The sequence below is a fragment of the Streptococcus mitis genome (genome assembly GCF_901542415.1).
GTDB lineage: Bacteria > Bacillota > Bacilli > Lactobacillales > Streptococcaceae > Streptococcus > Streptococcus mitis_BL.
The window spans coordinates 1,635,858-1,691,339 of the sequence record NZ_CABEHV010000004.1; the positions used below are offsets into that span (position 1 = coordinate 1,635,858).

Consider the following 55,482-nt stretch of genomic DNA (forward strand, 5'->3'; position numbering starts at 1 on the left):
TCCGATGATATCAAAGACAGATTGAAAACGAAGTGATTTCATCAGTTTCCCCTTATAAAAATTCTTATCTCTATTATATCAAAGAATGAAGGTCTTGGCTTTAATTGTGGATGAAAACCTTTTTACACTACAAATAGCATAAAAAAGCATCTTTTGTAACAAAAAATAGCTTGTTTAAGGAAATAAAAAATAATTTTGTAATATTTCTACATAAAAGTGTCAAGAAACGGTAATATTTAAAGGGTATGATAGAACTATAGAAAGAAGGAGAATTTTCAAATATGAAATCAACAACTAAAAAGATTAAAACAACTCTTGCAGGAGTAGCTGCCTTGTTTGCAGTATTTGCTCCATCATTTGTATCTGCTCAAGAATCATCAACTTACACTGTTAAAGAAGGTGATACACTTTCAGAAATCGCTGAAACTCACAACACTACTGTTGAGAGATTGGCAGAAAACAACCACATTGACAACATCCATCTGATTTATGTTGGTCAAGAGTTGGTTATCGATGGCCCTGTAGCACCAGCTACAACACCAGCGCAAACTACTTATGCAGCACCAGCAGCTCAAGATGAAACTGTTTCAGCTCCAGTAGCAGAAACTACAGAAGTAGCAGAAGAAGCAGCTCCAGTGGCAAGCGCACCTGCAGCAGAAGAAACGGTTGCTTCAACAGAAGCTTCAGCACCAGCTACAACTGTAAGCGGATCTGAAGCAGAAGCTAAAGAATGGATCGCTCAAAAAGAATCAGGTGGTAGCTACACAGCTACAAACGGACAATACATCGGACGTTACCAATTGACAGATTCATACTTGAACGGTGACTACTCAGCTGAAAACCAAGAACGTGTAGCAGATGCCTACGTTGCAGGACGTTACGGTTCATGGTCAGCCGCTAAAAACTTCTGGCTTAACAACGGCTGGTATTAAGAAATAACGAACAGAATAATTTGAAAAAGTCGAGGAAATCCCTCGACTTTTTTATATTTCTTTCGGTTGATAATAGATCTCCACTTCTTTTTTGAGAAAGGCTAGAATGGAAGTTTCATCGGTCAGCTCTAGAAGGGAGAACCCTTTTTGGATAAGTTTAGCATCATCCCTACAAATCCCAATACGGACATAGCAGATAGCAAGCATATCGTAGCTTTTCTTGTTCTTGGCATCCTCTAGTAAAGTATAGCAGATTTGTTGACACATGTTTTTGTCTTGATGGTATAAGTAAATGGTGGAAAGGTTGAGTAGGATTGCCATTCGCAAGTCATATAAATGTTGATAGTTTTTATAGACTTCTAAGCGTTGCAAGATTTTTCCAGTGATGAGATGGAGGTGTTCAATTGGAAAGCTGAAAAGAATGGTATTGAGGATTTTTAGGTCACTTTCATACCATGTATCTTGTTTTTCAATTTTTTCCCACAGCTTTTGGATAGTCTGTTTCACTTGGTCTGACAGTTGCTCTGTACCATGTTGGCGGATATGAATGACAATTTCCAGCATATCCCTGATTTCTTCTATAGGCAGGTCGTGATGGGTCTTGAGATAGTTTTGGCATGTTTCAAAAAAATGAACTAGACCACTGCCACCAATGATGGAATTCATATTGAGATAAGTTTGCATGATTTCTGTCCGTTGGCTCGGCTGATAGAGATGGCAGATGTAGTCAAACTCTTCAAAACTCATATTAATCTGTCGGAGAAGAAATTCCATGTTTTCATATTTGGGAGTTACCTTGCCACTTTCAATCTTTGATAGGCTAGTTCTTGAGAGAACATTTCCACAGACCTCTTCTTGGGTCAATCCTTTTGACTCACGTATTTCTTTATAGACCTTTCCAAAATCATAACGCATGATTTTCTCCTTTTAGTGAAAAAAGTTAACAAAGAATAAAATCCTATTAAAAATATTGTATCATAGTAATATAAAAAGTAAAGATGCAGAAGGATCTAATCTTAGATTGGGTAGATAGACAGGGTTCGCAACATATGTTAAAGTTCAAACCAGCGGTTATGGAGTCCTGATGAGTATTAAGAGCTAGAATATAGATTTGTATATTTGGGGGTGAGAATGTTCGCTCATCCCATTTGTTTTATAGGAGAGAAGTATGGATTACAAGGTCAATATTTTTTTAAAAGGGATGAAAAATAAGCAATTCTTTTTAGCAATATTAATTATTTTAACTTCTATGATATTTTCTGTAAGTGCATTTATTGAAGAGGGGATGGAGTATTTTTTTAATCACGATTATATTGTGGCATTTTTACAAGGTTATAATGGTGATAGGTCGTTGTTAATAGTTTTGGCACCTCTTATTGCAACAATTCCTTTTGCGTCACAGCATATCGAAAATAGAAAAAGTGGAACAATGAAATATATTGTATCAAGGATGGGATATAAACAGTATTTTAATTCTATTTTTATAATCAATGGATTCATATCATTTACAACATTTATTTTTGGAATGTTATTATTCTTGATAATGTCAATTTTATTTTTTAATAGAAGTATAAATATGGATGCTTATTATGCAATAACAAAAGTTTCTATTTATGAATCAGCAGTGAGGACATCTCCGTTATTTTATGTAATAATAATCATTTTACATTGTTCCTTTGTTGGCGTTGCATATAGTAGTGTTGGATTGGCGATGTCATATTTTATTAAGAGCAAATTTGTTGCATGGTTATCCCCATTTATTTTAACGACAATAGGATCATTGTTTGCGATGTTTTTAGGTCTTACTAAAATTGAACCAATGTCAATTTTTGATGTTTCAAGAGTAAAAGGAATAAGCGTAATATTTGTTTTTGTATACTTAATCCTTATAGTAGTAATATCATATTGGATATCGTATAAAAAATTTAAAAGGGATATAGAAACTGATGAAGAAATTTAAAGAATTAAAAAATAAAGAAGATTTTTATATAGGTTTTATATATTTATTAGTTGCTTTTGCTATATTAGCAAATTTTAGTCAGCTGATAGTATTGAAATATAAATTTGGGAATTTTCATTTTGGTGAGCTGATTCTTATCATGTTTAATGATTCCTATACTGGATATTTCACATTTCCGTTTTTATTAGCTTTCATAATGATGCTACAAAGCCCAGTTGAACAAAATATATTTTTTGTACTAAGTAGGTATTCAAGTAGAAATGATTTTTATAGAAATAAGCATTTTAAAATTTTGAAAAGTGTGATTTATTATGTGGTTAGTATTTGTATATTTTCCACTATAGTAGGAATAGGAGATTCTAACTTTGGCATTGGCATTTCAACAGCCACAAAAAAATTTTCAGAAACGTATTTATTTGGAAATTTTGAAACGAATATAGTAATTTATGAGATAGGAAAGATAATAATTTTACAAGGATTATTGCTATATTTCTTTTCCCTGCTCCATGCACTTTTAACACAGTTTAGAATATCACAATCGTTAGTATTTGTTATCTATACGGGCATTTTGATTATAATGGCGGGTTCAACATTGGGCTTTTTAGGAGAACATCTGAGAGCATTTTCATTGTTTTCCATTTCTGGTTCAGTGTATGGTTACGGCATAAATTTCATTGGTAGATGTGGGATATTGGTATTTGTTGATGCAATGTTGCTTCTATTAAATTTTAAAATATTTGAAAATAAAGATGTTACATTACCTAAAGGAAGTAAGCAGTATCAAAATGAGTAAGGAGTTGAAACGTATGGATTGTATAAAAGTAGATCATCTTTCAAAAATATTTGGGAAAAAGTGTGTTATAGATGATGTTAGTTATGTTTTTGAATCAGGTAAAATATATGGAATTGTAGGAACCAATGGATGCGGTAAAAGTGTATTATTTAAAATGCTTTCAGGATTAATGAAACCTACTATTGGTAAGATTACAGTTGGGAGTGTAATTGTTGGGGGAAATGGTTCTATGCCACTTGATGTAGGGTTACTTATTGAACATCCGGGATTTTTGCCTAGTCTAACTGCATTAGAGAATTTAGAGCAATTAGCTGCAATCAAAAATAAAATTACTAAGAAAGAGATTGAGGAAGTATTGAATAAGGTAGGTTTATATCAGGATAAAGATGTAAAAGTAAAAAATTATTCATTAGGCATGTTACAAAGATTAGGGATTGCCCAAGCATTGATGGAAAATCCTAAGATTTTACTCCTAGATGAACCATTTAATAGTATGGACTATGAAGGTGTAGAAGAACTTAGAAAAATAATTAAGAGTTATGCTCGAAAGAATCATATTACTATGTTGGTCACATCTCACAATAAAGAGGATATTGAAGTATTATCTGATATTGTTCTTGAATTGAAAAACGGTAAATTAGTTAAGACATCTAACTTTTAGTAATGGTAGCTGGCTAACTTTATTATAGGTCTTTCAATATACTTTCCAAAATCATAACGCATGATTGACTCCTTTTCGTGAAAAAAGTTAACAAATAATAAAATCCTATTAAAAATATTGTATCATAGTAATATGAAAAGTAGAAAATAAAACTAAAATTAAAATAAGCTTGTGGAAAAGCTTGGTGTAATTTTAAAATGGGCTTAACAGTACTATGATGTAGCTAGAAAAGGGGTGGAAAAATGTTTAAAAATAAGGAACTTTCTCGAGTAGTCATGATATTTGTGATAGGAATTATCCTAGTTTTAATGACACCCATCTTATTTAAAGTTGTTATGGAACTATTTTCAAAATAGATAGGCCTCTGCTTTAGGTAGAGTAGTGAATCAGGAGGTTAAGTGATGAACTACAATTTAAAATATCTCTTATCAGGAATATTTATCATAGTCTTTATAGGCTTCCTAGTCTGGGTGCGTTATGTTAATCAGAGGAAGGAAGAAGAGCATTCGGATGTGTCTTTTGAAGCGAGGTTAGATAGTGAGGTCAAGGCCTTATATAAACAACTAGGATTGGGTGAGGAGCCTCATTATTTCTTAGCTTATCGCTACCTACATCCTTGGTTTAACTTGGCGATTTTACCACCAACAGTTGAAATTTTCTTAACTAAAATAGCGCTGGTGATGGTAACTCCAGATGAACTGCTGATAAGAAATCTTGGAAATGGGATGACTTTCACAAGTGAGCACCGTCACGATTTGCGGCAAGGACTTATCCGCATTCCAAAATCAGAGATGAAAGAATTTGAGATTCGCAACTGGAAAAGAGCCTTTGTATTTGGAGACTTTTTGACGATTAAAACAAGCCAACATAGCTATTATTTACAGGTTAGAGATGATGGACTTCAAAAAGGAAGCCTTTCTACCAAACACTTCTCAGACTTAAAGAGACAAGATTTTTTAGGATTATTGACAGATAAAAGGACATTCTAATAGACAATGACTCAAAAAACGAATCTCTGAACGTTCAAACATTCAAAAACCACACAGTGTTCCTTTCAACTTGATTGTGTTCAAGATTGGAATGACAGTGTGGTTTTATTTAGAAGTTAGATTTTGTTAGCCTTTTATATACTTTGTTCGATAAAAGACAATTAAATTAGTGATAGCCGATTGCTTACTGCTGACCGAATGATGTAACTCCGCCACCTAAACTAGCGAGATCATCACTGTTTATTGTGGGAACTTCAGCATTGTTACTATTGGTATTAGTTTCTGCTTGAGCTTCTGAAGTATTAGCTGCTTGATTTTGTGTACTTGCCACATCATTTCCGCTGCTGCCAGCACTATCAGATGAAGGTTGTTCGCTTGTAGGCGCCTGTGAACTGTATCTGCTCCCATTTGACTCAGTATAGGTTGGAGTGTAGCTCCCTCCTTCTGAAGAATAGGTTTCTCTTTCCCTCTCGCTACTAGTCGTTCCTGTTTCTTTTTTGTCAGTCTTTTGTCCTTCTTTTTTGGTCAAGACTTCAACTTGCTTTTGGAATTTAGAAATTAGTTCTTGGATGGGTTTTATTTTTTCATCAATAGTGGCTTGTTCGCTTGTGGAGTTGACACTTTTAATGATTTCTAGTATTTTTTGTAAGGAAGTGATGGCTGTTTCAAGTTTTTGTTTATCTTCAAACTGACTATCGGATTCCTTTATATCCATTTTTAAAGCTTTTTCGCTATAATGATTGGTGATTTTATCGGACGTAGTAGTAAGAAAGTCTGCTAATGTTTGCTTGCCTTCGTCAGTGTTTGGCTTCAATTCTTGAATTTTTTTCCAATCCTCTATAATTGTTTCAGAATCGATATTAAAATCTTTGATGGCTTTTTTTACTTGTTCGACATCTTTTTCATTTTTTTGCCGTTTGAAGAAAGCAATATTGCCTCTTTCTGTTAAGATGTTTTCTTGATGAATGACTAAACCTATTAAAAGTCCAAGACTTGCGACAATGATAATAGTAAAAATGGTGTTTTTTGATTTTAGAATATCTTTGTAGTTTTTCACAATCGTTCTACGTACATGGATGGTAGTATCTTTAAGGGATCATGTACGTATTCCTCCTCATTACAGTATATCATTTTTAGTTTATTTTATAAATAATATAATAAGCAGTAGAGGGATTAAGCTATAAATTACCTTCTTTTTAAACAATTATATATGTATTTACAGAGAGGCTTGTAGATTATCATCCTCTTTCTTGTCTTCTCTAACCAAGCATGTTATAATGAATACTGCTCAAGCGACCTTCAATCGTTAAGCACACACGACCTTCAATCGTGAACTAGTCATTTCGTTTATCTTTTATTACGTCGTTAACTCGTCTTGCCTAACTCAAGTTATGCCTGCGACTCGTTGCCTAGTCCTAAAAGCAAACGAAAAGACTATACTCGAAGAAATTCTATTGAAAGTCATAGTAAATAGAATTTTGAGGGGTATAAATAAACGAATAGATGGGAGACTTACCATGAGTGATAACTCTAAAACACGTGTTGTTGTGGGGATGAGTGGTGGTGTTGATTCGTCGGTGACGGCTCTCTTGCTCAAGGAGCAGGGCTACGATGTGATCGGTATCTTCATGAAGAACTGGGATGACACAGATGAAAACGGCGTCTGTACGGCGACCGAAGATTACAAGGATGTGGCTGCGGTGGCAGATCAGATCGGCATTCCTTACTACTCTGTCAATTTTGAAAAAGAGTATTGGGACCGCGTTTTTGAGTATTTCCTAGCGGAATACCGTGCAGGGCGCACGCCAAATCCAGATGTTATGTGCAACAAGGAAATCAAGTTCAAGGCCTTTTTGGACTATGCCATGACCTTGGGGGCAGACTATGTAGCGACTGGGCACTATGCCCGAGTGGCGCGTGATGAGGACGGGACAGTTCACATGCTTCGCGGCGTGGACAATGGCAAGGACCAGACCTATTTCCTCAGTCAACTTTCGCAAGAACAACTGCAAAAAACCATGTTCCCCTTGGGACATTTGGAAAAGCCTGAAGTTCGCAGACTCGCAGAAGAAGCAGGCCTTGCGACTGCTAAGAAGAAAGACTCGACAGGGATTTGCTTTATCGGAGAAAAGAACTTTAAAAACTTCCTCAGCAACTACCTGCCAGCTCAGCCTGGGCGCATGATGACTGTGGATGGTCGCGATATGGGCGAGCATGCCGGCCTTATGTACTATACGATTGGTCAGCGTGGCGGACTCGGTATCGGTGGGCAACACGGCGGAGACAATGCTCCTTGGTTCGTTGTTGGAAAAGACCTAAGCAAGAACATCCTCTATGTCGGCCAAGGTTTCTATCATGATTCGCTCATGTCAACCAGTCTAGAAGCCAGTCAAGTTCATTTTACTCGTGAGATGCCAGAGGAATTTACGCTAGAATGTACGGCTAAATTCCGCTACCGTCAGCCTGATTCTAAGGTGACAGTACATGTCAAAGGAGATAAGGCAGAGGTCATCTTTGCGGAACCGCAACGCGCCATCACACCAGGACAGGCAGTTGTCTTTTACGATGGCGATGAGTGTCTCGGTGGCGGTTTGATTGACAATGCCTACCGCGATGGACAAGTTTGTCAGTACATTTAAGATTTTCTAAGAGGAAAGAGAATGTTTCAGTTTTTTAAGAAAAAAACGGCTAAAAAAGAGCAAACAATGAATCTCTCTGACTATAAGAAAGAGTATTTGAGAGAGAAAATGACAGAGTCAATTGAAGCCTTGTTCAAGGAATTGAAACAAGCTAAAGTCTGGGTCCCCTTCAATCCGAATCTTCTGGATGAGAGTGATGAACAAGAAGGGGTACGACTAAAACCGGATATTCTGCGAAAGGGAGACGACTACTTCTATCCTTGTTTCTTAACTGAACAAGATATTCCTAGGGACTATTATGACCGTTTTTCCTGGTTGCAATTACCTCTTACGGACTGTTTATCTGTTGCGGAAGAGATAGGGGAGTTTCCGGTGAGAGGGATTGTTCTGGATGCCTTCTCTGACCCAGTCGAGATTGACAAAGGAGCTTTTGAAGCGATTCACCAATTATAGTACATTTAGATTGACAAATTTTCTCAATTTGCTACAATAATAAAAGCAATAGAAATGATGGTCAAAGCTCATGGATGTTGCAGGCTTTTTTGTCCTGCACTTCTTTGGAGTTTTGACTGTTTTTGTGTCGTTTAAGGGAAAGGACAAAAATGACTCAACAAGACTTTCGGACAACAGTGGGAGACACGGTCTTTGGTGTTCGGGCGGCAGCCTTGATTCTCCAAAATGGCAAGCTCCTAGTTACTAAAGACAAGGGCAAGTATTACACTATCGGCGGTGCGATTCAAGTCAATGAAAGCACGGAAGACGCGGTAGTCCGTGAAGTGAAGGAAGAACTAGGTGTCCGAGCTCAAGCTGGGCAGCTAGCTTTCGTGGTTGAAAATCGTTTTGAACAAGACGGTGTTTCCTATCACAACATTGAGTTTCATTACCTGGTGGATTTGCTTGAAGAAGCTCCATTGACCATGCAGGAAGACGAAAAAATGCAGCCTTGTGAGTGGATTGACTTGGATAAACTTGAGGAGTTCCAGCTAGTTCCAGCCTTTTTGAAAACAGCTCTACCAGATTGGGACGGCCAACTAAGACACATTCATCTTGAGGAATAGGAGAGAAAATGACTTATAATTTTACGGAAGAATACGATATTATTGTAATCGGTGCGGGGCACGCGGGGGTAGAAGCATCTCTAGCAGCCAGCCGTATGGGCTGTAAGGTTTTGCTTGCGACTATCAACATCGAAATGCTGGCTTTCATGCCTTGTAACCCTTCGATCGGTGGTTCTGCCAAGGGGATTGTCGTGCGTGAAGTGGATGCACTTGGTGGCGAGATGGCTAAAACCATTGACAAGACTTACATCCAGATGAAGATGCTCAACACTGGGAAGGGTCCAGCTGTCCGTGCCCTTCGTGCGCAGGCTGACAAGGAACTCTACTCTAAGGAGATGCGCAAGACAGTTGAAAATCAAGAAAATCTGACCCTTCGTCAAACCATGATTGATGAGATTTTGGTGGAAGATGGTGAGGTGGTCGGTGTTCGTACAGCGACCCATCAAGAGTATGCTGCTAAGGCTGTTATCGTGACGACAGGGACTGCACTCCGTGGGGAAATCATCATCGGAGATCTCAAGTACTCATCAGGTCCTAACCACAGTCTAGCTTCGATTAACCTAGCTGATAACCTCAAGGAATTGGGACTCGAAATCGGTCGTTTCAAGACAGGAACGCCTCCACGTGTCAAGGCTTCTTCTATCAACTACGATGTGACAGAGATTCAGCCAGGAGATGAAGCGCCAAATCACTTCTCTTATACTTCACGTGATGAGGACTATGTCAAGGATCAAGTGCCATGCTGGTTGACCTACACCAATGGTACCAGTCATGAGATTATCCAAAACAACCTCCACCGTGCGCCTATGTTTACAGGTGTGGTCAAGGGAGTGGGACCTCGTTACTGTCCGTCAATTGAAGACAAGATTGTGCGCTTTGCGGACAAGGAACGCCACCAACTTTTCCTTGAGCCAGAAGGGCGCAATACAGAGGAAGTTTATGTTCAAGGTCTATCAACCAGTCTGCCAGAGGATGTACAGCGTGACTTGGTTCATTCTATCAAAGGTCTGGAAAATGCAGAGATGATGCGAACAGGTTATGCCATTGAGTACGACATGGTCTTGCCACACCAGTTGCGTGCGACTTTGGAAACCAAGAAAATCTCAGGACTCTTTACTGCTGGTCAGACAAATGGAACGTCAGGTTACGAAGAAGCTGCTGGCCAAGGGATTATCGCTGGTATCAATGCGGCTCTGAAAGTCCAAGGCAAGCCTGAGTTGATTTTGAAGCGCAGTGACGGTTATATCGGCGTGATGATTGATGACTTGGTGACCAAGGGAACCATTGAACCCTACCGTCTATTGACCAGTCGTGCCGAATACCGTCTCATTCTCCGTCATGACAATGCCGATATGCGTTTAACAGAGATGGGACGTGAGATTGGGCTTGTGGATGATGAACGCTGGGCTCGCTTTGAAATCAAGAAAAATCAATTTGAAAATGAGATGAAACGTCTAGACAGCATCAAACTCAAGCCAGTAAAGGAAACCAATGCCAAGGTTGAGGAGATGGGCTTCAAGCCGTTGACCGATGCAGTGACAGCCAAGGAATTCCTTCGTCGTCCAGAAGTTTCTTATCAAGATGTGGTGGCTTTCATCGGACCAGCTGCAGAGGACTTGGATGACAAGATTATCGAATTGATTGAAACAGAAATCAAATACGAAGGCTATATTTCCAAAGCCATGGATCAAGTAGCTAAGATGAAACGCATGGAAGAAAAACGCATTCCAGCCAATATTGATTGGGATGATATTGATTCTATCGCGACGGAAGCCCGTCAGAAGTTCAAACTTATCAATCCAGAAACCATCGGCCAAGCCAGCCGTATTTCGGGAGTAAATCCAGCAGACATTTCTATTTTGATGGTGTATCTTGAAGGTAAAAATCGTAGTATTTCTAAAAATCAAGAAAAGAAAGCATAGAAAAAACAGCTCCGTCTTCGGGGCTGTTTTCTTGCTTTATTCTTCATCTGGTGTGAGGATCATCGGGATGATAATCGGTTCACGTTCTGTATTTTCATAAAGGAAGGGGCGAATAGCGTTGACAATGGCACCATTGACAGATTGTACGCTAGCATCCTTGTTTTTTAGTGCGATACGAATTGCATTGAAGAGAATGCGCTGGCTTTGGCGAATCAAGTCGCCAGACTCTCTCATGTAGACAAAGCCTCGACTGAGGATGTCTGGACCAGATAGAATCATCTGCGATTTGAAGTCAACAGTTGCGACTGCCAGAACGACACCGTCTTCAGATAGATCACGACGATCTTTTAGGACAGCAGCACCGATTTCACCGATACGATTTCCATCGACATAGATATCTTGGGCGTTGAAATGGCCTGCGATACGAGCTGAGTCAGCAGTAAGGGCAAGCACATCACCATTGCTCATGATAAAGATATTGTCCTTCTCAACACCAGTATCCACCGCAAGTCCAGCATGGACTTTTTGCATGCGGTATTCACCGTGGACAGGCATGAAGTATTTTGGCTTAATCAAGCGGAGCATGAGTTTTTGCTCTTGCTGGCCACCGTGTCCAGATGTATGGATATTGTTAACCTTACCGTGGATAACTTCGACACCAGCTTCTGAAATGATGTTGATCAGCTTGTTGACGCTAGTCGTATTTCCAGGGATTGGACTTGAAGAGAAGATAACGGTATCACCTGGTTGGAGTTGTACCTGACGGTGGGTTCCGTTGGCGATACGAGAGAGGGCTGCCATAGGCTCGCCTTGACTACCTGTACAGAGGATCAGAATTTCTCCTGCAGGGTAGTCTTTGATTTCATTTGGCTCGATAAAGGTTCCCTTAGGAGCTTTTATGTAACCAAGCTCAATTCCGTTGACAATGGCCTTTTCCATCGAACGACCAAAGACTGCAATCTTACGTCCAGTCTTAACAGCGGCTTCTGTTGCTTGCTGGAGACGGAAGATATTTGAGGCAAAGGATGCAAAGATGATACGTCCTTCAATGCCTTGGATAATCTTCATGATGGACTGACCAACGACTTTTTCAGAGTTGGTAAAGGTTGGAATTTCTGCATTTGTCGAGTCAGACAGGAGACAGAGTACACCGTCTTCACCAAGAGCTGCCATACGGTGCAAATCTGCTGGTTCACCAACTGGTGTTAAGTCAAACTTGAAGTCACCCGTACAGACAATTTTCCCTTGAGGAGTATGAATGACAATCCCCAAAGGCTCTGGAATCGAGTGAGTCGTTCTAAAGAAAGTTGCCTTGAGATTTTTAAAGGTCAACTCAGTGTTGTGGTTGATTTCGTAAAGTTTGGCGTTGCGCAAGAGACCGTGTTCTTCGAGTTTCCCACGGATCAAAGCCAAGGCAAGCGGTCCAGCATAGATAGGGACATTTGCTTGCTTGAGCAGGAAAGGAATCCCACCAATGTGGTCCTCGTGTCCGTGTGTAATCAAAACAGCCTTGACGCGGTCGATATTGTCTACGATGTAAGAGTAGTCAGGAATGACATAGTCGATACCAAGCAAGTCATCTTCTGGGAATTTAATCCCAGCATCGACGATGATAATCTCATCTTGGTATTCAATCCCGTATGTGTTTTTCCCGATTTCTCCCAGACCACCGATGGCAAAAACGCCGACTTCTTCAGGTTTAAGAGTATAGGCCATATTATAACTCCGTAATTTCGAAGGCGCCAGTTTCTTTTTCGTAATCTAGCAATTTGTCAGACAAGAGTTCGATATACTCGATATTGTACTCTGGGCGATTTTCTTCGACAAGTTGGCGAGCAGCGATACGGCCCTCAAGTTCTGAGCTGGCATCGATGTCTAGGTAAAGTGCGCGTGTTGTTTCACGACGTGGGCTACGTTCTTTTGTTTCTTGATAAAAAACTTTGTAAATCATATAGTTCCTTTCTATTTACAGGTCAGCTTATTCCAAACTTTTAGCAGATATTTGCTTGATTTCATTCCATTTTGTGTCTAGATTGACCTTGATTCGTTACAATTATTTCAATTATAACATAAAATGAAAAATTAGTAAAAGACGGAAACGAGAAAGTCATGGGACGATTTATTTAGTAAGCGTTTGCAAAAGTAAAGAAAATGTGTTATATTGATACTGGAAGTGAAATTTATTGCTTGTCATAATTCCATATAGATTTTAAGTCAAGGAGGTTGCCCTATGTATAACTTATTTGCTTTTGCTATCGGAGCTCGCTTGGTAGCTTTTATTGTTTTTGTTGCTTGCGTTTATGTGGGGAATCTTCTATTTGCCAAACTGGAACAACGACAAACCAAGTTCTTGTGGAAAATTACCTTTGTGACTCTCTACTCGATTTTTCTCCTCCTCGTAACCTATGTCGTTTGGTTTGTATTTTACTTTGGATTAAATGCTTAGATGCCCTGCTCATGCTGGGGCTTTTTGTTTGGGGATAAAGAAAATTCCCATGTGCCAGCTTTTGTAGTATAATAGTAAGCAGACAAAAAGATAGGAATGTGTTATGAAAGTATTAGCTTTTGATACGTCCAGCAAGGCTCTTTCTCTCGCTATTTTAGAGGACAAGCAGGTTCTTGCCGAGACGATGATTAATATCAAGAAAAATCACAGTATTACCCTTATGCCTGCCATCGATTTTTTGATGGCAAGTTTGGATTGGACGCCCAAGGATTTGGACCGAATCGTGGTAGCGGAAGGGCCAGGTAGCTACACAGGCTTGCGAATTGCGGTAGCAACTGCCAAGACTTTGGCTCATACCCTGAACATTGAGTTAGTTGGTATGTCTAGCCTCTTGGCTCTGGTGCCCTACCAACAAGAAGGCTTGTTCGTCCCTTTGATGGATGCGCGTCGCAACAATGTTTACGCAGGATTTTATGAAAATGCCAAACCTGTCATGCCAGAAGCGCACCTGCCTTTTGAGCGAGTCATTGAGCTAATCAAGGGTGCTAGCCAGGTAACTTTTGTCGGAGAAGTTGCCCCCTTTGTGGAGCAGATTCAAGAACACTTGCCAAGGACTAATTTCAAAGAAACCTTGCCAAATGCAGCTAATCTAGCTCTCTGGGCCTGGGACAAGGAAGCAGACTCCTTGCATGATTTTGTGCCTAACTACCTCAAGCGTGTCGAGGCTGAGGAAAACTGGCTCAAGAACCACACCGAGTCTGGAGAGTCTTACATTAAACGCCTATGATAGAAATTAAACGAATCCAACAGCAACCTGACTTGGCTCAAGGCATCTACGCTGTCATGGCAGCTGTTTACCCAGTCAGCCCTTGGACGCTGGAGCAAATCCAAGCAGACCTGTCTCAAGATCAGACTTGGTATGCTCTAGCTTATGATGGGGCAGAAGTGATTGGATTTCTAGCTGTGCAGGAGAATCTTTTTGAGGCAGAAGTCCTGCAAATCGCTGTTAAAGGAGCCTATCAGGGTAAGGGAATTGCGTCAGACTTGTTTGCTCAATTGCCGACAGACAAGGAGATTTTCCTCGAAGTCAGAAAGTCAAATCAACGAGCGCAAGCATTTTACAAGAAAGAAAAGATGGCAGTCATCGCTGAGCGAAAGGCCTACTACCATGACCCAGTCGAGGACGCCATTATCATGAAGAGAGAAATAGATGAAGGATAGATATATTTTAGCATTTGAGACATCCTGTGATGAGACCAGTGTCGCCGTCTTGAAAAACGACGACCAGCTCTTGTCCAATGTCATTGCTAGTCAAATTGAGAGTCACAAACGTTTTGGGGGCGTAGTGCCGGAAGTAGCTAGTCGTCACCATGTCGAGGTCATTACAGCCTGTATCGAGGAGGCTCTAGCAGAAGCAGGGATTACGGAAGAGGACGTGACAGCTGTGGCTATTACCTATGGACCAGGCTTGGTCGGAGCCTTGCTAGTTGGTTTGTCAGCTGCCAAGGCCTTTGCTTGGGCGCATGGGCTTCCGCTGATTCCCGTTAACCACATGGCTGGCCACCTCATGGCCGCTCAGAGTGTGGAGCCTTTGGAGTTTCCCTTGCTAGCCCTCTTGGTTAGCGGTGGGCACACAGAGTTGGTTTATGTTTCGGAGGCTGGTGATTACAAGATTGTTGGGGAAACGCGAGATGACGCGGTTGGTGAGGCCTATGATAAGGTTGGCCGTGTCATGGGCTTGACCTATCCTGCCGGTCGTGAGATTGACGAGCTAGCTCATCAGGGGCAGGATATTTATGATTTTCCTCGAGCCATGATTAAGGAAGATAATCTGGAGTTTTCATTTTCAGGCTTGAAATCTGCCTTTATCAATCTTCACCACAATGCCGAGCAAAAGGGAGAAAGCTTGTCCACAGAGGATTTGTGTGCTTCCTTCCAAGCAGCTGTCTTGGATATTCTTATGGCAAAAACCAAGAAGGCCTTGGAAAAATACCCTGTTAAAACCCTGGTTGTGGCAGGTGGCGTGGCAGCCAATAAAGGCCTCAGAGAACGCCTAGCAACTGAAATCACAGATGTCAATGTCATCATTCCACCTCTACGCCTCTGCGGAGACAATGCAGGTATGATTGCCTATGCCAGTGTCAGCGAGTGGAACAAAGAAAACTTCGCAAGCTTGGCCCTCAATGCCAAACCAAGTCTTGCCTTTGATACGATGGAATAAAATGGAGTCAGCTTAAGGCTGGCTTTTTCACTCGCTAAAATGTCAGAATATTTTGACAAAACTGTAAAAATAATGATATAATATATAAAGAATAGGAGGTGGTCAGATGATTGAGAGAATGGAATTGGGAGAATTTTACAAGGAATTGCGCTTGGCAAGAAAGCTCAAGCAGTCAGATGTGGCTTGTGCTGGACTAACAGCCTCTCAGTTGTCTAAGTTTGAACTAGGGCAGTCTATGTTATCTGCGGACAAGTTAATTCTAGCTATTCAAGGAATCAATATGAATTTTGATGAGTTTGGGCATAAGCTCAACAACTATCAAGAATCTCCACATATGCGAATTGGTAGAAGGGTTGTGGATCGCTTTGCTCATTAAGATATTGCTGGCTTAGAGCAACTGTTGGAGGAAGTCAAGCAAGAACAGATGGCAGAGACCTATCGTCGTTTGAATGCTATTGTAATCAAAGATGCCATTCATTCCTTAGATAAAAATTATCCCCTAGCAGAGGAGGATAGGGAGTTTCTAACCATCTATCTCTATGCTATTGAGTCTTGGACCTGGTTTGAACTCTATCTCTTTTGTAATACTATGCCCTTCTTGAGCAATCAAGATTTGATATTTTTATCAACCGCTTTAATTGAGAAATCTAAAGAATTTAAAGAGTTAGTACATAATAGATTGTATATGAAGCAAGGACTCTTAAATATCTTATCAGAACTCATGGAGCGTAAACTTTTCTCCTATATCCCAATTTTTGAAGCTGAGCTGGAGAGCATGTTGCGACCATATGATGTTTTTGAGAAAGTATCGTGGCAATTTTTAAAGAAAATGAGTATTTTTCTTCAAACCAAAGGAAGCAATCAAAAAGAGATTGAACACTTTATCCAATCTCTGCAAGTATTAGAAAATCCACAATTGATAGCCCTCTTTGAATTACGTTTACAACAATACAAAGAACTTATCGATTAGTCAACAATCGCAAATCTGAAATTTCTATAAGAAAAAATATCAAATATGCGATTTTTTAAAATAAGCCAATTTTCGTGTTATACTATCCTTGTAAAGCACTTCAAGCAAATCCTAGGTCGCAGAAGTAGTTTACAAATAGAGACTCGTACAGTTTATTTTTAATATTGAAATACTGTAAATGGCTGGACTAAAAGTGAAACTTGGAGTCCTAGATAAAATGAGGTAAATGATGGAAAAACAGAGTCAGTTACAAATTTTAATTCATTCCCTGTACAATAATAAAGAAATTCGCTTGACGGAAGAATTTAGGAAGCAATTGCTGGAAACAGCGAAACAGTTTTCTAGTACTAGCGAAGATTTGCTAGCTGTACGTCTCTCATTTGCCGTCTCTAAAGAATTATTGAGCTTTAAAGGTGAACCACCGACAGAGTTATTGGATTTAGCAAAATTTGTCCAAAAGAAAGAAGCTAAATATAAGCAGGGAATAGTGTGGTCTGGCATTTTTAAGATATGATTTATTATAAAATAAGGCATTAACATCGCATAATGGATGAATCTAAATATAAGTAAGACTTGGACCTCAATGCCAAACCAAGTCTTGCCTTTGATACCATGGAATAAAATGGAGTCTGTCTGATTACAATCAGCAGACTTTTTTCTCTTTCCTGAATGTGTTATAATAGTCCATGCTATGGCTGGAGCCTTTTCAGCCCACCTATTAAGACAATATGAGGAGAAAGATGAAAGAAAAAGGATTTTGGGAGGGGGCGCAGGCAGCTATGCCAACGGCCCTGGGTTATGTCAGTATCGGACTGGCCTGTGGGATTATCGGTGCGCCCTATGTGACACCTGTTGAGATGGGCTTGATGAGCCTCTTTGTTTATGCTGGGAGTGCCCAGTTTGCCATGTTGGCCCTGATTGCGGTTCAAGCGCCTGTGGCAGCTATTGCTATGACGGTCTTTTTGATCAATTTGCGTCTCTTTTTGTTGAGCTTGCACGCGTCAACCTATTTCCGTCATACCAGCCTCTGGCAAAATATCGGTATGTCTAGTCTTTTGACGGATGAGACTTATGGCGTTTTGATGGGCGAATTGGCCCATGCAGACAAGGTCAATCCTATGTGGATGCACGGAAACAATCTCAACAGCTATGTGGCTTGGTTTGTGGGAACAGTTGTCGGAACGGCTCTGGGTGGCCTGCTGCCAAATCCAGAAATCTTTGGCTTGGATTTTGCCCTAGTTGGGATGTTCATCGGCATTTTTGCTTCGCAATTCCAGATTATGCAAAGACGGATTCCTGTTCGCAATCTGTTTATTATCCTAGCAGTTGTTGCGGTGTCCTTCTTTTTACTCTTGACAGTGGTGTCTCAGTCACTAGCTGTTCTGTTTGCGACGCTACTTGGTTGTACAATGGGGGTGGTTTTAGATGGTCAGTAAGTATCTTTTATTAGCAGTTATTTTCTCTGGCTTGGTGACTTGGATTCCCCGTATGATTCCCTTCATCTTGGTCAAGTATAAGGGTTTGCCTGCAATCGTTGAGCGTTTTTTGAAATTTTTGCCCGTTTCTATTATTTTTGCCTTGATTCTTTCAAGCGTAGTAACAGGCAAGGTTGGTAGTCTTCCTCAAATCAAATGGCTGGACTTCTTGGCAGTCTTTCCAACAGCTTGGGTAGCCTTTCGCTACCGCAATCTAGTCGGAACAGTTCTCTTTGGAGTGATCTTGATTGCCGTCCTACGTTTACTATTTTAAATGGGCTATAAAGAAAATCTATCACAGAGATAAATATCATATAATGGCATAATTACTTTTTTTCTGATAAGATAATAAGGTATTCTATTTTGGAGGAAATGACATGAAAAAAATCGTTAAATACTCATCTCTTGCTGCCCTAGGGCTTGTTGCTACAGGTGTGTTAGCAGCTTGCTCAGGTGGTGCTAAGAAAGAAGGAGAAGCAGCTAGCAAGAAAGAAATTATCGTTGCAACTAATGCTACACCAAAACCATTCAACTATGAAGAAAATGGCGAATTGACTGGTTACGAAATTGAAGTGGTTCGCGCTATCTTTAAAGACTCTGACAAGTATGATGTCAAGTTTGAGAAGACAGAGTGGTCAGGAGTCTTTGCAGGACTTGATGCCGACCGTTACAATATGGCTGTTAGCAACATCAGCTACACTAAAGAACGTGCTGAAAAATACCTTTATGCAGCTCCAACTGCTAAAAACCCTAACGTTCTTGTAGTGAAAAAAGATGACCCTAGCATCAAATCGCTTGATGATATCGGTGGAAAATCAACAGAAGTTGTTCAAGGGACAACTTCTGCTAAACAGCTAGAAGACTACAACAAACAACATTCAGATAATCCAACTGTCCTAAAGTATACTAAAGCAGACTTCCAACAAATCATGGGACGCTTGAGCGATGGCCAGTTTGACTACAAGATTTTTGATAAAATCGGTGTTGAAACAGTCATCAAGGACCAAGGTTTGGACAACTTGAAAGTTATTGAACTTCCAAGCGACCAACAACCTTATGTTTACCCACTTCTTGCTAAAGGTCAAGATGAGTTGAAAACATTTGTAGACAAACGTATACAAGAACTCTACAAAGACGGAACTCTTGAAAAATTGTCTAAACAATTCTTCGGAGGCACTTATCTACCAGCAGAAGCTGATATTAAATAATTCCTTGAAATCATCCATTCTGAGTAAGGTGGGTGGTTTCTCAGTTTTTAGGGATATAGTTTTAAACTATATATCTGACTATCTAATAACAATTTGTGAAATCAAACAAATTGTGAGATACTAGTACGGTATTATTTTTAAGGAGAAAGAATCATGAAAATCAAAAAATGGCTTGGTGTAGCAGCCCTTGCTACAGTCGCAGGTTTGGCTCTTGTAGCTTGCGGAAACTCAGAAAAGAAAGCAGACAATGCAACAACTATCAAAATCGCAACTGTTAACCGTAGCGGTTCTGAAGAAAAACGTTGGGACAAAATCCAAGAATTGGTTAAAAAAGACGGTATCACTTTAGAATTTACAGAGTTCACAGACTACTCACAACCAAACAAGGCAACTGCTGATGGCGAAGTAGACTTGAACGCCTTCCAACACTATAACTTCTTGAACAACTGGAACAAGGAAAACGGGAAAGACCTTGTAGCGATTGCAGATACTTACATCTCTCCAATCCGCCTTTACTCAGGTTTGAATGGAAGTGACAACAAGTACACTAAAGTAGAAGACATCCCAGCAAACGGAGAAATCGCTGTACCGAACGATGCTACAAACGAAAGCCGTGCGCTTTACTTGCTTCAATCAGCTGGTTTGATTAAATTGGATGTTTCTGGAACTGCTCTTGCAACAGTTGCTAACATCAAAGAAAATCCAAAGAACTTGAAAATCACTGAATTGGACGCTAGCCAAACAGCTCGTTCATTGTCATCAGTTGACGCTGCCGTTGTAAACAATACCTTCGTTACAGAAGCAAAATTGGACTACAAGAAAGCACTTTTCAAAGAACAAGCTGATGAAAACTCAAAACAATGGTACAACATCATTGTTGCGAAAAAAGATTGGGAGTCATCACCAAAAGCTGATGCTATCAAGAAAGTTGTTGCAGCTTACCATACAGATGAAGTGAAAAAAGTTATCGAAGAAACATCAGACGGTTTGGATCAACCAGTTTGGTAATAAGAAACAGGGAGGTGGGAGAGAGAATTCCACCTCTTGCTTTTGTATAGAGCAGGGATTGTCAGAAAAAGTAGTTCATAGAAAGGTAGAGAGAATATGGTTTTTCCTAGTGAACAAGAACAGATTGAAAAATTTGAAAAGGATCATGTGGCCCAGCATTATTTTGAGGTTTTGCGTACCTTGATTTCTAAGAAGTCAGTCTTTGCCCAGCAGGTTGGTCTCAAGGAAGTCGCAAATTATCTGGGTGAGATTTTCAAGCGTGTTGGGGCTGAAGTGGAGATTGATGAGACTTACACGGCGCCTTTTGTCATGGCACATTTCAAGAGTTCGCGTCCAGATGCCAAGACCTTGATTTTCTATAACCACTATGACACTGTACCAGCTGATGGGGATCAGGTCTGGACAGAGGATCCTTTTACGCTTTCGGTGCGCAATGGCTTCATATATGGGCGTGGGGTTGATGACGACAAGGGTCATATCACAGCTCGTTTGAGTGCTTTGAGAAAATATATGCAGCATCATGATGATCTGCCTGTCAATATTAGTTTTATCATGGAGGGTGCGGAGGAATCGGCTTCGACAGACCTGGATAAGTATCTGGAAAAACATGCGGATAAACTCCGTGGTGCAGATTTGTTGGTCTGGGAACAAGGAACCAAAAATGCCTTGGAACAGCTAGAAATTTCTGGTGGAAATAAGGGGATTGTGACCTTTGATGCCAAGGTGAAAAGTGCTGATGTGGATATCCACTCTAGTTATGGTGGGGTTGTGGAGTCAGCTCCATGGTACCTCCTTCAAGCTCTACAGTCTCTTCGTGCCGCAGATGGCCGTATCTTGGTTGAAGGTTTGTACGAAGAAGTGCAAGAACCAAATGAACGTGAATTGGCCTTGGTGGATACTTACGCCCAACGAAATCCAGGGGAAATCAGCCAGATTTATGGTTTGGAATTGCCTCTCTTACAAGAGGATCGCGCAGCCTTTCTAAAACGTTTCTTTTTCGAGCCAGCCCTTAATATCGAAGGGATTCAGTCAGGTTATCAAGGACAAGGAGTCAAAACGATTTTGCCTGCAGAAGCTAGTGCTAAGTTAGAAGTTCGTTTGGTTCCTGGTCTAGAACCGAATGATGTTCTGGAAAAAATTCGGAAACAGCTAGACAAAAATGGCTTTGATAAGGTAGAATTATACTATACCTTGGGAGAGATGAGCTATCGAAGCGATATGAGCGCACCAGCCATTCTCAATGTGATCGAGTTGGCCAAGAAATTCTATCCACAGGGCGTTTCAGTCTTGCCGACGACAGCGGGGACAGGGCCTATGCATACGGTCTTTGATGCCCTAGAGGTGCCCATGGTGGCCTTCGGTTTAGGAAATGCCAACAGCCGAGACCACGGTGGAGATGAGAACGTGCGAATCGCCGATTATTACACCCATATTGAATTAGTAGAGGAGCTGATTAGAAGCTATGAGTAGAAATATTATCAAGTTAGATCAGATCGATGTGACTTTTCACCAAAAGAAGAGAACCATCACAGCGGTCAAGGATGTGACCATTCACATCCAAGAAGGGGATATCTACGGAATCGTTGGATATTCTGGAGCAGGGAAATCAACCCTTGTACGGGTGATTAATCTCTTGCAAAAACCATCTGCAGGCAAAATTACCATTGACGATGATGTGATTTTTGATGGTAAGGTGACCTTGACGGCAGAGCAGTTGCGTCGTAAACGTCAGGATATCGGAATGATTTTCCAGCATTTTAACCTGATGAGTCAAAAGACAGCAGAGGAGAATGTAGCCTTTGCACTTAAACATTCTGGACTCAGCAAGGAAGAAAAGAAGGCTAAAGTAGCCAAGTTGTTGGACTTGGTTGGCTTGGCAGACCGTGCTGAAAACTACCCTTCACAATTATCTGGAGGGCAAAAACAGCGTGTGGCCATTGCGCGTGCCTTGGCAAATGATCCAAAAATCTTGATTTCAGACGAGTCAACTTCTGCCCTTGACCCTAAGACAACCAAGCAGATTTTGGCCTTATTGCAAGATTTGAACCAAAAATTAGGCTTGACAGTTGTCTTGATTACACATGAAATGCAGATTGTCAAAGACATCGCCAATCGTGTGGCAGTTATGCAGGATGGGCATTTGATTGAAGAGGGCAGTGTCCTTGAAATCTTCTCAGACCCTAAACAACCCTTGACTCAAGACTTTATCTCAACAGCCACAGGTATTGATGAAGCCATGGTCAAAATCGAGAAGCAAGAAATCGTGCAACACCTGTCTGAAAACAGCCTTTTGGTGCAGCTCAAGTATGCAGGGGCTTCAACAGACGAACCACTTTTGAATGAATTGTACAAGCGTTACCAAGTAACGGCTAATATCCTCTATGGGAATATCGAAATCCTCGATGGCACTCCTGTTGGAGAATTAGTTGTGGTCTTGTCAGGTGAAAAAGCAGCGCTAGCAGGCGCCCAAGAAGCCATTCGTCAAGCAGGCGTACAACTAAAAGTATTGAAGGGAGGACAGTAAGATGGAATCATTGATTCAAATCTATTTGCCAAATGTCTATAAAATGGGCTGGGCTGGTCAGGCAGGCTGGGGAACAGCCATCTATCTAACCCTTTATATGACAGTTCTTTCCTTCATCATCGGAGGGTTCTTGGGGCTAGTGGCAGGTCTTTTCCTTGTCTTGACAGCGCCGGGTGGTGTTTTGGAAAATAAAGTTGTTTTTTGGATTTTGGATAAGATTACCTCTATTTTCCGTGCGGTACCATTTATCATTCTCTTGGCAGTCTTGTCACCCTTCTCTCATCTAATCGTAGGAACAAGTATTGGTCCAAATGCGGCTATTGTACCCCTATCTTTTGCAGTCTTTGCCTTCTTTGCCCGTCAAGTACAGGTGGTATTGGCTGAGCTAGATGGTGGTGTCATTGAGGCGGCTCAAGCTAGCGGAGCGACATTCTGGGATATCGTAGGTGTTTACCTATCAGAAGGCCTTCCAGATTTGATCCGTGTGACGACTGTAACCTTGATTTCACTAGTCGGTGAAACAGCTATGGCCGGTGCGGTTGGAGCTGGTGGTATCGGTAACGTAGCCATCGCTTATGGATTTAACCGCTACAATCACGATGTGACCATTTTGGCAACCATCATTATCATTTTGATTATCTTTACAATCCAATTCTTGGGAGACTTCTTGACCAAGAAATTGAGCCATAAATAAAAAGGGCTCCATAAGATCTATAGGGGATTTACCCACTACAAATATTATAGAGCCAAATAAAAAAGAGCCGTGTGGCTCTTTTTTAGTAATCAGATTTTCTGTGCAAATTTTTTACTCAAGGCTTGTCCAATCAAGGCACCCAATAGGGCTCCGATGACTACACTTGCAACAAATAGAAGGATGGTTCCAGGATTTGGCGCAACCATGATACGGTCGATATACTCTTGTGATTTTCCTCTTGCTAGAAGGGTTGCCATATAGGCTTTGGGAGCAATCCACATAAGTAAGATTGGACCAGTTGTGTTAAAGGCAAAGAGAATGAAAGAAAAGAAGTTCTTTGTTTGGTCCTTGTATTTTCCGAGGCTAGCTACTCCATCTGCTAGGAGACCACAGATAATTCCAGGAAGGAAGGCACCAGCACCGTGTTTAGTTCCCAAGAAAAAGAGGGCGATGACAAGGCCGATAGTGGTAATGGCTCCAAAGCGCGGAACTTTTGCGACCAGAATCATATAGACGCTACCGCCGACAAGGGCAGTAAAAGCAGGCGCATAAAACATGTTTCCAGTTTGGTCAAAGAGATTGCCCAAAAGGACACCAATCCCCATGCAGAGGAAGTAAAGAACTGCAAAAAGCAGTGTAGTTAAGATAGATTTCTTCATGAATTGTCTCCTGATCATTTTTTCATAATTCTCATTGTATCACGGTTTGATGGGATTGTAAATGGGCACTAGAATTTTTTGAAAACGCTTGAAATATGATATAATAGTTTCATAGTTATTTTTAGGAGGATATCATGGGGAGATTTTTAGACTTTGTCTTTAATCGTTTCTTTCTAGGGATGATTGCGACAGCCTTCTTTTGGTTATTAACCTTGGTGGGAGGGATTATCCTTGGTCTAGCGCCGGCTAGTGCCACCTTGATGAGCTTGTATGCAGAACATGGTTATAGCTTTCGGGAATACAGTTTGAAGGAGGCGTGGTCTCTCTATAAGCAAAATTTCGTCTCAAGCAACCTGATTTTCTATAGCTTTTTAGGGGTGGATCTAGTTTTGGTCTATGGCCTGTATCTCTTGGTGCAATTGCCTCATCAGACTATTATTCATTTGATTGCGACCTTTTTGAATGTCCTAGTAGTTGCCCTGATCTTTTTGGCTTATACAGTCTCTTTGAAATTACAAGTTTATTTTGATTTGTCCTATCGAAATAGTCTCAAACTATCCTTGATTGGCATCTTTATGAGCTTAGCGCCTGTGGCCAAGGTTCTCCTTGGGACAGTGCTACTTGTGGCAATTGGTTACTATATGCCTGCCCTACTTTTCTTTGTAGGAATTGGGATGTGGCATTTCTTTATCAGTGATATGTTGGAACCGGTCTATGAAAGTATCCATGAAAAATTGGCGACAAAATAGAATGAAGCAGTTTTGGCTACATACGCTTCTAAGAACCTACAGTTCAGTTATGATGATTATTATTGCGAGTTTTGCAATCTTACTCTCTTACGCTGACTGGGATTCACGGGAAAAGGAAGCTCAAAGAGTAGCCCAGCGTGTAACCACTCGAACAGTCGATGAGGTGGAGTATTATTATCGGGAATCAGCCCAACTGGCGCAAGATTTAGTAGCCAATCAAGAACGGATACAAGGGATTTATAAGTACTTTAGCTTGTCAACTTCTGAGTATTTTTATTGGCTATTGGAGCATCAAGCAGCTTCGTCAACTTCTATTTCTCTGTATGAAAACATTGATGATCTTTATGTCCAAAATGACTCTATAACGGGTGTTGCAATCGTCTTGCAGGATTTTAAAGAAGTTTATGTTTCAACAAGGGATAAAAGAAGTGGTCATATCTTGCCTGCTGAGGCCTTTAAACCAGAGGCCAATAGTTTTGGCATTCCAGTTCTGGACCCAGCAACGGATCAATCTATAGGAGTGATTTACATCTCCTTGGATCCAGAAGTCTTATATCATGCCATTGACAATACCCGAGGTCATATCCCGATGGCTGTGACTGTGACATCACCATTTGATACGGAGATTTTTCATATTGGTGAGAGGGTCAATAGGGAACATGAGAACTGGTTTGTCGGTTTTACCTCTCATGGATATCAGGTTCAGGTGGCAGTTCCTAAAAACTTTGTTTTACAAGGAACAGTGGCTAGCTCTGCTTTGATTGTGGGCTTGAGCCTTCTCTTTATTGTCATTCTCTATCTGACTTTGAGGAAGACTTTTGCTAATTATCAAAAGCAGGTAGTGGACCTGGTGGATTCCATCCAAGCTATTGCCAAAGGACAAGAAGGTCTTCGCATTGATACGCTTGAAAAGGATCAGGAATTGCTCCTAATCGCGGAGACGACCAATGATATGTTGGATCGCTTAGAAAAGAATATCCATGATATTTATCAGTTAGAGCTTAGTCAAAAAGATGCCAATATGCGGGCCTTGCAGGCGCAAATCAATCCTCATTTTATGTATAATACGCTGGAGTTCTTGCGCATGTATGCAGTTATGCAAAGTCAAGATGAGTTGGCAGATATCATTTATGAATTCAGTAGTCTCTTGCGTAACAATATTTCCGACGAAAGAGAGACCCTTCTCAAACAGGAATTAGAATTTTGTCGTAAATACAGCTATCTCTGCATGGTTCGCTATCCCAAGTCCATTGCCTATGGTTTCAAGATAGACCCAGAGCTAGAGAATATGAAAATTCCTAAGTTTACCTTGCAACCGCTGGTAGAAAACTATTTCGCGCATGGTGTTGACCATAGACGGACAGATAATGTGATTAGTATCAAGGCTCTTAAACAGGATGGTTTTGTGGAAATTTTAGTGGTCGATAATGGCCGTGGTATGTCGGCTGAAAAACTGGCAAATATCCGAGAAAAATTAAGGCAGAGACATTTTGAACACCAAGCCAGTTACAGTGATCAAAAGCAGTCTATCGGGATTGTCAATGTACATGAGCGTTTTGTGCTCTATTTTGGGGACCGCTATGCCATTACTATAGAGTCTGCGGAGCAAGCAGGTGTTCAGTATCGTATTACAATTCAAGATGAGTAGAAAGGGAGAAAATGTATAAAGTATTATTAGTAGATGATGAGTACATGGTGACAGAAGGTCTGAAACGTTTGATTCCCTTTGATAAGTGGGATATGGAGGTCGTCGCAACAGCCAGTCATGCCGATGAAGCCCTAGAATATGTTCAGGAAAATCCTGTCGATGTGGTCATTTCCGATGTCAATATGCCCGATAAAACAGGGCTTGATATGATTCGGGAGATGAAAGAAATCTTACCAGATGCAGCCTATATCCTACTCTCAGGTTATCAGGAGTTTGATTATGTAAAAAGAGCAATGAACCTTAGTGTGGTGGACTATTTGGTCAAGCCTGTTGATAAGGTAGAGTTGGGAAATCTGCTGGAGAAGATTGCAGGTCAGCTCGGCGAGAGAGAAAAGAAAAGTCAGACCCTCAGTCAAGATTTAGACGAGGCTGGATTTGTTAGTTATTTAGGGGATAAGGAGAATTGGTGGATAGGTCTATCCAAGGAAAAACAAGGCTCCTTCACCATTCCCTACTATGTCTTGGGTCAAGACTGGCAGATTTTCATTTCTGATCAACCCCTAGATGGTTTAGTCGTTACTCCCTTTGAAGCTCCTTATCAAGAACACTTTGAACGCTGGAAGCTGAATGCTGAGAAAGCCCTCTTTTACGGCTCTGTAAATCTACAACAGTCTGAGAGTCTCTTTACCTATTACGAACCGATTTATAGGGTTATCATTCAGGGAAATCTCAATCAAATCGTAGAAGAGTTAAATCTCTTGGAGAAGGTGGTTCTTGAAAATACGCCGCGTGTTCCGATTACCAAACAGCTTTTTATCCAGTTTGTCATGGATGTCTTCCACTTGTTTGAACACCTCAAAGCTGATGATATGACGGACATTGTCAAAACGATTCATGCTATTCAAACCTTCGATGAATTGGTTCCTTATATCAAGGAAACTCTGACCCGATTCTTTGGGCAATATCGAATGAATGAAAATGTGGTTAGTGTTCTGGAAGTTATTGGGCGTGATTATCAGAGAGAACTTTCTCTCAAGGATATTAGTAAGGATCTTTTTATCAATCCTGTCTATCTGGGGCAGTTGATTAAGCGAGAAACCAATTCGACCTTTGCAGAGCTTTTAAACAAACAACGCATTAAGGCTGCCCAACAGCTCTTGCTTTCAACTAGTGACAGTATTGAAGATATTTGTTATGCTGTTGGTTACAGTAATGTTGGATATTTCTATAAAGTGTTCCGAAAATTGTGCGGAAAATCGCCAAAAGCCTACCGAAAACAGGTAGAAACGACATTATAAAATTTGTATCCCTTTACAAAAAGTGCTATAATATCAATAATAATATCAGGAGGTTCTATTATGAAAAAGAAACCAATTTATCTATGGGTCTTGCTAATCTTGTCTGCTCTTATTTCAGCTATGTCTCTGTTTGGAATGTTGAGTCCCTTGCCTAGCAAAGAAGTCCTTCGTGCTAAACAGTCACATGTTGCAGGACTTAGTGCCCAGCAATTAGAAGACAACATCAATTACACCTATAGAGTAGCAGAATCATCTCATTCTATTTTTAATATGGCCTTGATTGTACTATCTGCTATTTTAGTTGTAGTAGCGATTGTCTTCCTTGTTCGTAAGAATTTGCAATATGCAAACTATACTTATGTCGGCTATGTTTTGCTAGCCATTATTGGTTCGATTTATGGCTATGTTAGTTTACAAGACGCTGTGCAGTTAGTTCACGATGAGACCATGCGTTTAGGGATAAGTGTTATTTCACAAGCCGTTAGCATTTTCTATATCGTCATCAATGTTCTTTTCTTAGCCCTTGTCTTCTATAAGATGTGGCGTCAACAGAAAGCCTTGGCTGAAGAAGAGGAAACAGAAGAACTTGCCTAAGTATTGACAAAAAATAACTATCAAGTTACAATCTTGGTAGTTCTTTTTCGATTAAAAATAAAATCATGGAGGAAAATATGAAGACAATTTCTTTAGTTTATATTAGTTTGAGTGGCAATACTGAGAGTTTTGTGACGCGCTTGAAAGACTATCTCTTGTCCCAGTACGAGGGAATTGAGGTCCAAAAGATTCATATCAAGGATTTGGTCAAGGAAGGCCAAGATTTCTATGAAATGGACCATCCCTATGTCGCTTTTTTACCGACCTACCTAGAAGGTGGGAATGGCGTGGATAACGGAGATGTCGAGATTTTGACAACACCAGTGGGGGATTTTATAGCCTATGGTGACAATGCTAGTAAGTGTTTTGGTGTGGTTGGTTCAGGAAATCGTAACTTTAATAACCAATACTGTCTGACAGCCAAGCAATACAGTCAACGCTTTGGTTTCCCTGTATTAGCCGATTTTGAAATGCGAGGTATGCTGGGAGATATCAAACGTGTCGCAGCGATTATCGCAGATTTGTATGAGTTGGAAAGGGAGAATTAATACTCAATGAAAATCAAAGAGCAAACTAGGAAGCTAGTCGCAGGTTGCTCAAAGCACAGCTTTGAGGTTGCAGATAGAGCTGACGTGGTTTGAAGAGATTTTCGAATAGTATAAAGTTCTTATAAGAGGTGGTTGAAGTTGTTCAACTGTTTTTTGAGTATAAACAGTCTTTGAGAACGTAAAAAAGCATAAGTTCAGGTCTTAAAAACCTTGTTCTTATGCTTTTTATCATAGAAATATTTACTGAATTTTCTCTTGAAATGAAACCTTATACTCAATGAAAATCAAAGAGCAAACTAGGAAACTAGCCGCAGGCTGTACTTGAGTACGGCAAGGCGACGTTGACGTGGTTTGAATTTGATTTACGAAGAGTATTATCTTCATCTCGCGCTTTGTCGATTATCCTGCTTTTCCGATTGCGAGTGCGTAGATAAAGAAGATGGCGAAGCCAAAGAGGAAAATCAATCCTGCAATGGCAAGGTGTTTGAGCCAAGAAGGAAGATTTTTGTTTTCACGCGTTACCAAGGCGTAATTTAAAAGAGCAAAGAAAGGTGTTGTCAGGAAAGAACCAATCATGGCAAAGCGGAGCATGGTTGAAACCTGACCAGCGAAGAATTTGATAATGATGATACCGACGATAGCAGTAATGGTCATCCAGATATTCAAAGATTTACGATTATCTTCTTTTTGACTGATTAGCAGTCGGAGAGATTCCTGATTGACACGAGAATAGCCATCGATAACAGTGATAACTGTTCCAAAGATACAGAGGAAGGCAATAAAGGTAATCAAGTAGCGGGACCATTCGCCAAGAACAGAGGCATACATGCCCACGAATTGAGAGATGTATTTGGCTGAAGCGGCTTCAACTGCCTGCCCTGTAGGATACTGAATCAGTGCTCCTAGTGCCACAAAGAAGACGGCTAGGATAGCTGTTCCAATATAACCAACGTTAAAGTCGAATAGAGCGTCCTCAGTGTTAAAGTTGATGGTCTTTTTCTTTTCAGCAGACCAAAGTGAATTGATAGCTGAAATTTCAATAGGAGCAGGCATCCATCCTAGGAGGGAGACGATGAAGGGTAGAGCTGCCATTTGCCAAGGTGTTTTCTCGACAAAATTAGAACTGTATTCTGGATGCTTGATTGCCGCGATGATAACTGCAAGAACAGTTGCAATGGTCAAAGCTGACATGATCCATTTTGCCATGCCGTCTAAGAGTTTGTAGCCTCCAAAGAGTAGCATAGCCCAAATGATGGCAACGAGAATGAGGGACCATTGAGTGATGCTAAGACCGATCATTGGAAAGGCGCTAGCGATGATAGCTGAGCACAGAATGGCGACACCAGCTGTGTTGACCATAGCAGAAAAGACATTTAGGATAAAGAAAATCCAGAGATAGAGTTTCCCTTTTTCGGCATAACCTTCAACCAAAGTCTTTCCAGTATCAGCTGTGTATTCAGCACCAAAACGGAAAAATGGATATTTAAAGACATTGGCTAAGATGACCAAGAGAAGTAGAGACCAACCGTAAGAACCACCAGCTTGAGTGGAAGATACAATGTGAGAACCGCCAACAGCGGCAGAAGCCATTAGGATTCCAGGTCCCATTGCTTTTAGTTTACTTGTCCAGGTTGATTGATTTAACGAAATAGCTTGCGACATGATAAGTACTCCTTTTTGAATTTTCAGAATAATCTGGATATGTAATCTATATTTTACAAAAAACTTTGGGAAAATGCAAGAATATTTTGAAAAAAGATAGAAAATTACAGAAAATTTACAAAGAAGATCTGAAAATAACCGCTATGATAGAAAGGTGCAGCAGGATAAAGAAAAACCGAGAAGTTTCTTTCTCGGATTTGCTTATTATGAGGTTCTTACTTTTTATGCTTCAAGAGTTGATTGATATGGTCTATTTTTTTTGATGCTCTTTTATAGGAAATAGTCCAAATGATGAGGTAGACAATTGAAAACTCGATAATGAGCTGGAGATAGAAGATCCAGTGGAAGGGGAACCAACCTGCTAGAGTTGCTAGTGGGATAAAGCCTACTAGCATGAGGAAGAAATGGGAAAGCGTCGCACGAAGCATGCTCCAGTCACGGCTGAATAAGCGGTTGCCAAAGTTGAAGAGCATACCGATGGCTGCCCAGATAAGAGTACAGTAGAGCAAGACCAAGGCACCGTGAACCTGATGTTGAGTCATCATTTGTCCGATAAGAGAGTCGGGACTTAACGGGGCGTAGGTACTTGGTGCATAAATGAGTGAAAAGATGATAGAGAGGATGAGGCCGATAAGAACACCGGTGGCTGCGTCGTGGAAGATTTGTTTTTTCATAGTTCTAATTTCTCCTTGATGGTTTTTAGGTAACGGCGTGAAGAGTAGGTGAAGCTTTCGTTTTTCAAGAAAATTTCTACTAGGCCGTTGGGGGTGAGCTTGAGATGAGAGATGGAATCGATATTGATGATTTCTGATTGGGAAATTTGGATAAAATTGGTTGGCAAGAGTTCAAGGACCTGATAGAGTCGTAAGTCAATGGTGTAGGTCTGACTTGCTGTTTCTGCTAGAACCTTCCGATTCTCGATATAGAAGCGTTGTATCTTACCAATCTTAACTAGATAGACCTGATTATCGATTTTCCCTTTAATTGTTTCTGTTCGGTCCAGATTTTCTGCGAACTCGATGACTTTCTGGATTTTATCTGTCGGCTGAGGTGCTTGAATAATCAGCTTTTCCTCTTCGTAAGTTTCACTAATCTGTAGTTCTACTTTCATAAATTTCTCTCCTTTTTAGTTATACAAGGTTGTGATCACTTCCTGTATATCTTTATTAAACACTATTTTACGACACCTGGCAAGGGACTTTGTCTATGTGGAAGGATTTGGCTCTTATGTGGTGGAGCTTTTCTGTCCTTTCTGAAATATGGTATAATAGCACTAATCAATTTCTAGGAAAACAGGTACAGAAAGGGGCTGAAAGATGTCTCATATTATTGAATTGCCAGAGGTTCTGGCAAACCAAATCGCGGCAGGAGAGGTTATCGAGCGTCCAGCTAGCGTTGTTAAGGAGCTGGTAGAAAACGCCATTGACGCGGGTTCTAGTCAGATTATCATTGAGATTGAGGAAGCTGGTCTCAAGAAGATTCAAATCACAGATAATGGTCATGGAATTGCCCACGATGAGGTGGAATTGGCCTTGCGTCGTCATGCGACCAGTAAGATAAAAAATCAAGCAGACCTCTTTCGGATTCGGACGCTTGGTTTTCGTGGTGAAGCCCTGCCTTCTATCGCATCCGTCAGCGTTTTAACTCTTTTGACAGCAGTTGAGGGAGCAAGTCATGGAACCAAGCTCGTCGCGCGTGGGGGAGAAGTTGAAGAAGTCGTTCTAGCGACTAGTCCTGTGGGAACCAAGGTTTGTGTGGAGGACCTCTTTTTCAACACGCCTGCCCGCCTCAAGTATATGAAGAGTCAGCAGGCGGAGTTGTCTCATATCATTGATATTGTTAACCGTCTGGGCTTGGCCCATCCTGAGATTTCTTTTAGTTTGGTTAGTGATGGTAAGGAAATGACGCGGACAGCAGGGACTGGCCAACTACGCCAAGCTATTGCAGGGATTTACGGTTTAGTCAGTGCCAAGAAGATGATTGAAATTGAGAATTCTGATCTAGATTTCGAGATTTCAGGCTTTGTTTCCCTGCCTGAGTTAACTAGAGCCAACCGAAACTATATCAGCCTCTTCATCAATGGCCGTTATATCAAGAACTTTCTACTCAATCGTGCTATTTTGGATGGTTACGGAAGCAAGCTTATGGTGGGCCGTTTTCCACTGGCTGTCATTCACATCCATATCGACCCTTATCTAGCGGATGTCAATGTGCATCCGACCAAGCAAGAAGTGCGGATTTCCAAGGAAAAAGAACTGATGGGGTTGGTCTCAGAAGCTATTGCAAATAGTCTCAAGGCACAAACCTTGATTCCAGATGCCTTGGAAAATCTTGCCAAATCTACCGTGCGTAATCGTCAAAAGGTAGAGCAAACCATTCTCCCACTTAAAGAAAATACTCTCTACTATGAGCGAACTGAGCCGACAAGACCTAGCCAAGCTGAGGTGGCTGATTATCAGGTAGAATTAACTGAGGAAGGGCAGGACTTAACTTTGTTTGCCAAGGAAACCTTGGACCAATTGACCAAGCCAGCAAAACTGCATTTTGCAGAGAGAAAGCCAGCTAGCTATGACCAGCTAGACCATCCAGAGCTAGATTTAGCCAGTCTGGATAAGGCTTATGACAAGCTAGAACGAGAAGAATCATCAAGCTTCCCAGAGTTGGAATTTTTCGGACAAATGCATGGAACTTATCTCTTTGCTCAAGGGCGAGATGGACTCTACATCATAGACCAACATGCGGCTCAGGAACGGGTTAAATATGAGGAATACCGTGAAAGCATTGGCAATGTTGACCAGAGCCAACAGCAACTCCTAGTGCCCTATATCTTTGAATTTCCAGCAGATGATGCTCTGCGTCTCAAGGAAAGAATGGCACTTTTGGAGGAAGTGGGCGTCTTTCTAGCAGAGTACGGGGAAAATCAATTTATCCTACGTGAACATCCTATTTGGATGGCAGAAGAAGAGATTGAATCAGGCATCTATGAGATGTGCGACATGCTCCTTTTGACCAAGGAAGTTTCTATCAAGAAATACCGAGCAGAGTTGGCTATTATGATGTCCTGCAAACGGTCTATCAAGGCCAACCATCGTATTGACGACCATTCGGCCAGACAGCTGCTTTATCAACTTTCTCAATGTGACAATCCCTATAACTGTCCCCACGGACGTCCTGTTTTAGTGCATTTTACCAAGTCGGATATGGAAAAGATGTTCCGACGCATTCAGGAAAATCATACCAGTCTCCGTGAGTTGGGGAAATATTAAACTAAAAGGAAAACTATGTACGAATATTTAAAAGGAATCATTACTAAAATCACTGCTAAATACATTGTTCTTGAAGTCAACGGTATCGGCTATATCCTGCATGTGGCTAACCCCTACGCCTACTCAGGACAAGTCAACCAAGAAGCTCAAATTTATGTGCATCAGGTCGTGCGTGAGGATGCTCAGCTGCTTTATGGATTTCGTTCAGAGGACGAGAAGAAACTCTTTCTCAGTCTGATTTCGGTTTCTGGGATTGGTCCTGTATCAGCTCTGGCTATTATCGCTGCTGATGATAATGCTGGCCTGGTTCAAGCCATCGAAACCAAGAACATTACCTACTTGACCAAGTTCCCTAAAATTGGTAAGAAAACAGCCCAGCAGATGGTGCTGGACTTGGAAGGCAAGGTAGTAGTTGCTGGAGATGACCTTCCTGCTAAGGTCGCAGTGCAAGCAAGCGCTGAAAACCAAGAACTGGAAGAAGCTATGGAAGCCATGTTGGCACTGGGCTATAAGGCAACTGAGCTCAAGAAAATCAAGAAATTCTTTGAAGGAACGACAGATACAGCTGAGAACTATATCAAGTCGGCCCTTAAAATGTTGGTCAAATAGGAGCAGAGCATGACAAAACGTTGTTCGTGGGTCAAGATGACCAATCCGCTCTATATCGCCTATCATGATGAGGAGTGGGGCCAGCCCCTCCATGATGACCAAGCATTGTTTGAGTTGTTGTGTATGGAAACCTATCAAGCGGGCCTGTCTTGGGAAACGGTACTTAACAAACGCCAAGCTTTCCGAGAAGCCTTTCATGGCTATCAAATTCAAGCGGTCGCAGAGATGACCGACACCGAATTGGAAAACTTGCTGGATAATCCAGCCATCATCCGAAATAGAGCCAAGATTTTTGCTACACGCGCTAACGCCCAAGCCTTTCTACGACTACAGGCAGAGTACGGCTCTTTTGATGCCTATCTTTGGTCTTTTGTTGAGGGGAAAACGATCGTTAACGATGTTCCCGATTACCGCCAAGCCCCAGCTAAAACACCTCTGTCTGAGAAGTTAGCCAAAGATCTCAAAAAACGAGGCTTCAAGTTCACAGGCCCAGTCGCCGTCTTGTCTTTTCTACAGGCTGCAGGGCTAGTTGATGACCATGAGAATGATTGTGAGTGGAAAAGCGGTCGTTAGTATGTACAGGTAACTAGCATATCTGAGAATATAGAAAAAAGCTGAGAAATTTTTCCCAGCTTTTTATATATACTATTAGATTTGTTAGAGTGAAGTCAAAAAAGTGATTCCACCTAAAATAACACCAGCTGAATTTGGAATGATTAGTATCCAATCCTTCTTAGGTTCCTTTGTCCATCCATAAATAACCCAGATTAAGCAAGATATAGCAGCTGATAAAGGTTGAAATGGTTGAGCTTTATTTCCCTGTAAATTAGCGATAATTTGAGGTATGTAGGCAATAAATACTATGATTCCAATAAAGGCACCAATAGAACCTACGATTCGATTAATTTTTTGTTTTGTCATATACACCTCCTTCAAAAGGATATCATAGAAATTAGCGAAATGCAATAAATTCAGATACAAATTGTAACGAAAACGAATACAAAAGCACAAAAATAGATACACTATTTATTTTTTGTTATAGTCAAAGCGAATGACTTGCTCCTGTGCATCTACATAGGCATGGACTCCGAAGGGGACAATTGCTCTCGGAGTTGCGTGGCCGACATTCAGATTATAGACAATTGGAATATTGCTGTCAATGATATCCAATAGTGCCTCTTTATAGTCGTCATAGAAAGTTTCATCCATAGGTTTCCCGACCAAGAGTCCGCTGATGACCTTGAATATACCAGTGTTCTTTAAAGTTTGTAACATCTTTTTGAAGTCTTCCGGCTCAGGCTTTTCTTCGCTTGTCTCTAGCAAGAGGATCTTTCCTTCCCAGTCTGACAAGTCAGGGAAAAGTTTGTATTCTTGGCAGAGCTCCGTGCTATCTGCGTATCGAGAGTTGTCAAAGATATCGTAGAGGGATTCGAGGCAACCACCGAGGATTTTCCCCTCGAACTGGGCAGTTCCTTGTAACAACTCAAAACCAGTATTTGTATGACTGACACGAGGTGTCCCCAGAGCTTTGGGACTAAAATCAGTTCGTTCCTCATACCAAACATTGCTAGGGCGAATTTCTGAGATTCTTCCTGTCTCAATCAATTCTTTAAAGTAGTGAAGGCTATAGGCTAGCATTTCTTTGTCCAATTCACAAATGTCTGCTAAAAAGGATTGACCATAAAAAGTTTTAACACCTAGTTTATGCAACATGAGATGGTTCATGGTTGTATCTGAGAAGCCAAGAAATATTTTTTGGTTGATAACCTTTTGTAGTTGGTCATTTTCAAAAAGATAAGGTAGTAAGCGATAGGTATCGTCTCCACCGATGGCGCATAGGATCATGTCGATGCTATCATCAGAAAAGGCATGAATCAAATCCTCTGCACGAGCTTCAGGATGGTCCTTGATAAAGTCTAATCCTTTTAGCGAATGAGGCAAAAAGGTAGGATTGAGTCCCAGGTTCTTGAGACGTTGGACACCCAAGTCCACTTCGTGTTTGACAAAGTCCTCTCCGATAATGCCACTAGATAAACTAACAACACCAATAGTAGAAACCATATTTCTTCCTCCTAGAAATTGATTGAGCCTATTTTATCATAAAAGATGGGAGAAAACTATAGGGAAAAGGGTAGAGGGAAGCTTGTAGGCAAGCAAGTGAAAAAGCAACCGCTGGTGCAGTTGCTTTTCGTTTTCTAATCAGTAATCTCGCTAGATATGAGTTACTTGGTCAACTCTTGATTATAGGAGAGAGCCAAATCAATCCAGTAAGGCAATTCTTTTTGGCCTTCTATATCTAAGTCTATATACCCATGATAAAGGCGCCCCCTCATCAATGTAGTATGAGCTCCTGTTCGGGGTAGAACTTGCTTCTCCATTTCCTTGCCAATTCTGACCATAACCAGTTCATCCTTTCTGGAACTGACAGTAAGGACCATTTTACCACGAATCATAAAGGCCAGGCCACCAAACAGCTTCTTTTCTTCTAGCTCTTCTTCGAAAATTTGGGGAGGAAGTTTGAGCGCTAGAATTTTTCGAATCTGCTGAGCTAAAGATTGACTATATGCCATAGCTCTTTCCTTTTCTTAGTAACGTGTTGGTCCTGCACTTGCGCTACGGATATTCAAGCGTTTCTTGAGATAGAAGCGAAGGGCTAGGAGGGCTGCTCCGATAATAGCCAGTGGCAATGGAGCAAGTACTGGGTTAAGGCTAGCTGGTAGGAAGCTTGTTGCAAAGAAGACAAGCAACCAAAGGAACATAGAAGCTAGGATAACCAGTACAGATTTCCAGAAAGGTGGACGTTGACTGCGGTCCATATCTGGTCCATAGTATTGGTAAACAAAGTAGTACATCAAGTAGAAGGCAAATCCACCAACAAGTCCAACTAATAGGAGGGTAATCAAACCGTAACCGATAGCTTGATCTGCTGAGAAGAAGGTTGTGAGGGCGCTGACGAGAGCAAAGAGGCTAGTGATGAAAAGGGCTGAATCCATAATCATGAGTTTTGGATCATCATTTTCTTTTGGATGCTCTTTTTCATATTGTTCCTTGACAGTGAAACTATGAGCCCAATGAGTTGGCGCGCCATAGAGAGAACGAGCAGTCGTACCCTTGGCTTGCTCTTCAAGGATTTGGGGAATGACTTCCTCAAAAATAGTCTTGATTTCAGCGTCTGTTTTCCCATCTTTGATGAATTGTTGGGTAGCGATGTGGACAAACTCTTGGTTTTTCTTTGTTAATTTTTGTAGATCAATCTGAGACATAGGAATTCCTCTTAGAACCATTTTTTATGGATGAGATAGAGAGTGAGCGAGACACTCATAGCAAAGGCGATAAAGACGATTAACCAGAAGGCATTTGGCTCACCGTTTAGGGGGATTTCATTATCCTTAAAGTTCATCCCGTAGGCAGAAAAGACCATGGTTGGGATGGACATGACGATGGTCACAAGGGCCAAGGTTTTCATGATGTTGTTCTGGTTGTTAGAAATGATAGAGGCGAAGGTTTCTGTCATAGAATGCAAGACGTTTCCATAAATGTCTGCCATCTCGATGGCCTGTTGGGTTTCAATCAGGGTATCTTCAAGCAGGTCTTCGTCCTCAAGGTATTTCTTGATATTGCTGGTTGAGCTGGTCAATTTCTTAATCACACGCTCATTTGTTTTGAGGGAGGCCTTGAAATAGACGATGGTTTTTTCCAATTCCATGAGCTCAATCAATTCTTCATTACGAGTTGATTGATGCAGTTGACTTTCAATTTGTTCACTCTTACGATCAATCGAACGAAGGGCTGTTAGGTAAAGCTCAGCATTGCGATAGAGAATCTGGAAGATAAAACGCGAACGCATGAAAGTATAGAAATTACGCAATCGACGGTTGATAAAGACATCGAGGACTGGTAGTGGTTCCAAACACGTAGTGATAATGGTTTCCTCGGTGATGATAATACCAAGAGGGATGGTGACGTAGTAGGTGCGGTTATTTCTTTCTTCTGTAACTGGCACGTCTACGATAATCAGGGTGTACTCGTCTTCAATGGTAATACGAGACATTTCTTCCGCATCGAGCGGTGCTCGAAGGTCCGCAATATCAATATCGAAGGCGTTAGCGATTTCCAGTGATTCATTTTGAGTCGGATTAACGAGATTGATCCAAGTACCCGGTTCAAGCGTATCGATCTCTTTAAATTCAGTTGTTGTAGAGAGAAAAACTTGTTTCATATCCCTTATCCTTTCTCATTTTTCAGATTTTTTCACACCGTACTATTATACTACAAAATCGGCCTTTTTCAAAATAAATCTAACAAAAATCCTGTTGCTATTGGATTTTGCTAATTTCTCAAAGTAACTTCCACTTGCCCAACCAAAGTGGAAATTAGTCTAAAACGGATTTTTATGGTGGAATTAAGTGTGAGACGTTTGAGTTAGAAATGAGGTCTACTATGACAAAACATAAACACCTTACCCTTTCAGACCGTAATGATATCCAATTAGGCTTAGAGCGCGGTGAAACCTTCAAAGCTATCGGACAATCCATTCTAAAAGACCCAACTACTGTTTCCAAAGAAGTCAAACGAAACAGACAAGTCCGAGAGTCTACATGCGATAACCTTCCTTGCCCTTTACTCGATAAGGCTCCCTTTGTCTGTAATGGATGCCCTAAAAGAAGACAAAATTGTGGATTTAAAAAAATCTTCTACCTTGCTAAACAAGCTCAAAAACAGTACGAACAAACTCTTGTCGAAGCTCGTGAAGGAACTCCCCTTAATTCCAAGGCCTTCTGGGACATGGACAAAGTCATTTCTGATGGTGTTAAAAAGGGACAACACATCTATCATATCCTCAAAACTCATAACCTTGATGTCAGTTCCTCAACCGTCTATCGACACATCCGAAAAGGATACCTATCTATCGCTCATATTGACCTAGCCAGAGCCGTTAAATTCAAAGAAAGACGGAAAAGGAAACTACCTTCCATCCCTAAAGAAGCTAAAAAAGGCCGTTCCTATGAGGATTTCCAAAACTATTTAGTCCTTAATCAACTAGACTCTTGGCTGGAAATGGACACAGTTCTGGGGAGGATGGGAGGTAAAGTCCTACTTACCTTCAACCTGTCTTTCTGTAACTTTATCTTCGCTAGGCTTCTGGATAATAAAACTGCCCTTGAGGTTACCAAACACCTCTATACCATCAAGAACACTCTTCATGAAGCTGATAAAGATTTCTTCCAACTCTTTCCTGTCATTCTTACCGATAATGGTGGAGAGTTTGCCAGGGTTGATGATATCGAAATGGATGTGCGAGGAGAGAGTAAACTCTTCTTTTGTGACCCTAATCGCTCTGACCAGAAAGGGAGAATTGAGAAAAACCACACACTGATTCGAGACATTCTACCTAAGGGAACTGCTTTTGACAACTTAACTCAAGAGGACATCAATCTCGTCTGCTCTCATGTCAACAGTGTCAAACGTGCTGCTTTGAATGGAAAGTCAGCCTATGAGCTCTTTGCCTTTACCTATGGAGAAGAGATTCCTAAGCTTCTAGGTATTTCTAAAATACCTGCAGAAGACGTCTGTCAGTCTTCGAAATTACTCCAACATAAGTTCTAAAAACTAACCTTTAACCGCATTCAAACGTCTCACACTAACTTCCACCATAGCGGAACTTAATCTGAAACGCTTTCAGATGAGGGGATTTTGTGCGCTCTTTTTTTCGATTCCTTTTGGTTACAAAAGCGATGAAATCAAGCATTAGTAAAACCAGTGGAACTTACCCTGACACGGATTTCCACTGGTTTTTAGGATTTTTATCAGACTAACTTCCACTTCTACTAGCGGTGGAACTTAGTTTGCGAATTTACCGCTATTGGATTTTTACTTTGTCTTGAAATGTTGATTTTTAAATTTGCTCCCCTTTTTGCTCCCCCTATAGTGCTTTTAGTGCAGTTTCGTAGAATGATACTGCTTTTTTTGCGTTCTCTTTTGAGAGGTGGCTATATATATCCATGGTCATTGATAAAGTGGAATGACCTAGGCGGTACTGGAGTTCTTTGTATGGTATTCCAGAGTTAAGCAAGAGACTAGCGTGAGTGTGACGGAATCCGTGAAATCCAATGTTAGGAACATCAGCACGCTTAAAATGTGTTTGCAATCTTCTTTTAAGTCTTGAACTGCTAGGATACTCATGAATGAAATCAGAAAATACCACGCTTTCACGTTGCCCTATCTTCCAGGCCTCTTTAGTTTGGCGTAGTTTGTACTGTTTTAGCATGCTAACAGTAGCTTGATCTATATCTATATCCCGATAACTAGCCTTAGATTTTGGGCTATTGATTTCTAAATCCCGATTTAGTGTTTTGGTAATATGCACAACGGCATTATCTAAGTCAATATCAGACCAGCTAAGTGCTAGAGCCTCATTGATACGGCAACCAGTAGCCAATAGGAACTTATAGAGTGTCGTCTCATAGTAATAACGGTATCTATGAGTATCTAAATTATCGAGATAACCAAGAAATTTTTTTAGTTCTTGATTTTCAAAGTGCTTTACTTTTTTCCGCTTTGCTTTCTGAGTGTTACGAGGTAAAACCACATCACGCGCAGGATTGGACGGTATAGCTTGCATGGTTACGCCATACTGTAAGATACGTTTGTTTAAAGCGTGTATCTTGTCATAATGTAGAAAAGCCCCTTTTTCCCCTCTATTAGTCTTGTCAGCAAGTTTGTTGATAATGGACTGGATAAGTGGAGTAGTGAGCTTATCGAGCTTGTAAGCCCCAAAAATAGGCAATATATGATTATCAATTAACTTTCTAACATTGCCTTGAGTGTTTGGCTTAACCGTATTATTATAACTTTCTAACCAGAGATTGGCTAATTCTTGATAGTTTTTTATGGTGCTAGCCTTTTGTCTAGTAGATCCTGCTTTCTGAAAAGCAATTTTTTCTTGAGTAGCTTTCTGCTTAACTTCTTTTTGTGTCCGCCCCGTTACCTTAGTTTTAACTTTCTTTCCTGTAACCTGGTCAACTCCTAGATATACATTAGCACGATAGACTTTACTACCGTCTTTTTTTATAACTTCAGTTATTTTCATGATGATAAACCTTTCTAAAATACATCAGCAGGCAAGCTATTATCAAAAAGGTTTTATATCATGCTAGGGCTTCACAGTTTGCCCTGTATTCGATTTTAAATACTCAGACGGTAAATAATACCAGAGTAGGAAACAAGGCGGATATGGGGTTAATATGAGCTTGTTTATAGTAAAGTAAACAGGCCTGTATTTAAAGTTTTTTATCGTCAGTTAGCTGTTTTAAAGTTTTTTCAAAGTCTGAGTTTATCTTTTGAGTTTTGTTGAATAGTTGGTATTCTGCTTTTGCTTTATCTTTCGCAACCTTAGAAGTGATTTTCCCATGACCTTCTAAAATATCGTATTCTTGGAAAGTCAAAAAGCGGTCAATGCTTTGGGCTAGTTGTTGCATTGTCTGAGCTTTTCGCTGTTCTATCTGTCTTTCCAGGTAATCAAAATAGCTAGATATTCCTCTTTCAAGGGAACGGATTTCTGTTTCTGAAAGGTAATTCTTTGCTATTTGAGTATCTGCTTGCAGTATGCGACCGTTAGGGGAGTTTTTCCATGTTGTAAGTCCCATGTTGTCTTTTGTATGGTCAGCTTTCGTGTAGATAATTTCCGCAGCAGTTTGGCCAGTGATTGCATAATGAAACTTATTCTGTACATCAGCATAGAATTGCTTAGTCAACGTACTTTGTGGATCATAGTCAATAGAGATTTCAGCAAAAATATCTGTAATCTGCAACCATATACGACGCTCACTAGCTCGGATAGAACGCACGCGCTCCAAGAACTCACGGAAATAGTCTTTTTCTAGCAAGTTTTCGCCTTGTTTCAGACGGTTGTCATCCATGGCGAACCCTTTTATCATGTACTCACGAAGTACCGAAGTAGCCCACTGTCTAAATCGAGCCTACTGAAAAAGTCATCAAATTGATGGCTTTTTTGTTATACTAGAGATGAGGTGAAATGATGCTTGATAATCAGTTAACTATGGATGTCAGTCCTTATTCTAGTTTGTATGATATCGTGGTTCCTAAAAACCACTTTTTACGTCAGCTAACTGAACTCTGTGATTTTAGCTTTATTTATGATGAACTAGAAAAGAATTATCGTCCCGATTTTGGGCGTAAAGCTTATTCACCGATTATGATGTTCAAATATCTCTTGTTAAAAGATATTTATAAGTTATCAGATGTAGATGTGGTAGGACGTTCCTTGTCAGATATGGCCTTTAAATTTTTTCTTGGTCTAGCTCCTGAAGATTCTGTTATCGAGCCATCCTCTCTGACAAAATTTAGAAAGCTAAGAATTAAAGATGACAAACTGCTTGATGTATTGATTCAGAAGTCTGTTCAAATTGCACTCGAACATAACTTGATTAAGAGTAAAATCCTCATTGTGGATGCCACTCACACCAAATCTCATTATAATCATAAGAAACCCCAAGAAATCCTTAGAGAGCGTTCAAAAGCTTTACGTAAAACAATTTATCAACATTCAGAAGATATCAAAATAGAATTTCCAAAGAAACCTCAAGAAGATAACCTCGAAGCAGAGTTGACCTATACAGAGGAGTTAATGGCTGTGGTTGAAAAACACGAGGAACTCTTAGCCCTACCGGCTGTTTCTCAAAAGTTCAATTACCTAAAAGAGGCTGTCGAGGACGACTTAGAACATTTGGAAGCTTCTGTTAAGGAGGAGGCTAGGCTCGGACATAAGACAGCCGACAGCTCTTTCTATGGATATAAAAGTCATATCGCTATGACGGATGAACGGATTATTACTGCTTGTGTGGTTACTTCTGGTGAACAAAGCGATGGGAAATATTTACCTGAATTATATGCCAAAACAAAGGAAAATAGTCTGGACATCGAGACTATTATTGGTGATGCGGCTTATTCAGGAAAGGACAACATTCAACTAGCTCGCAAAGAAAAGATTCATTTGGTTTCAAAACTGAATCCTTCTGTTTCAAAAGGTTACCGTAAAGAAGAGGATGCGTTTGAATTTAATAAAGATGCAGGGCTATTTGTCTGTCCAGAAGGACACATGGCTGTTCGCAAAGCAAGGACAGGGAAAAAATATCAAAATAAGAATCAAGTTGTCACTCATTACTTTGACATTGAGAAGTGCAAGAGTTGCCTTTCCAAGGAAGGATGTTATAAGGAGGGGGCAAAGTCTAAAACTTATTCAATAGCCATTAAGAGTGACGACCATCTTTTCCAGAAGAAATTTCAGGAAACACCTTATTTTAAAGAAATGGCCAGACATCGCTATAAAATCGAAGCAAAGAATGCCGAACTAAAACAGAGACATGGCTTTGATGTCGCGAGAGCATCGGGTCTTTTCAGCATGGAGTTACAGGCAGCAACAACCATTTTCGTGGTCAATATGAAACGAATTATGACCTTAATAAATACAAAATAACCGAGGAATTCGCTCAAATTAACGAGAGATTCCTCGGTTTTCATTTCATTAAAAGTAAGAGACCTGTTTTTTCAGTGGACTCGTCTAAATCTCGTAGCTTTTTGGGAATTGACACGGTAACCAACTGAAATGATGGCGTCAAGATTGTAGTAAGTAATTAAGTAATTCTTCCCATCGGTAGCAGTTGTTTCCATTTTGGAAATAACTGAATCTTCTTCTAATTCGCCCTCTTCAAAGATATTTTTTAGGTGTTTACTAATTGCAGGAACACCGACGTCAAAAAGTCTAGCCATTTCTTTCTGACTAGTCCAGATAGTTTCGCCTTTGATGATGACACTAGCTGTCTCGCTATCGTTATCAGCGGTATAGATTAAGAATTGTAATTCGTTCATGAGATCCTTTCTAAAATATTGTAAGTGGTTGACATTTGTTGACATCAACAAAATTAGTAGATATGGGGCTAATATAGGCTTGAAGCTTGAACGAAGCTTGAGAAATCACGCGCTTCATGATTGTTGAACATTGTGGCGCGTGGGTATGCTATAGATCGCATTTTAAATGCAAGAGTGGTATAATCATGTTGTAATCATCTTATCGGGAGCGTCCTCTATAGTGTATAGAGAGTTAGCACCATCTGGTTCAATTAGGTTGATTATATTAGTCTTGATTAAAGGTAAGGGTATTGACTTACCTTTTTTTGTTGCTATTTTACAATTTTGCCCATTTTTGCGCTTTAGTCTGTAAAATCGGTTTTCTATTCTTCAATTTCCCCCGTTTTTGCACAATAGACCATGAAAAGATGGTTGCTATTGGCGAATATGGGGGAGTTTAGCCTTTATTCTTAATATCGTTTAATTTGGCTAATGCTTGTATTAAATTGTTGATTAATAAATCTACTTGATCTTGGGCAACTGTCTTGATAGCATCGTCAATATTGTCTGTCAGAGAGGATAAAGCATTATTTATTTGGCTAAATACTTTTTTTAAGTATGCTTTCTTTTCTTCGGGAGGTAAAGCCATCAGTTCCTTGTCGCTTAGAGTGTTTTCAATTCGTTTTATTTTTACTACGTTATTTGGGGTTTCTTCTGATTCAATGCTAACAGGATAACCAGTAACATTAAAAAAATCTTCCTCAGCTCTTACCTTATCCAAATACAAAGAAAGCTGTTCGTTATAATTTCCAAATTTACTAATTTCTTGGATAATCTTATCAGCTTGATAAGGTTCAACGATTGATAGTAACTCTATATAATCATGCGCCTCTGAGTCAAAAAAATCGAATAAATCATTTAGCGTTTTTACCTTTGAAATTTCGCAGTTATAGAAATATAAACTTGTGATTGTATCTAAGTCAAGATCTAAAAATCTAGCACGTTCTACAATTTTTAAGGTGTTTTCAAAAACATCCTTGTTAATTGTTGACTCAGAATCTATTAATCTATTTTTTATAGCTTTTTCGATTTGTTCTAGTTCAAATCGAACATCACTATACCCCAACAGATATCCAACGCTTACCTTGAAGTAGTCAGCTAGTTGCTGGGCTTTTTCTGGTTTAATTTGGCGTTCACCTTTTTCCCAATATATATAAGTTCGTTTTGTGACGCCTATTTCATTCGCTAACTCTTGCTGAGTTAGCTTTTTTTCTTGTCTTAGCTCTTTCAATCTATTCATTTATATCAACACCTTTCAAATGTATTATATCACGATTAATTCCAAAGAGTGCAAAAAAAGTGCAATTATTTTTAATAATTCTCTTGACATTGCAAAATTATTGCACTATAATTATTTCTGTCAGCACAAGTTGAACAAAAATTACACCAATCTCCGGCACAACACTTTTCAATCTATTCTGCTGGAGGTTGATTTTAAAAAATAATAGAAAGAGGTAAGGCATTTGAAAAATAATATGCGTGTTATTTTAGCAAAGAAACGCTTGAAGGTGGCAGATGTTGCAAGAGAAACAGGACTATCAAAAAGCACTTTGACGGCATTGTATTATGAGCGTTCAAAAAATCCGACTTTTGAGACATTGCAGAAAGTAGCTGACTTTTTAGAAGTTACGATTGATGATTTGTTAAATGTTGGATAAATAGAAAGGAGCGACCCAATGGAACTAGTCTACATGGACGGTAAAAAAGAGCCGTATACGCTGAGCAGTATTGTGGCAGAATGCACGGGATTGCAACATCACACAATAACCAAGACGATCCGCAAACATCAAGCAAGGTTTGAACAGTTCGGAAAGGTTGGATTTAAAATCCAAGCTATGGAAAGTGGCCAGAATACCAAGGACTATATTTTGAATGAGCAACAAGCGACCTTGTTAGTTACATTCTTAAAGAATACCGAGCAAGTGGCCAACTTCAAAACCAACCTAGTCAAAGCCTTCTTTGAAATGCGTGAGGAACTTTCTAAGTTTCGTATGCAGAGGGCGCTAGAAAAGCCAAAAAGAAAAACACTGCATGACAGCATTGAGAACTGGAAACAAGCACCAAAGCACGCGCATAGCACCATGAACAACCTGCTACTGAAAGCAGTAACCGACAGGAACGCTAAGCAGTTAAGGAAAGAACGTGGGGGCTACAATGGCATTGATAGCTTGACCAGTGACGAGCTGGAGCAATACCAGGCATTTGAGGACATGGTAATAGCCATGATTGGCTTGAATATGAGTTACCAAGAAATCAAGGCTATGGCATTCAGAAATAAAAAAACACGCCAAAGAAGCGCGTGAGAGCAACAAAAAAGGCTTAGCAATAACCACACCGCAGAGCCTTTCACACTAACACTAAAACGAATTTAACAAAGCAGGCAAGCTATTATCAAAGAGGTTTTAGTAAAGATTTATACCTAAATTATAGCATATTTAGGGCAATTTGACCATACGGAGAGCGCCAGCTCTTTAAACTGGTACTTTCTCACGCTTTCAATTTGGCGACTCAGAGCGTGAGGCTAGGAATTACAAGAAACAATGTATAAGAAACAACCATTAAAAATCCCCACGCTCTCAAAGTTTGGCCACTCTGAGCGTGAGGCATGTGACAGGAAAAAAAGCATTAAAAAGCCATCGTGGCAAGTATAAAAAGATAGAAAAAGAGGTAAAAAACATGACAACAAAAAAAGCAACATCAAGCCAACAAGTTCTATTATCGGCTAAGAAACTAGCAGAATTAGGGAACGAATTAACCGACATCATGAATGTTTTAGAAATGAATAACCTAGCTCTTGAAGGGCTTGAGTTTGCACTACAGAAAGATACAACCATGTTCTTATGGCTTGCTAAAAAATACACTGATACAGCATACACCCAGAATGAAAAGCTATACGATCGTCTAAATGAAATAGCCTTTTTGCTTTTGAACAATGACGACGCTAAAGAGCTGGAGGCATACCATGACTAAAGATATTAAAGAAATGGCACAAGCCGAAGACGACTTGCTGAATATGGAACAACCTAAACAAGCGGAATTTATCAAGAACTATAAGGCGATGGTATAACATGAACGAACTAGATTTAAGCAACACACAGGCGATTTTTGTTACCGTGGTATTGATTGGCATATTGCTTTATCTAAACCACCGAGACAGCAAAAAAAGCGCACAATTTGAGCGAGAAAACCAACAGACGATAGAAACACCTAGCGAGAGTTTAAGCCCAGATTATGGGCGGTATATCCAGCTTGCAGGGGTAAGAGTTTACGGAGGGATGAAATGAGTTACACAATTAATTTATACCCTGATATTGAAAAATACCAGATGAACCTTATTTTACTAAAGAGATTTTTCTAGCTACGTGTATGGACAATGCAACAAAGTTAGCTGTAACTATGGGCTTGTTGACAAAACAAGCGTTTGATTTAGAGACTAAGACAGCTATTTTGAAAACCTTGGATACAATCATAGAAACTCAAAAAGATATTTTGCAAGGGGTAGCGAGCGGACAAATAACCTTTGTGAATAAAAGCAAAGGAGAGGAGGAACTGAATGAGCCTATCAGAGAATGATAAGAGAGTATTAAGGCTAATCAAAGTGGGGGCTGAGAACTCCATAACAGGGGCAGAAATCAGCCTGATCACTAAGCTAGCAGAAAGAACCGTGCAAGATATTATCAGCCGTCTGATCACGCGCTACGGCGTTCCTATCATCGGGGTACGTCATGGAACATTTAGAGGATATTTTATCCCAGCTAACAAAGAGGAGTTACTGGACGGTGCAAAAACATTTTACAATCAGATACGAGAAGAAGAAAAGCGCCTAACTGTCCTTTTAAATGCTGATTTAGAGAGTTACAAAGAAACCTTGAAGGAGGTGGGCGGATATGTTTAGCCTAAGCCGAGAAAGCGAGCAAGACCTAGCGCATGGCATTCTGGAGGTAGTGGAAAGATACCTGGAAGCGCGTGATACAGTCAAACCACGACTGACAGGTTTAATCTCAGCCCAGGAAGTCATGGGCGAGTTAGATATAAAATATCTGACACTCCAAAAGTGGGAAAAAGCAGGGCTAAGGCGATACCATCCACCGCTTGAAGATACAAGAAAGGTTTATTATAAAATAACTGACATCTGGAAGTTTCCGGGGGTGGAAAATGGGTAGATATAACATACACCCAGCACAAGGCGGAGGTCATTATCATGACATTAAATTGTATAAGCACCGTGGCAGATCTTTGGAACAGTTCCAAGAACAAAAGCTACTGAAGAAGTTAAAAAAGAAACGCAAAAAGGGGCGATAGTATGACAATTTATGAGGCTAAAGGCTTTCAGAGTAATCTTGTCTATCCATTTGATAAAATTGAGCCGTTCCAGTACATTGAACGCTTTAAGCCTTTGGTAGTCCCTGAAGGGGCAAACATTGAAGAATTTAAACGTACACAAGCGCCTTACTGTATCAGTGGGAAAGTGACGCCAGAAAAGCATGGCAGTTACAAGCGAAACAACTCCAGTCTAATCTATCGGGATTTGATTTTCCTTGATTATGATGATATACAGGAGACGACTGAGGGTTTTATAAAGGCCGTTTCTAGCGCTTTATTTGGCTACTCTTACATCTTATACCCGACTATCAAACATAGCTTAGAAAAGCCCCGTTTTCGCCTTGTAGTGAAGCCTGACAACGTGATGAATGAGGCGACCTACAAGCAGGTAGTGAAAGAGATTGCTGACAAGATTGGACTACCCTTTGACATGGCCAGTTTAACATGGTCACAACTCCAAGGGCTACCAGTAACAACAGGCAACCCAGCAGACTATCAAAAGATTGTAGAGCATGGCCTAGATTATCCAGTTCCCAAGGTTGAACCAAGAGCGAAGCAAGGAACTACTGAGCTTTACAAGCCTAGAGCAAGCGGTCAGAGGTCAATGACTATGAGGATCATTGACACGCTTTTCAACGGATTTGGAGACGAGGGAGGGCGTAACGTAGCGCTGACACGCTTTGTAGGCTTACTCTTTAATAAGTGGGTTGATTGTGACTTAGAGACAGCCTATGAACTTACAAAGATAGCCAATAGCGTGACAGTTGAGCCATTGCCGATTGAGGAGCTAGACCGCACTTTTAGCAGTATAGCACGGGCTGAATATAGAAAGAGAGGTTAGAACCATAGAACTAGAAGAATTAGCAAACCTAAAAAGTGAAATCTTGGAGGTCAGAGAGCAAGAACAACCTCCTAGAACGATGAAGGAGCTTGAAAATCGTATATTTAAAGCTGGTGAAGAATGGCGGGCAGAACATACCGAAACTAAGGTAAATGAGACCACAGGGGACGTTACCGAAAAGGTTGCCATGCCCCAGACATTCACAGTAGCTAAAATACTGAGCGAGATTGTCACATTTACTTTTATCAGTAAGAGCAATATACCTGATTATAGCCTACTCTATATCTACGATTTAGACGAGGGTATCTATACCGCTAGTAATGATCTATTCAATCTTTTGTGTAAGACCTTTGACGTTAGAATTAAACCCAGAGAGTGGCCACAGATTAAGTTAATGGTTAGAACATTGGCAAAGATACGAAAACCTTTAGAAAGTTCCAACCTCATTCCCGTACAGAATGGCATTATCAACTTAGAAACTAAGGAGCTACTCCCCTTTAGTCCTAAGTATGTAATTACAAGTAAGATAAGCACGGCCTACCACGCGCCTAAACGAGTCCCAACAGATAGAGAGGGCAAAACTTTTGATGATTGGCTAAACTCAATCGCTTGTAATGATAGTGAACTGGTAACACTGTTTTGGCAGATTATCCTTGAAGCTATTAACCCTAACCATACCCGAAATAAGTTTGCTATCTTCTACGGGGACGGTAACAATGGTAAAGGGACATTTCAGCGCTTCCTTATCAATCTGATAGGGGAAAGTAATATATCAGCCTTAAAGCCTGCACAGTTCGGAGAAAAGCATAACTTGGAGACCTTGGTAGGTAAGGTTTGTAATATTGGAGACGAAGCGCCTAACGAATACTTAAAAAATCCGTCTGATTTAATGAGTATCACTAGTGGGGACACCGTGCTAGTCAATCCCAAAGGTCGGCCAGCCTTTGAAGCTACTTTCAAGTTATTCAATATCTTTTCAGGGAATTATATCCCCAATGGTGGAAACAAGACAAAAGGCTGGTATCGTAGAATTATGATCGTCCCTTTTAATGCTGACTTTAACGGGGAGAAGGAAAAACCTTGGATAAAAAATGAATTTTTGGCCAATAATAAAGTATTAGAGTACGCACTTTACAAAGCTATCAATCAAGAGCCATTTACTCACTTTATCGAACCTAAAGCAGTTAAAGGACTCCTAGAAGAATACCAGGAGGATAATGACTACTTACTTTCATGGGTTAAGCATGAATACATGGAAAAAGGTTGGCATGAGCTGGACGTAGTACCTGTTTTTATCGTTACAAGATCACTAAAGCACTATGCCGAAGATATGGGAATACCCAAGCCCAATGTTTACGGGGCTGGTAAAGAAACTATCAAGCACTTACAACAGTTGACGCCCAATCGGTATGCTCTAAGAAAGAAAAGAGTTCCTTCAGAAGACTTTGAAAAACTAGAGGCATGGGACGTTGACAAGATAAAAATGCGGACACCTCAACACTCTATCACTAAACAAGAATAAGTGTGACGTTCTTTTTTTGCTTAAACCCTTGGTAATACTGCTTTTCTTTGAAAAAGTGTGACGTTGTGTGACGTTCTTTGTCACAGAAGGTAACAGAAGGTCACAGAACACGAAAATATTACATAATTTACCTTAAAATAAAGAAATGACAACAACATGAAAGTTAAACTATTTGAATATACTAGACGATGGGAAAAAGAAGACTTTGAGAAAGAGATCAATGACTTCATGGCAACGGTTGAAGTGCTGGACGTTAAATTTTCTGGTACACCATCTAGTGAATCCTTTAATTCGGTGGCTATCGTATTGGTATTATACAGATAACAAAATGGGGTAGATAGTACCGACCCCCTTGCAATGGTGTAACTACTAGTGACACCCTTAAAACAGAAAGAGGAAAAACAACATGACATTAAAAACATTTTCAGATAAAGCCAAAACATTTACTTTCACTTACTATTTTTGTGATCAGGCGACCGCTCAAGTAGCAGGTCACGCGCTACTGGGATATATGACTGGGACATATTGCCAACCTGTAATTTCATTGACCTACAAGGATAAAGGCACGCTAGTAGCTGAGTATGTGGAAGATCACAAGCTAAACAAGAGCTTTAAGCGTATTTGTGACAGTTTTAAAGACTACCACAAACAACCAGGAGAGGCTGAAGCATTTGAAGAACGTTATAAACGGGAGCGCGTGCTTCAACTCAAAGAGTCAGAGGATTTTGAGAGTTTGCTGAATAAGGTCACAGACTACGAGCTGGAACTATTAGACTATGCTGACCGCCTGCTTTCTGATAAGCCTATCCCTATGGACTCTATGACTGCTTTTGGTACGTTGGAAATGCTGGGCGATGAAAGTATTAGCCTACTCCAAAAGTTGGACGTAGAGGGCGAATATAAAGGCCTTGCTGGTTATACAGAGCATTTGAAGTAGAACACAGGGGAGCAATCCCCTTTTTGCTATCAAGTCAATAGTTTTGGGTTTTTCCATATAGGGGGAAATAATGAAGCAGTTAGCAATAGAAGCAATCACTAAACCAATGAAGCTGAGAGGAATATCTAAGGGTATAGCCGAGTTGGACGGTCAACGTTTAGAGATTGATTTGGATAGTTTAATGATTGATTTTGGTGGAGAGTCATTTGAATTAGACAGAATAGCAGGAACTAAGGGAGGTAATCGATATTTCTTTCTTTGCCCTGATTGTGGGAGACGATGCAGGTTGCTTTATAAACGGTATTTGTATTTTAGTTGCGGTACTTGTCTAGATATCCACAATAGTACCCTGAACCGTAGTAAAACGGATTGCCAATACTACTGGGAGCTTGCACTAAAAGAAGCCAGAAAGGTAGAACCAGGGTGGAGTCCTAGACGTGGTAGATATATGTTTGATGGTTTCCCTGAAAGACCAAGGTATATGAAACGTGACAGGTATCATAAGCACTATAAGAAGTTTTTGAAGTATATTGAAAAAGGGGATAGATTTTGGCTGAATGGTTCGAGATTGTGAGACAATATGAAGTAGTGTGCAATTTACAAAACGAACAAATACTACATATTAGACGGTTTGAATGTTAAAAAAGCTAGATATATCAAGGATTTAAGTAAGTAGAGCGTTCCAAAAAAGGGTGCGGTAAGCGTTCCAAAAAAGGGTGAGGTTTTGGTGAGGTAGCATATATAAAAAGTATAAGGTTGTGTATTTAAAAATACTAAGGTTTTACAAAGGTACAGGGCTTTTTTTCTAGTGATAGAACCACAAGATAGAGAGGTTTACCGAGGGTTAGAAAAAGTGAGATTTTGCTTAGGTAGTGGCAGTAAATATGACTGACAAATGGCAGGGTTATGTGTGTTGAACTCCGAGCGAACGCCGAGAAAGTGGCTATATCCCCCTATCATTTATCAAGCAGATAAGAGCAATAAAAACCCTCCTTAACCCCCTGAGAAACGACAAGCAGATAAGCGAAGTTTTTAGCCCTCTTATTTCGGATTTACTCCTTGCAGAATGACAAGCAGATAAGGACGACAATAATCCTTCTTAATTGCTTACAAAACGATAGGGAGTTAAGACGAATTTAAAAGCCCCTTATTTTCGTTTTTCTCCTTGTCAAACGGTAAGGAAATAAGACAGGAAATAACATCGCTTATTTTGATTTTGCTCCCTGAAAAACTGTAAGGAGATAAGGAGACTTATTAGCTTCCTTAATTTGGATTTTCTCCTTACAAAATGACAGGGAAATAAGAGCAGTTTAAAAGTCTGTTATTTTGGATTTGTTGCTTATAAAACGATAAGCAGATAAGCAAAGAAATAACTTGCCTTAATTGCTTGCAGAATGACAAAGAAATAAGGGAGATAAAAACGTCCCTTAATTGCCTATCAAACCATAAGGAGATACGGGGGCTATCTCCCTCCCCACGCGCTTCTATGAGCTTCACACCGTCATTGTACATTTTTTCTCACGGGAAAGCATTTGAAGCTAGAGCGAACATAGAGAAATAGCAAAAAAAGCCAAGGTGCTCCGCCTCAGCTATAATCTCAATAATATTATATCATGAAAGAGCGAACTAATGGAGCTGGATAAGTTTAAAACGATGATGAACGTAAGAGAGCGGATGACTTACTTTCTGAGATTCCAGAGGATGGCAGGGAGTGAAAACCAAGTTACGATAGATGAAGAGGCTTGGGAACTTGTCTTACCTGATCAGTGGAATTTGAGCGGTGAGCATGAAAAAGCAATCCGTGAGGGGTTGGAGATATTCGCCCACGACATCAACAGCATAGAGAACAAACGAGCCAGAAAATACTTTATTATCCATTATTGCTACATGAGGAAGAAAACAGTAAGCGAATGTTTAGAAATTGCTGGGACAAAATCCACTAGCTACCACCGATATAAACAGATAGCCGTCTTAAACTTTGCGAGACTCCACCAGAACGGAGAGCTAGAAGCATATAAGTAGGCGTTTGTGGTGTTTTGTTGAGAAATGTTGAGATTTAAGTGAGGGGGGGATGACATGATTGAAGATTTTTTGATTGATTTGGAGAATATCCAATTAGAGGATATGGAGATAGATTTAAACATGGATTTTGAAATAGATGTTGACCTTGATGGTTTAGATTTAACCTTACTACAAGAATTAGAAGCGTAAATGTTGGCAAATGTAGGCGTAGGCTTCATATTCACCCCTTATTCGCTTTATTTCGTACTGGACAACTAAAACACCACGGATAAACTACAAGCCCTTAGAGAGCAAACTGGGGGCTTTTGTAATGTTATGAAAAACAAGTGTAAAAAATACGTGTTATATATTGACAAATGTTTTAAACAAGTGTATAATGTAATTAAAGATACGGAAAGGAGAAACCGATGACCGAAAGAGAACTAAAAAAGCTTGCTAAGAAAAAAGGTTTTATCAAAACATCTTTTGGTAAAGGTTCGCATGAAGTTTGGAAACATCCAGACGGAAGAACGGTAACGATACCTAAACCAAAAGAAAACGATTATAGACCTGGAACACTGGGCAAGATTTTGAAAGTATTGGAAGGGGAGTAAAAAATTCCCTCCCCTATATTGGGGCGGTCATTGGTTATTATTAGATTATGAAATACACTTACTTGGCACTGTTTGAAGCAGATAAAGAAAACGGGGGATATACTATCTCTTTCCCAGACTTTTCTGGAGCGATTAGCGAGGCGGACACCTTAAACGAGGCAATTTATAACGCCCGTGAGGTGCTAGAAATTTATACAATCATGTTTGAAGATGAAGGCAAAAAGTTTCCAGAGCCTTCAAGTTTCAAGGCTTTGGCTAGTCAACTTGGCAGTGATGAGGATATTCTGCAAGCTATCTCAGTAGATGCAGAACTGGTCAGAGAGCGCGAACGTTCTAAGGTTGTCAATAAGACTGTAACCCTTCCTAATTGGTTGGTTGAAGTTGGTAAAGAAAATAAAATCAATTTTAGTCAGCTATTACAGAAAGCAATCAGAGAAGAATTACAGGTATAGCATCATAAACCACGCGCTTCATGGTATAATATACCTATCAGCAACCAGCAATAAAAAAGCACGTTTGACCGTGCTAGTTTCTTGCCTGCTGAACTCGTCAAATCTTAGCCCTTTTGTGGGGCTTTTTTTGCTCCCCTTTTTGCGTACTTTGGGGGAGCAAGTAGTAAAAAGTAATATTAGTATTTTTTGTTCAAAAGCGCGTGATATAAGGGTTAGGAAGCCCTAAGGGAACATAAAATAAGAAGTTTTTTATTATACTACAAAATCGGCCTTTTGGGTAATAGAATCTCACTTTTTTTGGTATAATGGTAAGCAATAATGGACTAGAAAGA

61 protein-coding genes and 5 pseudogenes (1 of these 66 cut by a window edge) are annotated in these 55,482 nt (G+C 40.3%); 48 read left to right on the forward strand and 18 right to left on the reverse strand.

Annotated elements, in window-relative coordinates; all coding sequences use genetic code 11:
* Positions 1-42 carry the 5' portion of an L-serine ammonia-lyase, iron-sulfur-dependent subunit beta gene (gene sdaAB / locus FQT24_RS08460; RefSeq protein ID WP_000838909.1) on the reverse strand. 630 nt of this gene lie to the left of the window's left edge, so 42 of the gene's 672 nt are visible here — the first part of the coding sequence; its start codon is at positions 40-42; the stop codon falls past the left edge of the window.
* Between the two features lie 239 nt (positions 43-281).
* On the opposite strand from sdaAB, the gene apf reads away from it, so the two are divergent.
* Positions 282-932 (forward strand): aggregation-promoting factor, encoded by a 651-nt coding sequence (gene apf / locus FQT24_RS08465; protein ID WP_143952726.1) that lies wholly within the window; start codon positions 282-284, stop codon positions 930-932.
* Between the two features lie 51 nt (positions 933-983).
* On the opposite strand, the gene FQT24_RS08470 is transcribed toward apf, so the two are convergent.
* Positions 984-1,847, reverse strand: coding sequence for a helix-turn-helix domain-containing protein (locus FQT24_RS08470; RefSeq protein ID WP_143952727.1), 864 nt, complete (start codon positions 1,845-1,847; stop codon positions 984-986).
* 253 nt (positions 1,848-2,100) lie between these two features.
* On the opposite strand from FQT24_RS08470, the gene FQT24_RS08475 reads away from it, so the two are divergent.
* The 4 genes from FQT24_RS08475 to FQT24_RS08490 all read left to right on the forward strand — a co-directional run bounded on the left by FQT24_RS08475 (position 2,101) and on the right by FQT24_RS08490 (position 5,335).
* Positions 2,101-2,892: a hypothetical protein gene (locus FQT24_RS08475; protein ID WP_143952728.1), complete on the forward strand. Its 792-nt coding sequence runs from the start codon at positions 2,101-2,103 to the stop codon at positions 2,890-2,892.
* A complete protein-coding gene (locus FQT24_RS08480; RefSeq protein ID WP_143952729.1) occupies positions 2,879-3,685 on the forward strand; it encodes a hypothetical protein in 807 nt (268 codons plus the stop codon). The genes FQT24_RS08475 and FQT24_RS08480 overlap by 14 nt, the downstream gene beginning before the upstream one ends.
* 13 nt (positions 3,686-3,698) lie before the next feature.
* Complete coding sequence (locus tag FQT24_RS08485; protein ID WP_143952730.1) at positions 3,699-4,346, forward strand: ATP-binding cassette domain-containing protein; 648 nt, start codon at positions 3,699-3,701, stop codon at positions 4,344-4,346.
* Between the two features lie 401 nt (positions 4,347-4,747).
* Complete coding sequence (locus tag FQT24_RS08490; RefSeq protein WP_143952731.1) at positions 4,748-5,335, forward strand: hypothetical protein; 588 nt, start codon at positions 4,748-4,750, stop codon at positions 5,333-5,335.
* A gap of 184 nt (positions 5,336-5,519) precedes the next feature.
* Here FQT24_RS08490 and FQT24_RS08495 read toward each other — a convergent pair whose 3' ends face one another.
* The gene (locus FQT24_RS08495) at positions 5,520-6,392 is read right to left on the reverse strand and encodes a hypothetical protein (protein WP_143952732.1); all 873 of its coding nucleotides are present in this window, start codon (positions 6,390-6,392) and stop codon (positions 5,520-5,522) included.
* Between the two features lie 460 nt (positions 6,393-6,852).
* Between FQT24_RS08495 and mnmA the strand changes: the two genes are divergently transcribed.
* The 4 genes from mnmA to mnmG all read left to right on the forward strand — a co-directional run bounded on the left by mnmA (position 6,853) and on the right by mnmG (position 10,954).
* Positions 6,853-7,974: a tRNA 2-thiouridine(34) synthase MnmA gene (mnmA, locus tag FQT24_RS08500; RefSeq protein WP_020899981.1), complete on the forward strand. Its 1,122-nt coding sequence runs from the start codon at positions 6,853-6,855 to the stop codon at positions 7,972-7,974.
* 21 nt (positions 7,975-7,995) lie between these two features.
* Positions 7,996-8,427 carry an SseB family protein gene (locus FQT24_RS08505; protein WP_143952733.1) on the forward strand — a complete coding sequence of 144 codons (432 nt, stop codon included), beginning with the start codon at positions 7,996-7,998 and terminating at the stop codon, positions 8,425-8,427.
* 149 nt (positions 8,428-8,576) lie between these two features.
* A complete protein-coding gene (locus FQT24_RS08510; RefSeq protein WP_185952563.1) occupies positions 8,577-9,032 on the forward strand; it encodes an NUDIX hydrolase in 456 nt (151 codons plus the stop codon).
* Positions 9,033-9,040: 8 nt separating this feature from the next.
* Positions 9,041-10,954: a tRNA uridine-5-carboxymethylaminomethyl(34) synthesis enzyme MnmG gene (mnmG, locus tag FQT24_RS08515; RefSeq protein ID WP_143952735.1), complete on the forward strand. Its 1,914-nt coding sequence runs from the start codon at positions 9,041-9,043 to the stop codon at positions 10,952-10,954.
* Between the two features lie 36 nt (positions 10,955-10,990).
* On the opposite strand, the gene rnjA is transcribed toward mnmG, so the two are convergent.
* Both rnjA and FQT24_RS08525 read right to left on the reverse strand, forming a co-directional pair.
* Entirely contained in the window at positions 10,991-12,670 is a 1,680-nt protein-coding gene (gene rnjA, locus FQT24_RS08520; protein WP_143952736.1) for a ribonuclease J1, read from the reverse strand.
* A gap of 1 nt (position 12,671) precedes the next feature.
* Positions 12,672-12,905: a DNA-dependent RNA polymerase subunit epsilon gene (locus FQT24_RS08525; RefSeq protein WP_000639573.1), complete on the reverse strand. Its 234-nt coding sequence runs from the start codon at positions 12,903-12,905 to the stop codon at positions 12,672-12,674.
* Positions 12,906-13,184: 279 nt separating this feature from the next.
* Here FQT24_RS08525 and FQT24_RS08530 point away from each other — a divergent pair, with 279 nt between their 5' ends.
* The 13 genes and pseudogenes from FQT24_RS08530 (at position 13,185) to FQT24_RS08590 (ending at position 23,500) form a co-directional block, all read left to right on the forward strand.
* Positions 13,185-13,400 (forward strand): hypothetical protein, encoded by a 216-nt coding sequence (locus tag FQT24_RS08530; protein ID WP_143952737.1) that lies wholly within the window; start codon positions 13,185-13,187, stop codon positions 13,398-13,400.
* 103 nt (positions 13,401-13,503) lie between these two features.
* Positions 13,504-14,187, forward strand: coding sequence for a tRNA (adenosine(37)-N6)-threonylcarbamoyltransferase complex dimerization subunit type 1 TsaB (tsaB, locus tag FQT24_RS08535; RefSeq protein WP_143952738.1), 684 nt, complete (start codon positions 13,504-13,506; stop codon positions 14,185-14,187).
* On the forward strand, positions 14,184-14,621 hold the full coding sequence (gene rimI, locus FQT24_RS08540; protein ID WP_143952739.1) for a ribosomal protein S18-alanine N-acetyltransferase: 438 nt from the start codon (positions 14,184-14,186) through the stop codon (positions 14,619-14,621). The genes tsaB and rimI overlap by 4 nt, the downstream gene beginning before the upstream one ends.
* Entirely contained in the window at positions 14,611-15,621 is a 1,011-nt protein-coding gene (gene tsaD, locus FQT24_RS08545) for a tRNA (adenosine(37)-N6)-threonylcarbamoyltransferase complex transferase subunit TsaD (protein ID WP_143952740.1), read from the forward strand. The genes rimI and tsaD overlap by 11 nt, the downstream gene beginning before the upstream one ends.
* Before the next feature lie 106 nt (positions 15,622-15,727).
* Positions 15,728-16,591, forward strand: a pseudogene (locus tag FQT24_RS08550) (XRE/MutR family transcriptional regulator).
* 226 nt (positions 16,592-16,817) lie between these two features.
* The gene (locus FQT24_RS08555) at positions 16,818-17,105 is read left to right on the forward strand and encodes a bacteriocin immunity family protein (RefSeq protein ID WP_239499790.1); all 288 of its coding nucleotides are present in this window, start codon (positions 16,818-16,820) and stop codon (positions 17,103-17,105) included.
* A 226-nt stretch (positions 17,106-17,331) separates the two neighbouring features.
* Entirely contained in the window at positions 17,332-18,027 is a 696-nt protein-coding gene (locus tag FQT24_RS08560; RefSeq protein ID WP_143952741.1) for an AzlC family ABC transporter permease, read from the forward strand.
* A complete protein-coding gene (locus FQT24_RS08565) occupies positions 18,017-18,340 on the forward strand; it encodes an AzlD domain-containing protein (protein ID WP_143952742.1) in 324 nt (107 codons plus the stop codon). Before FQT24_RS08560 ends, FQT24_RS08565 begins: the two co-directional genes overlap by 11 nt.
* Before the next feature lie 103 nt (positions 18,341-18,443).
* Entirely contained in the window at positions 18,444-19,274 is an 831-nt protein-coding gene (locus FQT24_RS08570) for an amino acid ABC transporter substrate-binding protein (protein ID WP_143952743.1), read from the forward strand.
* 153 nt (positions 19,275-19,427) lie between these two features.
* The gene (locus FQT24_RS08575; RefSeq protein ID WP_125455845.1) at positions 19,428-20,282 is read left to right on the forward strand and encodes a MetQ/NlpA family ABC transporter substrate-binding protein; all 855 of its coding nucleotides are present in this window, start codon (positions 19,428-19,430) and stop codon (positions 20,280-20,282) included.
* 96 nt (positions 20,283-20,378) lie between these two features.
* Positions 20,379-21,752, forward strand: a complete 1,374-nt coding sequence (locus FQT24_RS08580) for a M20 family metallopeptidase (protein ID WP_143952744.1) — start codon at positions 20,379-20,381, stop codon at positions 21,750-21,752.
* On the forward strand, positions 21,745-22,806 hold the full coding sequence (locus FQT24_RS08585; RefSeq protein WP_143952745.1) for a methionine ABC transporter ATP-binding protein: 1,062 nt from the start codon (positions 21,745-21,747) through the stop codon (positions 22,804-22,806). Before FQT24_RS08580 ends, FQT24_RS08585 begins: the two co-directional genes overlap by 8 nt.
* Position 22,807: 1 nt before the next feature.
* The gene (locus FQT24_RS08590; RefSeq protein ID WP_143952746.1) at positions 22,808-23,500 is read left to right on the forward strand and encodes a methionine ABC transporter permease; all 693 of its coding nucleotides are present in this window, start codon (positions 22,808-22,810) and stop codon (positions 23,498-23,500) included.
* Positions 23,501-23,589: 89 nt separating this feature from the next.
* On the opposite strand, the gene FQT24_RS08595 is transcribed toward FQT24_RS08590, so the two are convergent.
* Positions 23,590-24,159 carry an MptD family putative ECF transporter S component gene (locus tag FQT24_RS08595; protein WP_143952747.1) on the reverse strand — a complete coding sequence of 190 codons (570 nt, stop codon included), beginning with the start codon at positions 24,157-24,159 and terminating at the stop codon, positions 23,590-23,592.
* Positions 24,160-24,293: 134 nt separating this feature from the next.
* Here FQT24_RS08595 and FQT24_RS08600 point away from each other — a divergent pair, with 134 nt between their 5' ends.
* The 5 genes from FQT24_RS08600 (at position 24,294) to nrdI (ending at position 28,996) form a co-directional block, all read left to right on the forward strand.
* Entirely contained in the window at positions 24,294-24,908 is a 615-nt protein-coding gene (locus tag FQT24_RS08600; RefSeq protein WP_143952748.1) for a YesL family protein, read from the forward strand.
* The gene (locus FQT24_RS08605) at positions 24,886-26,556 is read left to right on the forward strand and encodes a sensor histidine kinase (protein WP_313769920.1); all 1,671 of its coding nucleotides are present in this window, start codon (positions 24,886-24,888) and stop codon (positions 26,554-26,556) included. Before FQT24_RS08600 ends, FQT24_RS08605 begins: the two co-directional genes overlap by 23 nt.
* A gap of 11 nt (positions 26,557-26,567) precedes the next feature.
* A complete protein-coding gene (locus FQT24_RS08610) occupies positions 26,568-27,854 on the forward strand; it encodes a response regulator transcription factor (RefSeq protein ID WP_143952750.1) in 1,287 nt (428 codons plus the stop codon).
* A gap of 60 nt (positions 27,855-27,914) precedes the next feature.
* On the forward strand, positions 27,915-28,448 hold the full coding sequence (locus FQT24_RS08615) for an ABC transporter permease (RefSeq protein ID WP_000729020.1): 534 nt from the start codon (positions 27,915-27,917) through the stop codon (positions 28,446-28,448).
* Between the two features lie 77 nt (positions 28,449-28,525).
* Positions 28,526-28,996, forward strand: a complete 471-nt coding sequence (nrdI, locus tag FQT24_RS08620; RefSeq protein WP_143952751.1) for a class Ib ribonucleoside-diphosphate reductase assembly flavoprotein NrdI — start codon at positions 28,526-28,528, stop codon at positions 28,994-28,996.
* Between the two features lie 399 nt (positions 28,997-29,395).
* Here nrdI and FQT24_RS08635 read toward each other — a convergent pair whose 3' ends face one another.
* From FQT24_RS08635 to FQT24_RS08645, 3 genes are all read right to left on the reverse strand, one after another.
* The gene (locus FQT24_RS08635; protein WP_143952752.1) at positions 29,396-30,658 is read right to left on the reverse strand and encodes an NRAMP family divalent metal transporter; all 1,263 of its coding nucleotides are present in this window, start codon (positions 30,656-30,658) and stop codon (positions 29,396-29,398) included.
* A gap of 215 nt (positions 30,659-30,873) precedes the next feature.
* Positions 30,874-31,332, reverse strand: coding sequence for a DUF3021 domain-containing protein (locus FQT24_RS08640; RefSeq protein WP_143952753.1), 459 nt, complete (start codon positions 31,330-31,332; stop codon positions 30,874-30,876).
* Complete coding sequence (locus FQT24_RS08645; protein ID WP_143952754.1) at positions 31,329-31,769, reverse strand: LytTR family DNA-binding domain-containing protein; 441 nt, start codon at positions 31,767-31,769, stop codon at positions 31,329-31,331. The genes FQT24_RS08640 and FQT24_RS08645 overlap by 4 nt, the downstream gene beginning before the upstream one ends.
* Before the next feature lie 205 nt (positions 31,770-31,974).
* On the opposite strand from FQT24_RS08645, the gene mutL reads away from it, so the two are divergent.
* Genes mutL through FQT24_RS08665 form a run of 3 tightly spaced genes read left to right on the forward strand, consistent with a single transcriptional unit; the run spans position 31,975 to position 35,106 of the window.
* Positions 31,975-33,924, forward strand: coding sequence for a DNA mismatch repair endonuclease MutL (gene mutL / locus FQT24_RS08655; protein ID WP_143952755.1), 1,950 nt, complete (start codon positions 31,975-31,977; stop codon positions 33,922-33,924).
* A gap of 15 nt (positions 33,925-33,939) precedes the next feature.
* On the forward strand, positions 33,940-34,533 hold the full coding sequence (gene ruvA / locus FQT24_RS08660; protein WP_084862868.1) for a Holliday junction branch migration protein RuvA: 594 nt from the start codon (positions 33,940-33,942) through the stop codon (positions 34,531-34,533).
* Between the two features lie 9 nt (positions 34,534-34,542).
* The gene (locus FQT24_RS08665; RefSeq protein ID WP_049487389.1) at positions 34,543-35,106 is read left to right on the forward strand and encodes a DNA-3-methyladenine glycosylase I; all 564 of its coding nucleotides are present in this window, start codon (positions 34,543-34,545) and stop codon (positions 35,104-35,106) included.
* A gap of 84 nt (positions 35,107-35,190) precedes the next feature.
* Here FQT24_RS08665 and FQT24_RS08670 read toward each other — a convergent pair whose 3' ends face one another.
* The 5 genes from FQT24_RS08670 to FQT24_RS08690 form a co-directional block, all read right to left on the reverse strand.
* Positions 35,191-35,454, reverse strand: coding sequence for a SemiSWEET family transporter (locus FQT24_RS08670; RefSeq protein WP_000166114.1), 264 nt, complete (start codon positions 35,452-35,454; stop codon positions 35,191-35,193).
* Between the two features lie 105 nt (positions 35,455-35,559).
* Positions 35,560-36,594 (reverse strand): S66 family peptidase, encoded by a 1,035-nt coding sequence (locus tag FQT24_RS08675; RefSeq protein WP_049487390.1) that lies wholly within the window; start codon positions 36,592-36,594, stop codon positions 35,560-35,562.
* A gap of 161 nt (positions 36,595-36,755) precedes the next feature.
* Positions 36,756-37,103: a hypothetical protein gene (locus FQT24_RS08680; RefSeq protein ID WP_000331824.1), complete on the reverse strand. Its 348-nt coding sequence runs from the start codon at positions 37,101-37,103 to the stop codon at positions 36,756-36,758.
* A gap of 15 nt (positions 37,104-37,118) precedes the next feature.
* Positions 37,119-37,796 (reverse strand): DUF1129 domain-containing protein, encoded by a 678-nt coding sequence (locus FQT24_RS08685; protein ID WP_000078018.1) that lies wholly within the window; start codon positions 37,794-37,796, stop codon positions 37,119-37,121.
* 11 nt (positions 37,797-37,807) lie between these two features.
* Entirely contained in the window at positions 37,808-38,752 is a 945-nt protein-coding gene (locus FQT24_RS08690) for a magnesium transporter CorA family protein (RefSeq protein WP_000815623.1), read from the reverse strand.
* Between the two features lie 221 nt (positions 38,753-38,973).
* Between FQT24_RS08690 and FQT24_RS08695 the strand changes: the two genes are divergently transcribed.
* Positions 38,974-40,140, forward strand: a complete 1,167-nt coding sequence (locus FQT24_RS08695; RefSeq protein WP_143951979.1) for an IS30 family transposase — start codon at positions 38,974-38,976, stop codon at positions 40,138-40,140.
* 316 nt (positions 40,141-40,456) lie between these two features.
* On the opposite strand, the gene FQT24_RS08700 is transcribed toward FQT24_RS08695, so the two are convergent.
* Together FQT24_RS08700 and rhuM (FQT24_RS08705) are read right to left on the reverse strand one after the other, a co-directional pair.
* Positions 40,457-41,623 carry a tyrosine-type recombinase/integrase gene (locus FQT24_RS08700; RefSeq protein ID WP_143952756.1) on the reverse strand — a complete coding sequence of 389 codons (1,167 nt, stop codon included), beginning with the start codon at positions 41,621-41,623 and terminating at the stop codon, positions 40,457-40,459.
* 190 nt (positions 41,624-41,813) lie between these two features.
* Positions 41,814-42,509, reverse strand: a pseudogene (gene rhuM, locus FQT24_RS08705) (RhuM family protein); the annotation flags it as partial.
* Positions 42,510-42,571: 62 nt separating this feature from the next.
* Between rhuM (FQT24_RS08705) and FQT24_RS08710 the strand changes: the two are divergent.
* The gene (locus tag FQT24_RS08710; RefSeq protein ID WP_049550857.1) at positions 42,572-44,029 is read left to right on the forward strand and encodes an IS1182 family transposase; all 1,458 of its coding nucleotides are present in this window, start codon (positions 42,572-42,574) and stop codon (positions 44,027-44,029) included.
* A gap of 80 nt (positions 44,030-44,109) precedes the next feature.
* Here the strand turns inward: FQT24_RS08710 and rhuM (FQT24_RS08715) are convergent.
* Positions 44,110-44,421 (reverse strand): annotated as a pseudogene (rhuM, locus tag FQT24_RS08715) (RhuM family protein); the annotation flags it as partial.
* A gap of 1,093 nt (positions 44,422-45,514) precedes the next feature.
* Positions 45,515-45,700, reverse strand: a pseudogene (locus FQT24_RS08720) (helix-turn-helix transcriptional regulator); the annotation flags it as partial.
* A gap of 223 nt (positions 45,701-45,923) precedes the next feature.
* Between FQT24_RS08720 and FQT24_RS08725 the strand changes: the two are divergent.
* From FQT24_RS08725 to FQT24_RS08795, 16 genes and pseudogenes are all read left to right on the forward strand, one after another.
* Positions 45,924-46,118, forward strand: coding sequence for a helix-turn-helix domain-containing protein (locus FQT24_RS08725; protein ID WP_143952757.1), 195 nt, complete (start codon positions 45,924-45,926; stop codon positions 46,116-46,118).
* A gap of 18 nt (positions 46,119-46,136) precedes the next feature.
* Positions 46,137-46,763 (forward strand): Rha family transcriptional regulator, encoded by a 627-nt coding sequence (locus tag FQT24_RS08730; protein ID WP_143952758.1) that lies wholly within the window; start codon positions 46,137-46,139, stop codon positions 46,761-46,763.
* A gap of 373 nt (positions 46,764-47,136) precedes the next feature.
* Positions 47,137-47,430 carry a hypothetical protein gene (locus FQT24_RS08735; protein ID WP_143953035.1) on the forward strand — a complete coding sequence of 98 codons (294 nt, stop codon included), beginning with the start codon at positions 47,137-47,139 and terminating at the stop codon, positions 47,428-47,430.
* A 98-nt stretch (positions 47,431-47,528) separates the two neighbouring features.
* A complete protein-coding gene (locus tag FQT24_RS08740) occupies positions 47,529-47,744 on the forward strand; it encodes a hypothetical protein (protein WP_143952759.1) in 216 nt (71 codons plus the stop codon).
* Positions 47,741-48,033 (forward strand): annotated as a pseudogene (locus FQT24_RS08745) (hypothetical protein). The gene FQT24_RS08740 and the pseudogene FQT24_RS08745 overlap by 4 nt, the downstream one beginning before the upstream one ends.
* Complete coding sequence (locus FQT24_RS08750) at positions 48,014-48,355, forward strand: helix-turn-helix domain-containing protein (protein WP_050146686.1); 342 nt, start codon at positions 48,014-48,016, stop codon at positions 48,353-48,355. The pseudogene FQT24_RS08745 and the gene FQT24_RS08750 overlap by 20 nt, the downstream one beginning before the upstream one ends.
* Entirely contained in the window at positions 48,348-48,623 is a 276-nt protein-coding gene (locus tag FQT24_RS08755) for an XRE family transcriptional regulator (RefSeq protein ID WP_143952760.1), read from the forward strand. Before FQT24_RS08750 ends, FQT24_RS08755 begins: the two co-directional genes overlap by 8 nt.
* 140 nt (positions 48,624-48,763) lie before the next feature.
* Positions 48,764-49,624 (forward strand): primase alpha helix C-terminal domain-containing protein, encoded by an 861-nt coding sequence (locus tag FQT24_RS08760; RefSeq protein ID WP_143952761.1) that lies wholly within the window; start codon positions 48,764-48,766, stop codon positions 49,622-49,624.
* Positions 49,625-49,703: 79 nt separating this feature from the next.
* The gene (locus FQT24_RS08765; protein ID WP_143952762.1) at positions 49,704-51,146 is read left to right on the forward strand and encodes a DNA primase family protein; all 1,443 of its coding nucleotides are present in this window, start codon (positions 49,704-49,706) and stop codon (positions 51,144-51,146) included.
* A gap of 156 nt (positions 51,147-51,302) precedes the next feature.
* The gene (locus tag FQT24_RS10865; protein ID WP_000865231.1) at positions 51,303-51,470 is read left to right on the forward strand and encodes a hypothetical protein; all 168 of its coding nucleotides are present in this window, start codon (positions 51,303-51,305) and stop codon (positions 51,468-51,470) included.
* Positions 51,471-51,552: 82 nt separating this feature from the next.
* Entirely contained in the window at positions 51,553-52,083 is a 531-nt protein-coding gene (locus FQT24_RS08770) for a hypothetical protein (RefSeq protein WP_143952763.1), read from the forward strand.
* Positions 52,084-52,153: 70 nt separating this feature from the next.
* Positions 52,154-52,657, forward strand: coding sequence for a hypothetical protein (locus FQT24_RS08775; protein WP_143952764.1), 504 nt, complete (start codon positions 52,154-52,156; stop codon positions 52,655-52,657).
* 1,055 nt (positions 52,658-53,712) lie between these two features.
* A complete protein-coding gene (locus FQT24_RS08785; RefSeq protein ID WP_143952766.1) occupies positions 53,713-54,105 on the forward strand; it encodes a transcriptional regulator in 393 nt (130 codons plus the stop codon).
* Positions 54,106-54,159: 54 nt separating this feature from the next.
* The gene (locus FQT24_RS11125) at positions 54,160-54,294 is read left to right on the forward strand and encodes a hypothetical protein (RefSeq protein ID WP_257994393.1); all 135 of its coding nucleotides are present in this window, start codon (positions 54,160-54,162) and stop codon (positions 54,292-54,294) included.
* Positions 54,295-54,512: 218 nt separating this feature from the next.
* A complete protein-coding gene (locus FQT24_RS08790; RefSeq protein ID WP_138702598.1) occupies positions 54,513-54,698 on the forward strand; it encodes a type II toxin-antitoxin system HicA family toxin in 186 nt (61 codons plus the stop codon).
* 47 nt (positions 54,699-54,745) lie between these two features.
* Complete coding sequence (locus tag FQT24_RS08795; RefSeq protein ID WP_143952767.1) at positions 54,746-55,150, forward strand: type II toxin-antitoxin system HicB family antitoxin; 405 nt, start codon at positions 54,746-54,748, stop codon at positions 55,148-55,150.
* Positions 55,151-55,482: the final 332 nt, after the last annotated feature.

What these genes read in the sequence shown, in the direction of transcription:
- FQT24_RS08560 (WP_143952741.1), top strand. Translation starts at nt 17,332, where the DNA reads ATGAAAGAAAAAGGATTTTGGGAGGGGGCGCAGGCAGCTATGCCAACG.
- apf (WP_143952726.1), top strand. Translation starts at nt 282, where the DNA reads ATGAAATCAACAACTAAAAAGATTAAAACAACTCTTGCAGGAGTAGCT.
- FQT24_RS08555 (WP_239499790.1), top strand. Translation starts at nt 16,818, where the DNA reads ATGATGGAAAAACAGAGTCAGTTACAAATTTTAATTCATTCCCTGTAC.
- FQT24_RS08795 (WP_143952767.1), top strand. Translation starts at nt 54,746, where the DNA reads ATGAAATACACTTACTTGGCACTGTTTGAAGCAGATAAAGAAAACGGG.
- FQT24_RS08615 (WP_000729020.1), top strand. Translation starts at nt 27,915, where the DNA reads ATGAAAAAGAAACCAATTTATCTATGGGTCTTGCTAATCTTGTCTGCT.
- FQT24_RS08665 (WP_049487389.1), top strand. Translation starts at nt 34,543, where the DNA reads ATGACAAAACGTTGTTCGTGGGTCAAGATGACCAATCCGCTCTATATC.
- mutL (WP_143952755.1), top strand. Translation starts at nt 31,975, where the DNA reads ATGTCTCATATTATTGAATTGCCAGAGGTTCTGGCAAACCAAATCGCG.
- FQT24_RS08580 (WP_143952744.1), top strand. Translation starts at nt 20,379, where the DNA reads ATGGTTTTTCCTAGTGAACAAGAACAGATTGAAAAATTTGAAAAGGAT.
- FQT24_RS08635 (WP_143952752.1), bottom strand. Translation starts at nt 30,658, where the DNA reads ATGTCGCAAGCTATTTCGTTAAATCAATCAACCTGGACAAGTAAACTA.
- FQT24_RS08610 (WP_143952750.1), top strand. Translation starts at nt 26,568, where the DNA reads ATGTATAAAGTATTATTAGTAGATGATGAGTACATGGTGACAGAAGGT.
- FQT24_RS08585 (WP_143952745.1), top strand. Translation starts at nt 21,745, where the DNA reads ATGAGTAGAAATATTATCAAGTTAGATCAGATCGATGTGACTTTTCAC.
- FQT24_RS08490 (WP_143952731.1), top strand. Translation starts at nt 4,748, where the DNA reads ATGAACTACAATTTAAAATATCTCTTATCAGGAATATTTATCATAGTC.
- FQT24_RS08695 (WP_143951979.1), top strand. Translation starts at nt 38,974, where the DNA reads ATGACAAAACATAAACACCTTACCCTTTCAGACCGTAATGATATCCAA.
- FQT24_RS08645 (WP_143952754.1), bottom strand. Translation starts at nt 31,769, where the DNA reads ATGAAAGTAGAACTACAGATTAGTGAAACTTACGAAGAGGAAAAGCTG.
- FQT24_RS11125 (WP_257994393.1), top strand. Translation starts at nt 54,160, where the DNA reads ATGATTGAAGATTTTTTGATTGATTTGGAGAATATCCAATTAGAGGAT.
- FQT24_RS08525 (WP_000639573.1), bottom strand. Translation starts at nt 12,905, where the DNA reads ATGATTTACAAAGTTTTTTATCAAGAAACAAAAGAACGTAGCCCACGT.
- FQT24_RS08755 (WP_143952760.1), top strand. Translation starts at nt 48,348, where the DNA reads ATGTTTAGCCTAAGCCGAGAAAGCGAGCAAGACCTAGCGCATGGCATT.
- mnmG (WP_143952735.1), top strand. Translation starts at nt 9,041, where the DNA reads ATGACTTATAATTTTACGGAAGAATACGATATTATTGTAATCGGTGCG.
- FQT24_RS08735 (WP_143953035.1), top strand. Translation starts at nt 47,137, where the DNA reads ATGACAACAAAAAAAGCAACATCAAGCCAACAAGTTCTATTATCGGCT.
- FQT24_RS08740 (WP_143952759.1), top strand. Translation starts at nt 47,529, where the DNA reads ATGAACGAACTAGATTTAAGCAACACACAGGCGATTTTTGTTACCGTG.
- FQT24_RS08595 (WP_143952747.1), bottom strand. Translation starts at nt 24,159, where the DNA reads ATGAAGAAATCTATCTTAACTACACTGCTTTTTGCAGTTCTTTACTTC.
- ruvA (WP_084862868.1), top strand. Translation starts at nt 33,940, where the DNA reads ATGTACGAATATTTAAAAGGAATCATTACTAAAATCACTGCTAAATAC.
- tsaD (WP_143952740.1), top strand. Translation starts at nt 14,611, where the DNA reads ATGAAGGATAGATATATTTTAGCATTTGAGACATCCTGTGATGAGACC.
- FQT24_RS08480 (WP_143952729.1), top strand. Translation starts at nt 2,879, where the DNA reads ATGAAGAAATTTAAAGAATTAAAAAATAAAGAAGATTTTTATATAGGT.
- FQT24_RS08785 (WP_143952766.1), top strand. Translation starts at nt 53,713, where the DNA reads ATGGAGCTGGATAAGTTTAAAACGATGATGAACGTAAGAGAGCGGATG.
- FQT24_RS08690 (WP_000815623.1), bottom strand. Translation starts at nt 38,752, where the DNA reads ATGAAACAAGTTTTTCTCTCTACAACAACTGAATTTAAAGAGATCGAT.
- FQT24_RS08510 (WP_185952563.1), top strand. Translation starts at nt 8,577, where the DNA reads ATGACTCAACAAGACTTTCGGACAACAGTGGGAGACACGGTCTTTGGT.
- rimI (WP_143952739.1), top strand. Translation starts at nt 14,184, where the DNA reads ATGATAGAAATTAAACGAATCCAACAGCAACCTGACTTGGCTCAAGGC.
- FQT24_RS08565 (WP_143952742.1), top strand. Translation starts at nt 18,017, where the DNA reads ATGGTCAGTAAGTATCTTTTATTAGCAGTTATTTTCTCTGGCTTGGTG.
- FQT24_RS08640 (WP_143952753.1), bottom strand. Translation starts at nt 31,332, where the DNA reads ATGAAAAAACAAATCTTCCACGACGCAGCCACCGGTGTTCTTATCGGC.
- rnjA (WP_143952736.1), bottom strand. Translation starts at nt 12,670, where the DNA reads ATGGCCTATACTCTTAAACCTGAAGAAGTCGGCGTTTTTGCCATCGGT.
- tsaB (WP_143952738.1), top strand. Translation starts at nt 13,504, where the DNA reads ATGAAAGTATTAGCTTTTGATACGTCCAGCAAGGCTCTTTCTCTCGCT.
- FQT24_RS08675 (WP_049487390.1), bottom strand. Translation starts at nt 36,594, where the DNA reads ATGGTTTCTACTATTGGTGTTGTTAGTTTATCTAGTGGCATTATCGGA.
- FQT24_RS08685 (WP_000078018.1), bottom strand. Translation starts at nt 37,796, where the DNA reads ATGTCTCAGATTGATCTACAAAAATTAACAAAGAAAAACCAAGAGTTT.
- FQT24_RS08590 (WP_143952746.1), top strand. Translation starts at nt 22,808, where the DNA reads ATGGAATCATTGATTCAAATCTATTTGCCAAATGTCTATAAAATGGGC.
- FQT24_RS08475 (WP_143952728.1), top strand. Translation starts at nt 2,101, where the DNA reads ATGGATTACAAGGTCAATATTTTTTTAAAAGGGATGAAAAATAAGCAA.
- FQT24_RS08750 (WP_050146686.1), top strand. Translation starts at nt 48,014, where the DNA reads ATGAGCCTATCAGAGAATGATAAGAGAGTATTAAGGCTAATCAAAGTG.
- FQT24_RS08600 (WP_143952748.1), top strand. Translation starts at nt 24,294, where the DNA reads ATGGGGAGATTTTTAGACTTTGTCTTTAATCGTTTCTTTCTAGGGATG.
- FQT24_RS08505 (WP_143952733.1), top strand. Translation starts at nt 7,996, where the DNA reads ATGTTTCAGTTTTTTAAGAAAAAAACGGCTAAAAAAGAGCAAACAATG.
- FQT24_RS08770 (WP_143952763.1), top strand. Translation starts at nt 51,553, where the DNA reads ATGACATTAAAAACATTTTCAGATAAAGCCAAAACATTTACTTTCACT.
- FQT24_RS08700 (WP_143952756.1), bottom strand. Translation starts at nt 41,623, where the DNA reads ATGAAAATAACTGAAGTTATAAAAAAAGACGGTAGTAAAGTCTATCGT.
- FQT24_RS08485 (WP_143952730.1), top strand. Translation starts at nt 3,699, where the DNA reads ATGGATTGTATAAAAGTAGATCATCTTTCAAAAATATTTGGGAAAAAG.
- FQT24_RS08775 (WP_143952764.1), top strand. Translation starts at nt 52,154, where the DNA reads ATGAAGCAGTTAGCAATAGAAGCAATCACTAAACCAATGAAGCTGAGA.
- FQT24_RS10865 (WP_000865231.1), top strand. Translation starts at nt 51,303, where the DNA reads ATGAAAGTTAAACTATTTGAATATACTAGACGATGGGAAAAAGAAGAC.
- FQT24_RS08760 (WP_143952761.1), top strand. Translation starts at nt 48,764, where the DNA reads ATGACAATTTATGAGGCTAAAGGCTTTCAGAGTAATCTTGTCTATCCA.
- FQT24_RS08570 (WP_143952743.1), top strand. Translation starts at nt 18,444, where the DNA reads ATGAAAAAAATCGTTAAATACTCATCTCTTGCTGCCCTAGGGCTTGTT.
- FQT24_RS08530 (WP_143952737.1), top strand. Translation starts at nt 13,185, where the DNA reads ATGTATAACTTATTTGCTTTTGCTATCGGAGCTCGCTTGGTAGCTTTT.
- FQT24_RS08765 (WP_143952762.1), top strand. Translation starts at nt 49,704, where the DNA reads ATGAAGGAGCTTGAAAATCGTATATTTAAAGCTGGTGAAGAATGGCGG.
- FQT24_RS08790 (WP_138702598.1), top strand. Translation starts at nt 54,513, where the DNA reads ATGACCGAAAGAGAACTAAAAAAGCTTGCTAAGAAAAAAGGTTTTATC.
- FQT24_RS08680 (WP_000331824.1), bottom strand. Translation starts at nt 37,103, where the DNA reads ATGGCATATAGTCAATCTTTAGCTCAGCAGATTCGAAAAATTCTAGCG.
- FQT24_RS08470 (WP_143952727.1), bottom strand. Translation starts at nt 1,847, where the DNA reads ATGCGTTATGATTTTGGAAAGGTCTATAAAGAAATACGTGAGTCAAAA.
- FQT24_RS08575 (WP_125455845.1), top strand. Translation starts at nt 19,428, where the DNA reads ATGAAAATCAAAAAATGGCTTGGTGTAGCAGCCCTTGCTACAGTCGCA.
- nrdI (WP_143952751.1), top strand. Translation starts at nt 28,526, where the DNA reads ATGAAGACAATTTCTTTAGTTTATATTAGTTTGAGTGGCAATACTGAG.
- FQT24_RS08670 (WP_000166114.1), bottom strand. Translation starts at nt 35,454, where the DNA reads ATGACAAAACAAAAAATTAATCGAATCGTAGGTTCTATTGGTGCCTTT.
- mnmA (WP_020899981.1), top strand. Translation starts at nt 6,853, where the DNA reads ATGAGTGATAACTCTAAAACACGTGTTGTTGTGGGGATGAGTGGTGGT.
- FQT24_RS08710 (WP_049550857.1), top strand. Translation starts at nt 42,572, where the DNA reads ATGCTTGATAATCAGTTAACTATGGATGTCAGTCCTTATTCTAGTTTG.
- FQT24_RS08730 (WP_143952758.1), top strand. Translation starts at nt 46,137, where the DNA reads ATGGAACTAGTCTACATGGACGGTAAAAAAGAGCCGTATACGCTGAGC.
- FQT24_RS08605 (WP_313769920.1), top strand. Translation starts at nt 24,886, where the DNA reads ATGAAAAATTGGCGACAAAATAGAATGAAGCAGTTTTGGCTACATACG.